General features: G+C 73.3%; 47 protein-coding genes and 1 pseudogene (2 of these 48 only partly in view). 25 read left to right on the top strand and 23 right to left on the bottom strand.

Translation table 11 applies throughout. The features are described 5' to 3' along the window. Both hemG and hemQ read left to right on the top strand, forming a co-directional pair. Nucleotides 1–166, top strand: the final stretch of a protein-coding gene (gene hemG / locus ACWC5C_RS19155; RefSeq protein WP_450876696.1) for a protoporphyrinogen oxidase. The gene continues 1,292 nt to the left of window position 1, outside the view; 166 of the gene's 1,458 nt are visible here — the last part of the coding sequence; its start codon lies off the left edge, out of view; the stop codon is at nt 164–166. 5 nt (nt 167–171) lie between these two features. Beyond that, the gene (gene hemQ, locus ACWC5C_RS19150) at nt 172–939 is read left to right on the top strand and encodes a hydrogen peroxide-dependent heme synthase (RefSeq protein ID WP_450876694.1); all 768 of its coding nucleotides are present in this window, start codon (nt 172–174) and stop codon (nt 937–939) included. A 16-nt stretch (nt 940–955) separates the two neighbouring features. Here the strand turns inward: hemQ and ACWC5C_RS19145 are convergent, their stop codons facing one another. The 3 genes from ACWC5C_RS19145 to ACWC5C_RS19135 form a co-directional block, all read right to left on the bottom strand. Beyond that, on the bottom strand, nt 956–2,755 hold the full coding sequence (locus tag ACWC5C_RS19145) for an alpha/beta hydrolase (RefSeq protein ID WP_450876692.1): 1,800 nt from the start codon (nt 2,753–2,755) through the stop codon (nt 956–958). A 95-nt stretch (nt 2,756–2,850) separates the two neighbouring features. After that, the gene (locus ACWC5C_RS19140; RefSeq protein ID WP_450876690.1) at nt 2,851–3,663 is read right to left on the bottom strand and encodes a TIGR04222 domain-containing membrane protein; all 813 of its coding nucleotides are present in this window, start codon (nt 3,661–3,663) and stop codon (nt 2,851–2,853) included. Between the two features lie 95 nt (nt 3,664–3,758). Beyond that, complete coding sequence (locus tag ACWC5C_RS19135) at nt 3,759–5,060, bottom strand: DUF692 domain-containing protein (protein WP_450876688.1); 1,302 nt, start codon at nt 5,058–5,060, stop codon at nt 3,759–3,761. A 345-nt stretch (nt 5,061–5,405) separates the two neighbouring features. Between ACWC5C_RS19135 and ACWC5C_RS19130 the strand changes: the two genes are divergently transcribed. Then, a complete protein-coding gene (locus tag ACWC5C_RS19130; protein WP_450876686.1) occupies nt 5,406–7,439 on the top strand; it encodes a transglycosylase domain-containing protein in 2,034 nt (677 codons plus the stop codon). A gap of 77 nt (nt 7,440–7,516) precedes the next feature. Here ACWC5C_RS19130 and ACWC5C_RS19125 read toward each other — a convergent pair whose 3' ends face one another. Beyond that, nucleotides 7,517–8,767, bottom strand: a complete 1,251-nt coding sequence (locus tag ACWC5C_RS19125) for a hypothetical protein (RefSeq protein WP_450876684.1) — start codon at nt 8,765–8,767, stop codon at nt 7,517–7,519. Between the two features lie 175 nt (nt 8,768–8,942). Further along, on the bottom strand, nt 8,943–10,367 hold the full coding sequence (locus ACWC5C_RS19120) for a hypothetical protein (protein WP_450876682.1): 1,425 nt from the start codon (nt 10,365–10,367) through the stop codon (nt 8,943–8,945). Between the two features lie 163 nt (nt 10,368–10,530). Here ACWC5C_RS19120 and ACWC5C_RS19115 point away from each other — a divergent pair, with 163 nt between their 5' ends. Both ACWC5C_RS19115 and ACWC5C_RS19110 read left to right on the top strand, forming a co-directional pair. Then, the gene (locus ACWC5C_RS19115) at nt 10,531–11,790 is read left to right on the top strand and encodes a molybdopterin-dependent oxidoreductase (protein ID WP_450876680.1); all 1,260 of its coding nucleotides are present in this window, start codon (nt 10,531–10,533) and stop codon (nt 11,788–11,790) included. Beyond that, on the top strand, nt 11,787–12,257 hold the full coding sequence (locus tag ACWC5C_RS19110) for a hypothetical protein (protein WP_450876678.1): 471 nt from the start codon (nt 11,787–11,789) through the stop codon (nt 12,255–12,257). The genes ACWC5C_RS19115 and ACWC5C_RS19110 overlap by 4 nt, the downstream gene beginning before the upstream one ends. On the opposite strand, the gene ACWC5C_RS19105 is transcribed toward ACWC5C_RS19110, so the two are convergent. Genes ACWC5C_RS19105 through ACWC5C_RS19095 form a run of 3 tightly spaced genes read right to left on the bottom strand, consistent with a single transcriptional unit; the run spans nt 12,205 to nt 14,287 of the window. Then, nucleotides 12,205–12,909, bottom strand: coding sequence for a methyltransferase domain-containing protein (locus ACWC5C_RS19105; RefSeq protein WP_450876676.1), 705 nt, complete (start codon nt 12,907–12,909; stop codon nt 12,205–12,207). The two genes, ACWC5C_RS19110 and ACWC5C_RS19105, sit on opposite strands and share 53 nt — an antisense overlap. Further along, nucleotides 12,906–13,568: a TIGR04282 family arsenosugar biosynthesis glycosyltransferase gene (locus tag ACWC5C_RS19100; RefSeq protein ID WP_450876674.1), complete on the bottom strand. Its 663-nt coding sequence runs from the start codon at nt 13,566–13,568 to the stop codon at nt 12,906–12,908. The genes ACWC5C_RS19105 and ACWC5C_RS19100 overlap by 4 nt, the downstream gene beginning before the upstream one ends. Beyond that, nucleotides 13,565–14,287: a glycosyltransferase family 2 protein gene (locus tag ACWC5C_RS19095; RefSeq protein ID WP_450876672.1), complete on the bottom strand. Its 723-nt coding sequence runs from the start codon at nt 14,285–14,287 to the stop codon at nt 13,565–13,567. Before ACWC5C_RS19095 ends, ACWC5C_RS19100 begins: the two co-directional genes overlap by 4 nt. Nucleotides 14,288–14,403: 116 nt before the next feature. Here ACWC5C_RS19095 and ACWC5C_RS19090 point away from each other — a divergent pair, with 116 nt between their 5' ends. Next, the gene (locus ACWC5C_RS19090; protein ID WP_450876670.1) at nt 14,404–15,207 is read left to right on the top strand and encodes a response regulator transcription factor; all 804 of its coding nucleotides are present in this window, start codon (nt 14,404–14,406) and stop codon (nt 15,205–15,207) included. Further along, nucleotides 15,200–16,312 carry a sensor histidine kinase gene (locus ACWC5C_RS19085; protein ID WP_450876668.1) on the top strand — a complete coding sequence of 371 codons (1,113 nt, stop codon included), beginning with the start codon at nt 15,200–15,202 and terminating at the stop codon, nt 16,310–16,312. The genes ACWC5C_RS19090 and ACWC5C_RS19085 overlap by 8 nt, the downstream gene beginning before the upstream one ends. 86 nt (nt 16,313–16,398) lie before the next feature. On the opposite strand, the gene ACWC5C_RS19080 is transcribed toward ACWC5C_RS19085, so the two are convergent. Beyond that, on the bottom strand, nt 16,399–17,502 hold the full coding sequence (locus tag ACWC5C_RS19080) for an NAD-dependent epimerase/dehydratase family protein (RefSeq protein ID WP_450876666.1): 1,104 nt from the start codon (nt 17,500–17,502) through the stop codon (nt 16,399–16,401). 235 nt (nt 17,503–17,737) lie between these two features. Here ACWC5C_RS19080 and ACWC5C_RS19075 point away from each other — a divergent pair, with 235 nt between their 5' ends. After that, nucleotides 17,738–18,661 (top strand): class I SAM-dependent methyltransferase, encoded by a 924-nt coding sequence (locus tag ACWC5C_RS19075; protein WP_450876664.1) that lies wholly within the window; start codon nt 17,738–17,740, stop codon nt 18,659–18,661. A gap of 570 nt (nt 18,662–19,231) precedes the next feature. Here the strand turns inward: ACWC5C_RS19075 and ACWC5C_RS19070 are convergent. Then, complete coding sequence (locus ACWC5C_RS19070) at nt 19,232–20,377, bottom strand: serine hydrolase domain-containing protein (RefSeq protein WP_450876662.1); 1,146 nt, start codon at nt 20,375–20,377, stop codon at nt 19,232–19,234. Nucleotides 20,378–20,427: 50 nt separating this feature from the next. After that, entirely contained in the window at nt 20,428–21,423 is a 996-nt protein-coding gene (locus ACWC5C_RS19065; RefSeq protein WP_450876973.1) for a LysR family transcriptional regulator, read from the bottom strand. A 121-nt stretch (nt 21,424–21,544) separates the two neighbouring features. On the opposite strand from ACWC5C_RS19065, the gene ACWC5C_RS19060 reads away from it, so the two are divergent. Continuing rightward, nucleotides 21,545–21,925, top strand: a complete 381-nt coding sequence (locus ACWC5C_RS19060) for a darcynin family protein (protein ID WP_450876660.1) — start codon at nt 21,545–21,547, stop codon at nt 21,923–21,925. 7 nt (nt 21,926–21,932) lie between these two features. Here the strand turns inward: ACWC5C_RS19060 and ACWC5C_RS19055 are convergent, their stop codons facing one another. Beyond that, the gene (locus tag ACWC5C_RS19055; RefSeq protein WP_450876658.1) at nt 21,933–22,700 is read right to left on the bottom strand and encodes a peptidyl-tRNA hydrolase; all 768 of its coding nucleotides are present in this window, start codon (nt 22,698–22,700) and stop codon (nt 21,933–21,935) included. 70 nt (nt 22,701–22,770) lie between these two features. Here ACWC5C_RS19055 and ACWC5C_RS19050 point away from each other — a divergent pair. Both ACWC5C_RS19050 and ACWC5C_RS19045 read left to right on the top strand, forming a co-directional pair. Further along, a pseudogene (locus tag ACWC5C_RS19050) lies at nt 22,771–23,508 on the top strand (ABC transporter ATP-binding protein); the annotation flags it as partial. 620 nt (nt 23,509–24,128) lie between these two features. Then, nucleotides 24,129–24,794 (top strand): ABC transporter, encoded by a 666-nt coding sequence (locus ACWC5C_RS19045; RefSeq protein ID WP_450876656.1) that lies wholly within the window; start codon nt 24,129–24,131, stop codon nt 24,792–24,794. Nucleotides 24,795–24,846: 52 nt separating this feature from the next. On the opposite strand, the gene ACWC5C_RS19040 is transcribed toward ACWC5C_RS19045, so the two are convergent. Further along, the gene (locus ACWC5C_RS19040) at nt 24,847–26,253 is read right to left on the bottom strand and encodes an alkaline phosphatase PhoX (protein WP_450876654.1); all 1,407 of its coding nucleotides are present in this window, start codon (nt 26,251–26,253) and stop codon (nt 24,847–24,849) included. A 104-nt stretch (nt 26,254–26,357) separates the two neighbouring features. Continuing rightward, entirely contained in the window at nt 26,358–27,467 is a 1,110-nt protein-coding gene (gene zapE / locus ACWC5C_RS19035; RefSeq protein ID WP_450876652.1) for a cell division protein ZapE, read from the bottom strand. 66 nt (nt 27,468–27,533) lie between these two features. Here zapE and ACWC5C_RS19030 point away from each other — a divergent pair, with 66 nt between their 5' ends. From ACWC5C_RS19030 to msrB, 4 genes are all read left to right on the top strand, one after another. Beyond that, nucleotides 27,534–28,331: a pyrimidine reductase family protein gene (locus tag ACWC5C_RS19030; RefSeq protein WP_450876650.1), complete on the top strand. Its 798-nt coding sequence runs from the start codon at nt 27,534–27,536 to the stop codon at nt 28,329–28,331. A 100-nt stretch (nt 28,332–28,431) separates the two neighbouring features. Continuing rightward, complete coding sequence (locus ACWC5C_RS19025; RefSeq protein ID WP_450876971.1) at nt 28,432–28,917, top strand: indole-3-glycerol phosphate synthase; 486 nt, start codon at nt 28,432–28,434, stop codon at nt 28,915–28,917. Nucleotides 28,918–29,021: 104 nt separating this feature from the next. Then, nucleotides 29,022–30,479, top strand: coding sequence for a UDP-N-acetylmuramate--L-alanine ligase (gene murC / locus ACWC5C_RS19020; protein ID WP_450876648.1), 1,458 nt, complete (start codon nt 29,022–29,024; stop codon nt 30,477–30,479). Nucleotides 30,480–30,492: 13 nt separating this feature from the next. Then, complete coding sequence (gene msrB / locus ACWC5C_RS19015) at nt 30,493–30,900, top strand: peptide-methionine (R)-S-oxide reductase MsrB (protein WP_385444971.1); 408 nt, start codon at nt 30,493–30,495, stop codon at nt 30,898–30,900. Here msrB and treZ read toward each other — a convergent pair. The 3 genes from treZ to ACWC5C_RS19000 form a co-directional block, all read right to left on the bottom strand. After that, nucleotides 30,888–32,654 carry a malto-oligosyltrehalose trehalohydrolase gene (gene treZ / locus ACWC5C_RS19010; protein ID WP_450876645.1) on the bottom strand — a complete coding sequence of 589 codons (1,767 nt, stop codon included), beginning with the start codon at nt 32,652–32,654 and terminating at the stop codon, nt 30,888–30,890. The two genes, msrB and treZ, sit on opposite strands and share 13 nt — an antisense overlap. Before the next feature lie 90 nt (nt 32,655–32,744). Beyond that, complete coding sequence (locus ACWC5C_RS19005; RefSeq protein WP_450876643.1) at nt 32,745–33,659, bottom strand: GNAT family N-acetyltransferase; 915 nt, start codon at nt 33,657–33,659, stop codon at nt 32,745–32,747. A 219-nt stretch (nt 33,660–33,878) separates the two neighbouring features. Beyond that, nucleotides 33,879–34,832 (bottom strand): TetR/AcrR family transcriptional regulator C-terminal domain-containing protein, encoded by a 954-nt coding sequence (locus ACWC5C_RS19000; protein WP_450876641.1) that lies wholly within the window; start codon nt 34,830–34,832, stop codon nt 33,879–33,881. A 159-nt stretch (nt 34,833–34,991) separates the two neighbouring features. Here ACWC5C_RS19000 and ACWC5C_RS18995 point away from each other — a divergent pair, with 159 nt between their 5' ends. Next, nucleotides 34,992–36,101, top strand: a complete 1,110-nt coding sequence (locus ACWC5C_RS18995; RefSeq protein ID WP_450876639.1) for an FAD-dependent monooxygenase — start codon at nt 34,992–34,994, stop codon at nt 36,099–36,101. 90 nt (nt 36,102–36,191) lie between these two features. Here ACWC5C_RS18995 and ACWC5C_RS18990 read toward each other — a convergent pair whose 3' ends face one another. Further along, nucleotides 36,192–37,307, bottom strand: a complete 1,116-nt coding sequence (locus ACWC5C_RS18990; protein WP_450876637.1) for a lytic polysaccharide monooxygenase — start codon at nt 37,305–37,307, stop codon at nt 36,192–36,194. Nucleotides 37,308–37,440: 133 nt separating this feature from the next. Beyond that, nucleotides 37,441–40,263 (bottom strand): malto-oligosyltrehalose synthase, encoded by a 2,823-nt coding sequence (gene treY / locus ACWC5C_RS18985; protein ID WP_450876635.1) that lies wholly within the window; start codon nt 40,261–40,263, stop codon nt 37,441–37,443. A gap of 283 nt (nt 40,264–40,546) precedes the next feature. Here treY and ACWC5C_RS18980 point away from each other — a divergent pair, with 283 nt between their 5' ends. Together ACWC5C_RS18980 and ACWC5C_RS18975 are read left to right on the top strand one after the other, a co-directional pair. Then, on the top strand, nt 40,547–42,202 hold the full coding sequence (locus ACWC5C_RS18980; RefSeq protein WP_450876633.1) for an IS200/IS605 family accessory protein TnpB-related protein: 1,656 nt from the start codon (nt 40,547–40,549) through the stop codon (nt 42,200–42,202). A gap of 80 nt (nt 42,203–42,282) precedes the next feature. Continuing rightward, nucleotides 42,283–43,647 carry a rhodanese-like domain-containing protein gene (locus ACWC5C_RS18975; protein WP_450876631.1) on the top strand — a complete coding sequence of 455 codons (1,365 nt, stop codon included), beginning with the start codon at nt 42,283–42,285 and terminating at the stop codon, nt 43,645–43,647. A 4-nt stretch (nt 43,648–43,651) separates the two neighbouring features. Here the strand turns inward: ACWC5C_RS18975 and glgX are convergent, their stop codons facing one another. Further along, nucleotides 43,652–45,790: a glycogen debranching protein GlgX gene (gene glgX / locus ACWC5C_RS18970; RefSeq protein ID WP_450876629.1), complete on the bottom strand. Its 2,139-nt coding sequence runs from the start codon at nt 45,788–45,790 to the stop codon at nt 43,652–43,654. Between the two features lie 313 nt (nt 45,791–46,103). Here glgX and ACWC5C_RS18965 point away from each other — a divergent pair, with 313 nt between their 5' ends. Then, nucleotides 46,104–47,354 (top strand): SAV2148 family HEPN domain-containing protein, encoded by a 1,251-nt coding sequence (locus ACWC5C_RS18965; protein ID WP_450876627.1) that lies wholly within the window; start codon nt 46,104–46,106, stop codon nt 47,352–47,354. A gap of 99 nt (nt 47,355–47,453) precedes the next feature. Beyond that, entirely contained in the window at nt 47,454–48,449 is a 996-nt protein-coding gene (locus tag ACWC5C_RS18960) for an aldo/keto reductase (RefSeq protein ID WP_450876625.1), read from the top strand. On the opposite strand, the gene ACWC5C_RS18955 is transcribed toward ACWC5C_RS18960, so the two are convergent. Then, complete coding sequence (locus ACWC5C_RS18955) at nt 48,403–49,275, bottom strand: ABC transporter ATP-binding protein (protein ID WP_450876623.1); 873 nt, start codon at nt 49,273–49,275, stop codon at nt 48,403–48,405. The two genes, ACWC5C_RS18960 and ACWC5C_RS18955, sit on opposite strands and share 47 nt — an antisense overlap. Next, nucleotides 49,239–49,970, bottom strand: a complete 732-nt coding sequence (locus tag ACWC5C_RS18950; RefSeq protein WP_450876621.1) for a FadR/GntR family transcriptional regulator — start codon at nt 49,968–49,970, stop codon at nt 49,239–49,241. Before ACWC5C_RS18950 ends, ACWC5C_RS18955 begins: the two co-directional genes overlap by 37 nt. Before the next feature lie 174 nt (nt 49,971–50,144). Between ACWC5C_RS18950 and ACWC5C_RS18945 the strand changes: the two genes are divergently transcribed. After that, nucleotides 50,145–50,867, top strand: coding sequence for an exonuclease domain-containing protein (locus ACWC5C_RS18945; RefSeq protein ID WP_450876619.1), 723 nt, complete (start codon nt 50,145–50,147; stop codon nt 50,865–50,867). 63 nt (nt 50,868–50,930) lie between these two features. After that, nucleotides 50,931–51,512, top strand: a complete 582-nt coding sequence (locus tag ACWC5C_RS18940; protein ID WP_450876617.1) for a TIGR03086 family metal-binding protein — start codon at nt 50,931–50,933, stop codon at nt 51,510–51,512. Nucleotides 51,513–52,229: 717 nt separating this feature from the next. Here ACWC5C_RS18940 and ACWC5C_RS18935 read toward each other — a convergent pair. Beyond that, nucleotides 52,230–53,135 carry a phosphotransferase enzyme family protein gene (locus ACWC5C_RS18935; protein WP_450876615.1) on the bottom strand — a complete coding sequence of 302 codons (906 nt, stop codon included), beginning with the start codon at nt 53,133–53,135 and terminating at the stop codon, nt 52,230–52,232. Between the two features lie 387 nt (nt 53,136–53,522). Between ACWC5C_RS18935 and ACWC5C_RS18930 the strand changes: the two genes are divergently transcribed. The 3 genes in view from ACWC5C_RS18930 to ACWC5C_RS18920 are tightly spaced (each overlapping or abutting the next) and all read left to right on the top strand, a layout consistent with a single transcriptional unit that may run on beyond the window. Further along, nucleotides 53,523–54,473: a carbohydrate ABC transporter permease gene (locus ACWC5C_RS18930; protein ID WP_450876613.1), complete on the top strand. Its 951-nt coding sequence runs from the start codon at nt 53,523–53,525 to the stop codon at nt 54,471–54,473. Continuing rightward, nucleotides 54,470–55,300 (top strand): carbohydrate ABC transporter permease, encoded by an 831-nt coding sequence (locus ACWC5C_RS18925; protein ID WP_450876611.1) that lies wholly within the window; start codon nt 54,470–54,472, stop codon nt 55,298–55,300. Before ACWC5C_RS18930 ends, ACWC5C_RS18925 begins: the two co-directional genes overlap by 4 nt. Further along, nucleotides 55,300–56,263: the 5' portion of an ABC transporter substrate-binding protein gene (locus ACWC5C_RS18920; protein ID WP_450876609.1), read on the top strand. It continues 317 nt past the right edge of the window; the window shows 964 of its 1,281 coding nt (coding positions 1–964); it begins with the start codon at nt 55,300–55,302; its stop codon lies off the right edge, out of view. Before ACWC5C_RS18925 ends, ACWC5C_RS18920 begins: the two co-directional genes overlap by 1 nt.

The raw sequence follows: 56,263 nt of genomic DNA, 5'->3' as shown, positions 1-56,263 counted from the left end.
CCGCGCGGAGGTCGCCAAGCTGCCCGGCCTGCGGGTGTGCGGCGCGGTCTACGACGGCGTCGGCATCCCCGCGTGCATCGCGAGCGCCCGCGCGGCCGCCGATGACTTGATCGGGCCGCTGACGGCGACCCTGGCGCAGGGCGTCGTGGACGGAGAGCGAGAATAGGGACCATGACTGCTGCTGCTCCCGAGACGCCAGAAACCCCCGAGACCGGTGCCGCCGAGACCACCTCGTCTCCCAAGGCCCCCCACGCCGGGAAGAAGGCGAAGGACCTCAACGAGGTCATCCGCTACACCCTGTGGTCGGTCTTCCGGCTGCGCGACGTGCTGCCGGAGGACCGCACCGGCTACGCCGACGAGGTAGAGCAGCTCTTCGCGCAGCTCGCCGCCAAGGACGTCACCGTGCGCGGCACGTACGACGTCTCCGGGCTGCGTGCGGACGCGGACGTCATGATCTGGTGGCACTCGGAGACCTCCGAGGCCCTGCAGGAGGCGTACAACCTCTTCCGCCGCACCCGGCTCGGCCGCGCCCTGGAGCCGGTCTGGTCGAACATGGCGCTGCACCGCCCGGCGGAGTTCAACAAGTCGCACATCCCCGCGTTCCTCGCGGACGAGCGCGCGCGCGACTACGTCAGCGTCTACCCGTTCGTACGGTCCTACGAGTGGTATCTGCTGCCCGACGAGGAGCGCCGCACGATGCTCGCGGACCACGGCAAGATGGCCCGCGGCTTCCCCGATGTGCGCGCCAACACCGTCCCGTCGTTCTCCCTCGGCGACTACGAGTGGATCCTGGCCTTCGAGGCGGACGAGCTGCACCGGATCGTCGACCTGATGCGCCATCTGCGTGGTTCCGAGGCGCGCCGCCATGTGCGCGAGGAAGTGCCGTTCTACACCGGGCGGCGCAAGCCGGTCTCCGAGCTGGTCGCCGGTCTGGCCTGAGGCGCTGGCCTGACCGTCACGGCATCCCCGGCGCCCCGGGTTCTCCCGGGGCACCGGGCAGCGCGGGCTGCTTGCCGGACTCCGGCACCGGGCCCGGCTGCGGTTCCGGTGCCGGGCGCGGCGCGCAGAAGGCTGTCCGCCCTGGCGTCTTCCCGGTCAGCAGATACGTGTCGACCTTGCGGTTGACGCAGGCGTTCGGGCCGCCCCACAGGCCGTGCGTACCGGACTTCCGCTCGGTCACCAGGGAGGCGCTGGGGAGTCTGCGCCACAGCTCCCTGGCGCCCGCGTACGGCGTGGCCGCGTCCCGTTCGGCCGCCAGCAGCAGCACCGGCGGCAGCCCCGGCCGGGCGGTCACGTCCATGGGGGTGTCGTGCCCCAGCGGCCAGTAGGCGCAGGGCAGGTTCATCGCCACGTTGTCCCAGGTCTCGAAGGGCGCGCGGCGCGCGAGCGCGGTGTTCTCCCGGTGCCAGCTCGCCCAGCGGCGCGGCCAGGGCGCGTCGTTGCACTCCACGGCGGTGTAGACGGCGTTGCCGTTCTCGTCGGCCTTCGCGTCCCCGGATTCCGACGCGGCCAGCGCGATCAGCGGCCGGGGATTGCCGCGCAGATAGGCGGCGAGGGCGCGGGCGCTGGGGTCCCAGTAGGCGTCGTTGTAACCGGCCCGTACGAACGCGTCCTGCAGCTCACCGGTGCCCACCCGGCCGCCCGCCGGTTTCCGGGCCAGGCGGTGCGCCGCCTTCCGGTACGCGGCGAGCACCCGCGCCGGGGTCCTGCCGAGGTGGTAGACGGCGTGGTGCCGGGCGGTCCAGCGGCGCCAGTCCGCCCAGCGCCGCTCGAAGGCCAGGGACTGGTCGAGGTTGTTGCGGTACCAGATCTGCGCGGGGCCGGGGTTGACGACGCTGTCGAAGACCATGCGGCGCACATGGCGGGGGAAGAGCGTCGCGTAGACGGCCCCGTAGTACGTGCCGTACGAGGCACCCACGAAGGTCAGCCGCTTCTCGCCGAGCGCGGCGCGCAGCACGTCGAGGTCGCGGGCGTTGTTGAGCGTGGTGATGTACCGCAGCGCCTTCCCCGTACGGCGCACACAGCCCCGGGCGTACGCGCGCGCCCGCGCCACCATCGCCCGCAGATACGCGGCGGAGGGGTGTGGCGGGGAGCTGGTCGGCGTCTTGGCGAAGGTTGACGGCGGCTGGCAGGACACCGGCTTGGAGCGGCCGACTCCGCGTGGCGCGTAGCCGACGAAGTCATAGACCCTGGCCGTCTTGCGGAAGGCGTCCTCGGCGGCGTACTCGGGGAACGTCATACCGGAGGCGCCCGGTCCGCCCGGGTTGTAGACCAGCGCGCCCTGCCGCCGCGCCGTGGGCCCGGAGGCGCGCACCCGGCTGACGGTGAGCCGGATGTGCTTGCCGCGCGGCCGCGCGTAGTCCAGCGGTACGGAGACGGTGCCGCAGCGGACGGCCGCCGACAGCTCCTCGGAGCGCGGGCAGCGGCCGAACGTGATGCCCCGGTCGGCCGCCTTCCGGGCCGCGACCACCACTCCCCGGGCCTCGGCGGCGCCGCCCCGGGGCACGGCCAGCACGGGGGAGGTCAGCAGGGGGGAGGCGGGGGAGCGGAACGAGGCGGACCAGGCGGGCGGCGCCGCCGCGATCGCGGGCGGCGCCGGGGGCCCGGCGGCCACCGGGGCGGAGTGCGCGGGGTACGCGGGGCGCGCGGGCGGCGCGGCGAGCGGTCTGCCGGTGGCGGGGGTGGCGAGCAGCGCGGTCATGGCCAGGGACAGGGACAGCGGTCCGAGGATGCCGTACAGCGCTGCTGCTCTCACAAGCCGTCCCTCCGTACATCACGGCCCATCACGCGACAAAAGGGATACTTGGTGCGGTGATTGGCCATGTAAAGCACCGGGCCGAGGTGTCGGGGTCAATGACCCCAATGCGCCCTCAGCGCCGCGCGCAGCGCCGGATCGGGCAGCGCGACCGTGCCGTGGACCGCGAGCGCGGTGAGCAACTCGCCGTCGTCGTGCTCCTCGTCGGCGCCGCCCCCGGCGCGCTGGGCGACGGGCCGCCGGGGCGGTACGTCGATCCGGCCCAGCAGCTGCTGCCCGGCGGGGGAGGCCCAGCGCGAGTACGGATGCACCTCGACCCGGGCGATCACCAGGCAGCTCGCGGTGAGCAGCAGCGGAAGCGCGAACCACGCCACCGCCGCCCCCGGGCCCGACGCGGGCGGCACCATCAGCAGCGCGACCACCCCCGCCAGCAGCACCACGACGCACGCCAGCCGCACCTGCCGCACCGCCGCCGCCACGTTCGCCCGCGCCCCCGCGGGCACCGCGAGCCCCGCCGCCACCAGCCGGTCGGACAGTGCCCGCACCGGGTCGGCGGTGGCCAGGAGGTTGCGGACCGGCGGCACGGGGGACTGGCCGCGCGGGCCTATCGCGGCGATGACCGAGCGTTCGAGATCGTCCCGGCCGTCCGGGTCCACGACGGTGACCCAGCCGGTGTGGGCGAGCAGCAGGCGGCGCTCCCGGGACATCGACACCAGGGCGAGATCGGCGACCCGCTTCGGCCCGCCCGCCAGGAACGCCGCCTCGTACAGGCTCAGGGTCCGCCCGCCCGGCTCCGGACCGGCGGCGGTGTCCATCGGCTGGGCGGCCGCGACGGCGGCGAGGCACAGGCGGGTGCAGCTGACCACCGCCGAGCCCCATGCGACGAGCAGGAACAGGACCCACAACATGGCCGAGTTGTACTGGACCCGACCGGTTCCGCGCCAGAGATTTCGCGAAATGCGCGATTCGGGTGGTGAGTGAGGGCCGCTACGTCAGCCCGCGCTCACCCTCCGCTCAGGACGAGCCGGGCCCGGCGGGCGAAGCGCGCCAGCGGGTGGGAGGACAGCGGGGCGGGCCCGGACCGCTCCTGCCACCACAGGGTCAGCCCTCGCCGCGTCGCCGCGTCCGGGATGTCACCGGCCGCCAGGAGATGCTCGACGAACGCCATCGCGTCGCGGCGGTAGCCGCCGGTCATCGGGCGGCCGTCGGCGTACTCCACGAACGCCGGGCGGTAGCCGTCGCCCAGGATCCCCGGCAGCTCCGGGGCGACCTTGGCGACCACCCCGGCCCGCTTGGCCGTCAGCGCCCGGCTCTGCACCCCCAGCCGCCGCCGGTCGAAGCCCTCCGGCGCCGGGGCGCCCGCGACCAGCGCCGACAGCAGCGCGCTCTGGGCGCGCGCCAGCCGCTCCCGCGCGGCGGCGGTGTCCGGTATGTCCTTCACCTTCGGAGCGGGCGCCGGTACGGGGACATCGGCGGCCGTCACCCCGGCCGCCGTCACCGCGCGGATCGCGTCCAGCTCGCCCGCCAGCTCCCCGGCCGCCGGGAAGTCCTCGTCCCGCTCCAGCAGCACTCCGGGCGGCGTCGTACGGGCGCACAGCTCGGCGAGCACGTCGAGCACCGGCTGCGTCACCGGGTGGGCGTGGCTGTCGTGCCACACCCCGTCCCGTTCGACGCCGCCCGCCACATGGACGTACGCGATGGCCGAGGTCGGCAGCTCGTCCAGCGCCGTGGCCGGGTCCTCGCCCCGGTTGACGTGGTTGGTGTGCAGGTTGGCGACGTCGATGAGCAGCCGTACGCCGGTCCGCTCGACCAGTTCGGCCAGGAACTGCCCCTCGGTCATCTCCTCGCCGGGCCAGTTGATCAGCGCCGCGATGTTCTCCAGCGCGAGCGGCACCGGCAGCGCCTCCTGGGCGATCGCCACGTTCTCGCACAGCACGTCCAGCGCGTCCCGGGTGCGGGGCACCGGCAGCAGATGCCCGGCCTCGATGACGGGCGCCCCGGCCAGGGGTCCTCCGGCCCGTACGAACGCGATGTGCTCGGTGACCAGGGGCGCGCCCAGCGCCTCCGCCGTCCCGGCGAGGGCCGCGAGCCGCTCGGGGTCCGGCCGCTCGGCGCCGCCGAGGCCGAGGGAGACGCCGTGCGGCACCACCGTCGTACCGCGCTCGCGCAGCCGCCGCAGGGCGTCGGGCACATGGCCGGGGCAGACGTTCTCGGCCACCACCTCGACCCAGTCGATGCCGGGCAGGCGCGCGATGTCCTCGGCGATTTCCGGTCGCCAGCCGATTCCGGTACCGAGGCGCGTCATGGCTCCCCCTTCTCGTGCGGTCCTGCTTGCTCCCCTGCCGGGGTAATGGCCCCCGGAGGAGAGGACGAATCCACGGCGCTGGTGGTTCAGAGGTTCATTTGAGCTTCGGGGTGTCACGCTACGCCCCTCCGCTCCCTGTCCATGTCCCCCGACGTCCCTGGCAGGGACGCGGGTTGCCGGAATATCGGCACTGTTACAAAATTTTGGGGCCCGGTGGCGACAGATGTTCGGAAGGGAGAATAAGGTCGTGTGGTCCGGGGGGATGGAAGATCACACCTTTGTGTCCGCGCCCTCGCGCGGAGCGAGCGTGGGGGAACACACGTGCCTGGCAGCAGCAACAATGCCATGGGGAAGCACCGTCGTAACGCACACCGCAAGCCGCCGCCGTCCTCGACGGGGCGCGGGATGCAGCTGCGCCGTTGGGCGGCCCGCCAGATCCGCCTCGACTATCCCCGGGCGGGGAGACGGGGTGTGCGGCGCTGGCTGCCGTCGTGGCGTCAGATGGGTCTCCTCTTCGTGTTCTGTCTCGGGAGCCTCACCGGTGTCCTGAGCTATCTCTACATGCAGACCGAGATACCCAAGAACCTCAACGACTTCGCCACCCAGCAGGACAACGTCTACTACTGGGCCGACGGCTCCGAGATGGCCCGTACGGGTCCGGTGAACCGTCAGGAGGTGGCGTTGTCCAAGGTGCCGGAAAAGGTGCAGTGGGCGATCTTGGCCGCCGAGAACTCCAGTTTCTACTCGGACAGCGGCATCTCCCCGAGCGGTCTGATGCGTGCCGTGACCCGGATGGTGACGGGCGGTGAGACCCAGGGCGGCTCGACCATCACCCAGCAGTATGTGAAGAACGCCTATCTGAATCAGCGCCAGACGTTCTCCCGCAAGCTCACCGAGATGTTCATGGCCATCAAGCTCGATGACCGGATGTCCAAGCAGGAGATTCTCGAACGCTATCTGAACACCAGCTGGTTCGGCCGCGGCACCTACGGCATTCAGCGCGCCTCGTACGCGTACTACGGCAAGGATGTCTCCAAGCTCAACGCGAGCGAGGGCGCGATGCTCGCCTCGCTGCTGAAGGGCGCCGGAACCTTCGACCCGACGCTCAGCGCCAAGAATCACAAACGGGCGGTCGACCGCTGGAAATGGGTCCTTGACCGGATGGTCGACATCGGCAAGCTCTCCAAAGAAGAGCGGGCCAAGTACACCGAGTTCCCCGACCCCAAGCTCGCGCCCAAGCCCGCCGGGCTCACCGGCCAGGTCGGCTATCTGGTGGAGACTGCCAAGGCGTATGTGAGTTCCCATACCGTCATCTCCGACGCCGACTTCGACCTGGGCGGCTACCAGATTCACACCACCTTCAAGAAGTCGAAGGTGGACGCGCTCGCCGCCTCGGTGAAGAAGACCCGCGACGGCCTCGACCCCAAGAGCCGCCGGGAGGACCGCTACGTACGCATCGGCGCCGCCTCCGTGACGCCGGGCGGGCGCATCGAGGCGCTGTACGGCGGCCCCGGCTATCTGGAGCAGGGCTTCAACGACGCGAACGCCTCAGTCGTCCCGGCCGGTACCGCCTTCACGCCCTTCGTCTACGCGGCGGCGCTGCGCGAGGGCGTGCTCAAGGAGCGGAACAGCCCGCGGACGCCCGTCGCGCCGACGACGCTCTACGACGGCAACAACAAGGTCGCCGTGAAGACCCCCGAGGGTCCCTACTGGGACCGCGGCGGCCAGATCGTGCGGGGCGAGAACGACGGCGAGCAGTCGTACGGGCAGGTCAGCCTGCGTCAGGCGATCGTCCGGTCCATCAACACCCCGATGATTCAGCTCGGCATGGACGTCGGTCTCGACCGGGTCCGCCAGGCGTCCATCGACGCGGGGTTCCTGCCCAGCAGCTTCGGCGCGCGGGTGCCCATGTTCTCGCTCGGCACCGCGACGCCCAGCTCCATCCGGATGGCCAGCGCGTACGCGACGTTCACCGCCAAGGGCGCCCATGTGCCGCCGTTCTCGGTGAGCGGGCTGACCCGTAACGGCGAGAAGTTCGCCCTGCGCGAGGACCGCGCCAAGCGGGCGTTCAGCGCCGAGGTGGCGGCGCAGGTGGACGACGCGCTGCACGGCGCGGTCCAGGGCGGCACCGGGCAGGCGGCGGCCGTGGTGGGACCCGATACGGCGGGCAAGACGGGCACCGCGCAGGACGGCACCTCGTCCTGGTTCGTGGGCTACACCGACAAGGTGTCCACGGCCGTCTCGCTGTCGCGGGTGGACCCCAAGACCCAGGAATTGCTGCCGCTCAAGGGAATGGGCGGAGACGCCACCGGAAAGGCGAGCGACACCTATCCCCTGGACATCTGGACGCGCTATATGACGGGCGCCGGGAAGAAGTAGCGGAAGATATACGAAAGCCCGGCCGGGTACGTCGGATCCGACGCACCCAGCCGGGCTTCGGCGTATCTACTTGGTCGTTACTTGGTGTACGTCGACCAGTCCGGCGATTCCGCCGGGTCGAGCATCCGCAGCTTGTCCAGGACCTTCGGATCCTGGGCGTCCAGCCAGTCGGCGAGCTGCTTGAACGATACGCACTGCACGCCGTCGCGCTTGCACACGCTGCGCATCACGTCTTCGATGGCCTGCATATAGATGCCGCCGTTCCAGGTCTCGAAGTGGTTGCCGATGAACAGCGGTGCCCGGCTGCCGTTGTACGCGCGCTCGAAGCCGTTCAGATAGCCCTCGCGGGTCAGCCGCTCCCATTCGGCGTACTTCGCCGGATCGCCCTCTGTGCTGTCACCGGACTGGTTGTAGAGGAAGTTGAAGTCCATCGAGAGAACCTGCTTCTCGCTCTCCGGGTACGGCACCAGCTGCAGCGGGAAGTTCCAGATTCCCTTGATTTTGGACGGCCAGATCTGGAAGTCGCCCGGAGAACTCGCGTCGTAGCGCCAGCCGAGCGATTTGATGGCCGGGATCAGGTTCTTCTGGCCTTCGAGGCAGGGGGCGCGGCCGCCGACCAGTTCCTCGTCGTAGTCGAAGGGCAGCGGCTCGATGTCGGTGAATCCCGTATTGGTCTTCCACTGCTCCACGAACGAGTACGCCTGCTCGGCCTCGCTCTTCCACTGCGCGGTGGACCATTCGCCGCCGCCCTTGGCGCCGCAGAAATGCCCGTTGAAGTGCGAGCCGATCTCATTGCCTTCCTGCCACGCCCCGCGCAACTGCTCCAGCGTCTCGCGTATGTGCCCGTCGGTGGGGAACGATATGGCGGCCGATCCCGGCTTGTGCATCGGCGGCCGATAGAGATCGCTCTTGTACTTGGGCAGCAGATACATGCCGCTCAGGAAGAACGTCATATTGGCGTTGGTTTCCTTGGCGACCTGGCGGAAGCGGGAGAAGAGATGATCGCCGTTCTCCAGCGCGCCGTCCCAGGAGAAGACCACGAACTGCGGGGGCTTCTCGCCCGGCTTCAGTTTCTTGATCTTCGGCTGGTCGGGCTGGGGGCCGGTGTAGGACGTGGAGCCGTCCCCGATCACCTTGACCTCGCCGTCCCAGTCGGCGTACTTGTTCTTCTTCTTGGCGCCCTTGGGGACCTTGTCCGCCCGGGGGACGGGCGCGGCGGCCTGGACGCTGCCGTCCACCGCGCCGCCCGTGTCACCTGGCGAGGTCAGGGCGATGAGCAGCGCCACGACCATGGCCACGGCCACGAGCGCGCCCAGGGGCGCGGCCATGCCATAGGCGTTCCGCGCCGATAATGCCTTCAACGCCTTCAAGGACTTGGATGCCTTCAAGGTCTTCAACGCCTTCAACGGGTCCCGCCCCCTGGCAACGGTTCAGTTGTGTGCCCCCGCTCAGTATCACAGAAGTATCACCTGCTCTTCACATCGGCCACTCATCGACGGGCACTCACCAACCGGTGAGCAGCAGATGGTTCACCAGCAGCGCGAGCCCCGCCTGCACCGCCAGCCAGCGGCGCAGGTCACGGGCGGGCAGCAGCGCGGCGGCAGGCAGCAGCCAGAGCACGAACGGCAGCCAGATGCGCTCCGTCTCCGCCTTGCTCATCCCGGACAGATCGGCGGTGACCAGCGCGAGCAGTGCGGCGAGCACGAGCACCACGAGCCCGTCCGACCCGCCCTGACCGCCCGGGCCTTCGTCGCGCCGCAGCCGCCGTACGGACCCGGGCGCGGCCCCCACCGCCCGGCGCACCCCGGCGACGGAGGCGAGACCGGCCGTGACCACCGTGCAGGCGAGATTGGCCCACACCCAGTAGCCGTACGGGCGGTCTGCCGCGACCCCTTGGTAGTAGCGCTCGACCAGCAGGTCGTACCCCTCCCACCAGGCGAAACCGGCCAGAGTGAAGGCGCCCGCCACCACCGATGCCCCGGCCAGCGCGTACGGCAGCGGCCGCACCGTACGGGCGAGGAGGAGCACCGCCGCGGCGGGCAGCGCCATGAGCGTGAGTCCGTACGACAGATACGCGGTGAGGCCGAGCAGCAGCCCGGCGGCCACCGCGACGGCGCCCGGCGCCCGGACCGTACGGGTCGCCGCCAGCGCGAGCAGCGCCAGCCCCCAGGCCACGACCGCCGCGAAGTAGCCGTCCGCCGACGCCCCCACCCACACGGCGGCCGGGGCCAGCACGAGGAAGGGCGCGGCGGTGCGCGCCGCCCGCTCCTGCCCCAGCGCGCGCAGCGTGACCAGGACGGCGGCCACCGCCGAACTGCCGACGGTGACGCAGAAGGCCCCCGCCCACGCGCCGCCGCCGAGCCCGAGGCGGTCGAGCCCGACGAAGGTGAGCACGGCGCCCGGCGGGTGCCCGGCGATGTGCGCGGGCCAGTGATCGGGTGCGTTGATCAGGATGTGACCGGTGAAGCCGCGCAGCGCGGCGCCGATGTCCTGGAAGCGTCCGACGCCGTGCAGGTACTCGTTGCGCTGCGTCAGCCGCCCGGCCACGCCCCGTCCCCAGCCGTCGACGAGGGCCAGCGCCCAGGTCCAGGCCATCGCGGCGGCCCAGCCCGCCCACAGCAGACGGCGCCACGGCAGCGCCGCCGCGATCCGCGGGCCGTACGCCACGACGGCCACCGCGAGGGCCACGGCGGCGGGCGTGCCGGGGCCCGCGTGGGGCAGCCAGTCGGCGTACAGGGGCGCCCAGTCGACGTACAGGATGTGCTGGGTCCGCTCGATCAGGGTGCCGGCGACGGCTGCGACGGCGAAGAGGAGCGCGGCGGCAGCGGCGGCGAGCACATCCCGGCGGCGGCCGGTCCGCTCGTCGCCGTCCGGGGCGCGGGGGGTCGGGTCATCGGTGCGGAGAGGGATGCGGAGGGGGAGCTTCACGGCCTCACGCTATGCCGGTGACCTGCCGGATCGGCCGCTGTGGCGCGCGCCGTCACCGAACCGTCAGATCCTGGCGCCGCCATACCCCCGGGCGGGCCGATGTCAGCGTTTCGTCATGCGTCGGAGCCCCTGAGGACCGGTCCGGCGGCCCTACCGTCGTGCCATGAGCCACCGTTCCCCAGCTTGGCGAAGCCCCTTGCGCGGCCCCTGGCTGACGTCCGTCTTCGGCCTGGTCCTGCTGTTCGGGATCCCCGTGCTGTTCGTCACCGGGCTGCTGTCGTACGCCGCGTACAACCCGGAGCTGTCCCCGGTCAACGACAAGACGCCGGACAAGGGGCTGCTCGGCTTCTACCTCTTCTCCTGGCCGACCCACCCCGTCTGGCTCTACCGCGTCACCCAGGGGGTGCACGTCACGCTCGGCGTCGTGCTGGTCCCGGTGCTGCTGGCCAAGCTGTGGTCGGTCGTCCCCAAGCTGTTCGAGCGGCCGCCGGTGCGCTCCCCCGGGCACGGTCTTGAGCGGCTGTCGCTGCTCGCGCTGGTCGGCGGCGGGTTGTTCGAGTTCGTGACCGGGGTGCTCAACGTCCAGCTGGAGTACGTCTTCCCCGGCTCCTTCTACCCGCTGCACTTCTACGGGGCGTGGGTCTTCATGGCCGCGTTCGCCGTCCACGTGGCGCTCCGCTTCCCCCGTATGGTGCGCGCGCTGCGCGGCCGCGACCTGCGGGCGGAGCTGCGCACCCCGGTCTCCCGTACCCGTCCGGAACCGCCCGACGAGACCGGTCTGGTCAGCCCGGATCCGGCCCCGCCCACCATGTCGCGGCGGGGCGCGCTCGCGATGGTGGGCACCGGCTCGGCCGCGCTGCTGGTGGTGACGGCCGGGCAGAGCCTCGACGGGCCGCTGCGGAGGACCGCGCTGCTCGCCCCGCACGGCCGGGAGCCGGGCCGGGGCCCGAACGGCTTCCAGATCAACAAGACCGCCGCGGCCGTCGGCATCAGCGCCCGCGACATCGGCCCCGGCTGGCGCCTGGTGGTGCGCGGCCCGGGCCGCGAGGTCGTCCTGACCCGGGAGCGGCTGCTGCGGCTGCCGCGGCACGGGGCGGCGCTGCCGATCGCCTGCGTCGAGGGGTGGTCCACTCCCGACCAGGAGTGGGAGGGGGTGCGGCTGTCCGACCTCGCCGGGCTGGTCGGCCTGGGCGAGCGGCCGCCGGGCGTCCTCGTCGAATCGCTCCAGCGGCACGGCTCGTTCCGCTCGGTCGTGCTGCGCGACAACCAGGTCCGCGATCCGCGCTCCCTGCTCGCGTTGCGGGTCAACGGCGCGGATCTGTCGCCGGACCATGGCTACCCGGCGCGCGTCATCGTCCCGAACGCCCCGGGTGTGCACAACACCAAGTGGGTGGCCCGGCTGAGCTTCGGGGAGACGGTGTGAAGGGTTTCGGCTTCCGGCGGCGTTACGGCGACTCGCCCTCGCATCTCCTCCTGCTGCTGTGCTCCTTCGCGCTGACCGCCTACGCGGGGGTGCGGCTGCTGCGCGGCGACTGGCTCGGGATCGCGCTCTGGGTGGCCGGTGCGGCCGTCCTGCACGACCTGGTGCTGCTGCCGCTGTACGGGCTCGCCGACCGGGCGCTCCAGCGGGCGGTCCCGGCGCCCGCCTCGTACGTCAACTTCGTACGGGTGCCCGCCTTCGTCTCGGCGCTGTTGCTGCTGGTGTGGTTCCCGCTGATCGCGGGGACGCAGCGGCGCCGCTACGAGCGGTCGGCTGGGCTGTCCGCCGACGTCTTCCTTCCGCGCTGGCTGCTGATCACCGCCGTGCTGTTCGCCGTCTCCGCGCTGTGGCTGTGCGTCAGGACGGCGGTGTGGCGGGCCCGGGCACGGCGGCGCGACGCAGGGTCATGAAGTCGCGGCCCCGGGCCGTCCAGCGTTCGGTGGCGGTCCAGCCCGCCACCCGGGCGTGGCGCAGCAGCGCGGGGGCGCCCACCCGGGCCCAGGGGAAGGCCTCGCCGACCGGGCCGCGCCCGTCGTCCACCCGTACCCGGACCCGTTCGTCGACGTCGGCCGTGGCCGTCTCGACGATCAGCAGCCCCTCGGGCGCGAGGAGTTGGGTCACGCGCCCCAGCAGGGCCCGGGGGGCGCCGCCGATGCCGATGTTGCCGTCGAGCAGCAGCGCCGTGCCCCAGCGCCCTTCGTCCGGCAGCGGCTCGAAGACCGAGCGGCACAGGGCCGGGCCGCCGGTGCGCACCGTACGGGCGACCGCCGCCCGGCTCACGTCGATGCCGAGGCAGGGGCGCCCGTACGGGGCGAGCGCGGCCACCAGCCGCCCGGGGCCGCAGCCGATGTCGAGTACGGACCCCTGGCAGCGGCGCAGCACGGTGCGGTCCGCCGCGTCGGCGTCCGCGCACCAGCGCTCGACCTCCAGGGGCAGCAGCCAGCCGTCCGCGCGGTGCAGGAACAGCGGTCCCCGGCCCGCGCTCAGCGCCCGCGTATAGGGGTCGGCGCGCCAGGACCCTGCCGTGGCGCCGCCCGCGTCGTCGCGTGTCGCCGTGCTCATCGGGCGGCGGCCCGGGACAGCCCGGCGAGGGTGCGGGCGAACCGGCCGCCCGGGGCGTGCGCCGCCACCCACGCGGCGTCGTCCGCCGTGTCGACGTCGCGCAGTACGGGCAGCTCGCGCACCCGCAGCCCCGCGTCCACCAGACGGCGCCGCTGTGCGGCACCGGTGGTGGGGGTGGACATCGGCACGCCGCGCAGCAGCTCCGGATCCGGTTCGGCCAGGCCCAGGGCCCAGAAGCCGCCGTCGGCGGCGGGGCCGAACCAGGCGTCGCAGTCCCGCCAGCCGTCCCCGCCCAGGGCGGGCGCCAGCAGGGCGGGGGTGATCTGCGGGGTGTCCATGCCGACCAGCAGCGTGGGCCCCTGGCATCCGGCGAAGGCCGTGGCCAGCCGCTCGTCCAGGCCGCCGCCGCCCTGCGGCACGACCTCGATGCCCGGCGGCAGCCAGGGCCCGGGGGCCCCGTCGAGCGCCAGCACCCGGCGCCGGGCGGGCATCCCGAGCACGGCGTGCAGGGTGTCGCCGAGCGCGGCCTCGGCCAGCGCCGCCGCCTCCGCCGGGGTGTACGGAGGCGTGAGCCGGGTCTTCACCCGCCCCGCCACGGGTTCCTTGGCGATGACGACCACCGTGCACCGCGCGCGCCGACCGGCGCCCGGCCCGGTCACCGGGCGGCCCCCGCACGACGGCCGGGGGCGGGGGTCCCGGGCGACTGGCGCAGGACGGCCCGCATGTCGCGTACCGCGTGCCAGGTGCCCCGCCAGGTGCCGGTGACCTTCGACTTCCCGGTGCGCGGCCGGTACGGCACGTCGCGCTCCTCGATCCGCCAGCCCGCGTCGGCGGCCCGCACGACCATCTGCAGCGGGTAGCCGCTGCGGCGGTCGGTGAGGCCCAGGTCCAGCAGCGGTTCGCGCCGGGCGGCCCGCAGGGGGCCGAGGTCGTGCAGCGCGGTTCCGGTGCGCCGCCGCACCATCCGGGACAGGGCGGTGTTGCCGAGCCGGGCGTGCACGGGCCAGGCGCCGCGCTCCTGGGGGCGGCGGCGCCCCAGCACGAGGTCGGCGTCGCCGTCGGCGACGCTCCGTACGAAGCCGGTCAGCAGCCCGGGGTCGAGCGAGGCGTCGCAGTCGCAGAAGCAGACGAAGTCGACGTCGGCGGCGAGCAGTCCGGCGTGGCAGGCGGCGCCGAAGCCCCGGCGGGGCTCATGGACGACGGTGGCGCCGAGGGCGCGGGCGATCGCGGCCGAGTCGTCCGTCGAACCGTTGTCGACGACGATGGCGCGCCAGCCGGCGGGGATGCGTTCCAGCACCCAGGGGAGGGCGGCGGCCTCGTCCAGACACGGGAGGACGACGTCCGCACGAGGAGCGGTCGAGTTTGTCACCCGGCCCACCCTACGAAGGAGAAAGCCACATTTCGGGCTTCGGGACCTTACGAAACACGGACGTCGCCGCCGTCCCGCACGCCTGGGCGGGACGGTTCGCCCGGCCGGGTGCCAGGCTGGAGCGTATGCAGGAGACATCGCCCCCCGGTCGCGTGCTCGTCGTGGACGACGATCCGACCGTCGCCGAGGTCGTCGCCGGATACCTCGCCCGTGCCGGTTTCACCGTCGACCGGGCCGCCGACGGCCACGGCGCGCTCGCCCGTGCCGACGCCCGATGGCCCGACCTCGTCGTCCTCGATCTCATGCTGCCCGGCATGGACGGTCTGGAAGTGTGCCGCACGCTCCGCCGCAAGGGGCCGGTGCCCGTGATCATGCTGACCGCGCGCGGCGACGAGGACGACCGGATCCTCGGTCTTGAGATCGGCGCGGACGACTACGTCACGAAGCCGTTCAGCCCGCGCGAGCTGGTGCTGCGGGTCGAGTCCGTGCTGCGTCGCGGCCGCACCGGACCGCGCACCTCCGCCGCCCCCGCCGGTGCGCGGGGGCCTGGCGGCGGCCTCGGCGGTGGTCCTGGCGGCGGCCCCGGCCGGGCGGGCGCCGTACTGCGCCGCGCCGGAATCACCCTCGACCCGATGGCCCGCCGCGCCACCAAGGACGGCCGGGAACTCGCCCTGACCCTGCGCGAGTTCGACCTGCTGGCCTTTCTGCTGCGCCACCCCGGGCTCGCCTGCACCCGCGAGGAGCTGATGCGGGAGGTCTGGGGCTGGGACTTCGGCGATCTGTCCACCGTCACCGTCCATGTGCGGAGGCTGCGCGGAAAGGTCGAGGACGACCCCGCCGCGCCGCGCCTCATCCAGACCGTCTGGGGCGTGGGCTACCGCTTCGACGTGCCGGACGCCGCCGCGGAGGGGCCGGACCGCCATGCGTGACGTCCTGCTGATGGCCCTGTTCGCGTTCCTCGGCGCCGCCGCGGCCGGGCTGCTCGGCGCGCTCGCCCTGCGGCTGCTGCGCGGCCGGTCCGTCGTCGTGTCCCTCGCCGTCGTGGCGGCCGTCGCGGTCACGGCCATGCTCACCGGGACGCTCGCGGTCGCCTGGGCGATGTTCCTGTCCCCGCACGACCTGACGGTCGTCACCACCGTCTGCGCCATGGCCGCGGTCGTGTCCCTGGCCACCGCGCTGCTGCTGGGCCGCTGGGTGGTGGCCCGCAGCCATGAGCTGACCCTCGCCGCCCGCTCCTTCGGGGACGGCGGCAGCTTCGCCGCCCCCGGTGGCGCGGCCACCGCCGAACTCGCCGAACTCGGCCGCGAACTGGCCGCGACCAGTGCCAAGCTGGCCCAGTCCCGGGAGCGGGAACGGGCCCTGGAGTCCTCCCGACGCCAGCTGGTCGCCTGGATCTCGCACGATCTGCGCACCCCGCTGGCCGGGCTGCGGGCGATGTCCGAGGCGCTGGAGGACGGCGTGGTGGAGGACCCGGACCGCTACCACCGCCAGATCCGCACCGAGGTGGAACGGCTCAACGCGATGGTCGGCGACCTCTTCGAACTGTCCCGCATCCACGCCGGGGCCCTGTCCCTCGCCCCCACCCGGATCTCCGTCTACGACCTGATCGGCGACGCCCTCGCGGGCGCCGACCCGCTCGCCCGCGAGCTGGGCGTCCAGCTGATCGGCGACCCCGTGGACCCCGTCCCCGTCGAGGTCGACGGGAAGGAGATGACCCGCGTCCTCGGCAACCTCCTCATCAACGCCATCCGCCGCACCCCGGCGGACGGCACGGTCGCCGTGACCGCACAGCGCGAGGCGGACACCGTCGTGCTGTCCGTCACCGATGGCTGCGGCGGCATCCCGGAGGAGGACCTGCCGCGCGTGTTCGACACCGGATGGCGCGGCACCCACGCCCGCACGCCCCCGGCGGGCGCCGGACTGGGCCTCGCCATCGTCCGCGGCATCGTCGAGGCCCACGACGGCCAGGCGGCCGTACGGAACGTGGACGGCGGCTGCCGCTTCGAGGTCCGCCTGCCCGCCGCCCGGGCGTAGCCCCGCCCGGGCGGTCCTCCGGTTCCGTGGGGCCGCGCGCTCGGGGCCGGGGAAGGGCGCGTCCCAGGTGGGGGCGCGGAACGCCGTTACCGGACCGGGTGGAGCGGGCGTGGCGCCGGGGTGGCCGCCGGGCGCTGGGCCGCGTGCGCGAACTCCGTCATGCCCTCGTCGAACGGGACCATGGGCCGCCAGCCCAGCTGTTCGCGGAGCCGCCGCGAGGAGGCCGTGACGTGCCGTACGTCGCCCAGCCGGTACGCGCCCGTGACCTGCGGCGCGGGCCCGCCGCAGGCCGTCGCCAGCGCCTCGGCCATCTCGCCGATCGTATGGGGGTCGTCGCTGCCGGTGTTGTACGCGGTCAGGCCGCCCGGGGGCGTCGTGGAGTCCGCCGCCGTGCCCGCGACCGACTCCAGGGCGGTGGCGTTGGCCGAGGCCACGTCCCGTACGTGGATGAAGTCGCGGCGCTGCCCGCCGTCCTCGTAGACCGTGGGCGCCTCGCCGCGTGCGAGGGCCGAGCGGAAGAAGGAGGCGACGCCCGCGTACGGGGTGTCGCGCGGCATGCCCGGCCCGTAGACGTTGTGGTAGCGCAGCGAGACCGCGCGGCCGTTCACGGACCGCGCCCAGGCCGCCGCCAGGTGCTCCTGGGCCAGCTTGGTGGTGGCGTAGACGTTGCGCGGGTCGGCCGGTGCGTCCTCGTCGACCAGTCCGGGGCGCAGCGGGGTGCCGCAGTCCGGGCAGCCGGGCTCGAACCGGCCCGCCGCCAGATCGGCCTCGGCGCGCGGCCCGGGGCGTACCCGGCCGTGCCGGGGGCAGTCGTAGCGCCCCTCCCCGTACACCACCATCGATCCGGCCAGCACCAGGGAACGCACCCCGCGCCCGGCCATGGCCGCCAGCAGGACCGCCGTGCCCAGGTCGTTGCAGCCGACGTAGTCCGGCGCGTCGGCGAAGTCCTTGCCGAGGCCGACCATCGCCGCCTGATGGCAGACGGCGTCCACCCCGTGCAGCGCCGACTCCACCGCTGCCCGGTCCCGCACGTCGGCGTGGATCCACTCCGCGCCGGACGGCCGTGGCGGCGACGGATGGGCGGCGGGCAGCAGGGCGTCGAGGACGACCGGCTCATGGCCGCGGTCGGTGAGAGCGGTGACGATGTGCGAGCCGATGAAGCCCGCGCCTCCGGTGACGAGTACGCGCATGGCCCCGACGCTAGGTGTTCATCGGCTGCGGGTCGCGTGTCCGCGCCGTCCCGTCATCGGTCCGTAAGACCCGTTCCGTACACCGCTCCGTTCGCGCCCCTCTGCGCCCGTACGGTCGCTCAACGCTCTGGTCACACAATATGCACAACCGTGACGTCCCGGCGTTGCTTGCCACTGCCACCGTGGCCCGCGATTCACGTCTCTCCCGACCGCCTCCGAGGAACAGAGAGCACCAATGACGGCCACCACCGCCGCAGCAGCGCAGCGCCCCCGCAGCCTCAATGACGTCAAGGGGTGGTTCCCCAGCCTTGACCAAGTGCTCTTCGACTTCTTCCTGAGGCGTCAGGAGCGCCTCGGGGAGCACGGGGACCTCATGGAGATGGGCGCCTACATGGGCAAGAGCGCCATCTTCACCGCCGCGTACCTGCGGGCTGATGAGCGCTTCACGGTCTGCGACCTCTTCGACGCGGAGGACGCGCCGGACGAGAACAACGCGGCGGAGGCCCGGAAGTCGTACTCCACCCTCACCCGCACCGCGTTCGAGCAGAACTATCTGGCGTTCCACGACGCCCTGCCGTCCATCATCCAGGGCACGACCTCTGTCGTGCCCAGCCTCGTGGACGACGACACCTGCCGCTTCGTCCACGTCGACGCCTCGCACCTGTACGAGCACGTCGAGGGCGACATCATCGCCGCGCGTGACGTCCTGCTGCCCGGCGGCATCGTCGTCCTCGACGACTTCCGCTCCGAGCACACCCCCGGCGTGGCCGCCGCCGCGTGGGAGGCGGTCTTCAACCGCGGGCTGCGGCCCATCTGCCTGACCACCCAGAAGCTCTACGGCATGTGGGGCGACCCCGGCCCCATCCAGGAAGAGATGCTCGCGGACGACGCGTGGCGCCGTGGGATGCACACCAGCCGCCAGGAGATCGCGGGCAGCCGGGTGCTGCGGTTCTCCGGGAAGCCGAAGAACCCGGCGGCGCCGAGGTCCCGCTACGCCGACGAGGCGCCCGCCGCCGCCCCCGCCTCGAACGCGGGCCGCGCGCCCGCCGCCCCCGCCTCGGCCTCCGCCCCGCGCCGCCCCAGCCAGGTCCGGCGGCTGGCCGCCGATGTGCTGCCGCCGGTGGTGACCCGAGCGATCCGCAAACGCCGCCGCGCCTGACCGGCCGCCGGGCCGGGTCCCGAGCCCGGCGGGCGTGGCGCGCCGCCTCGGCCGGGTCGGGCGGTTGGCCGCCGATGTGCTGCCGCCGGTGGTGACCCGAGCGATGTGCAGGCGTTGGCTCGCCTGGCCAGGCCTGGCGTCGGGCGCCCGACTCCGTGAGGCGCCCGGCCTGGCCTCGAACCCGGCGGGCCGCCGCTTCGGCGTCGGCGTGCGCGTCGACTCAGTCCGATCGGCGGTTGGATGCCGCCGTGCTGCCGCCGGGTGGTGAGGCGCGCGATCCGCAAGTGCCGCCGCGCTTGAGCGAGCGCGGGGCATGCGGGTGGCGGGCCCGGCCGCGCTCGGTGCTTGGCCGGGCTGCGCCTGGTCCGGCCCGGTCCCGTGCTCGCCCCGGCGTTCGGCCCGGCCCGGGGTCCGGCGGGTGCGGCGTGCTGCTTCGGCCGGGTCCGGCGGTTGGCCGCTGCCCCGGCAGCGGCCACGCCGGGCCGGGCGTGCGGTCGGGAGGCTCCGTACGGCCGCGCTGACGCAGGCGCTGGCCGACGCGGGCGAGGTCCGGTCGCGGAGCGGCGGCCGTCAGCCGTTGACGCAGGCGCGTACCGCCTCCGTCAGGCGGGTGGCGCGGGCGTCGCCGTGGCCGATCATGCGGTTGGCGACGTACGCGAAGCCCAGCCCGTACTCGTCGTCGCCGAAGGCGAACTGGCCGCCCGCCCCGTCGTTGCCGAAGCTGCGCGCGCCCAGCATCGGGCGGAAGGCCGCCGAGTCGAGCAGGAAGCCCGCGCCCCAGCGCGCCCCGGCGTCGAAGCCCAGCCAGCCCTGGCCGGACGACACCTCGCGGACCGCGTCCGTCACCGTCTCCGGGGCGAGCAGCCGCTCATGGCCGTCGACGCCGGTCACGGCCGCCGCGTACATCCCGGCGAGGCCGCTCGCCGACGCGGTGGCGCCCGCGCCGGGCAGCTCCGCGCCGAGCAGCGCCGGGTCGTTCCAGCCGTGCGGCGCGTCGGTGCCGGGGAAGACCAGCGCGCCGTTCATCGTCACGATGCGGGTCAGCAGATGCTCGGGGCCCGGCATCCCGGGCCGCCCCTCGGCCTCGACGAGGCGGGCGCGGCCGTCCATCTCCGGCGCGGGCAGGCCGATCCAGGCCCGCAGCCCCAGCGGGTCGGCCACGGCGGTGCGGAAGTACGCGCCCGGGGTGAGCCCGGTGATCCGCCGGATGACCTCGCCGATGAGGAAGCCGAAGACATGGCCGTGGTACTCGTACGCCGTGCCCGGCTCCCACAGCGGACGCTGCTCCTCGATGGCGCGGATCACCGGCGCCCAGGCGGCGATCTCCTCGAAGCCGAGCACCGCGTCGAGGGCGGGGACGCCCGCCCGGTGGCCGAGGACCATGCGGCAGGTGATGGCGTCCTTGCCGTGCCGCGCGAAGGCGGGCCAGTAGCGGCTCACCGGGGCGTCGAGGTCGAGGCGGGCCTCCTGCGCGAGGAGGTGGGCGCACAGGCTCACGAGGCCCTTGGCGCAGGAGAAGACCGGTACGACCGTGTCCCGCTCCCACGCCCGGCCGGTACGTTCGTCCGCGATCCCGCCCCACAGCTCCACGACCTTGCGCCCGCCGGCGAACACCGTGACGGCCGAGCCGAGTTCGGGAAAGTCGGCGAAGTTCCGCGCGAACGTGTCGGCGACGGCGCCGAACCCCTCGTCGGCCCACCCGTTGTACGGCTCCACCGTTCCCCGCCCTCCGCCGTGGGACCGTGCGTCCCGTGATCGTCAGCCGGTCACGGTACGGCGGTGTGGGCGCCCCGCACGAGCGATTTTGTGCCGAGGGTCCGGCGGACGGCGTCGCGGAGCCAGTGGTGGGCTCCGTCGGCGGCGTGCCGGGGGTGCCAGGCCATGCCGATGATCACCGGCGGCAGCGGCAGCGGGATGTCGAGGAAGCGCAGGCCGAGGGCGGTCGCGGCGTCGGCGAGGGAAGAGACGGCGGCGCCGGGGAGTGCGGTGGGGACGAGGCAGACGACGTCGCTGCGGGCGGCGAGGGTCATCGCGGCCAGGTGGCTGGGGAGGACGACCGCGACCCGCCGGTGCAGGCCGTGCTCGGCCAGGGCGGTGTCCAGGGGGCCGGTGAACCGGCCGCGGCGGCTGACCGCGACGTGTTCGGCGGCGGCGAGCCGGTCCGGGGTCAGGGGCCCTTCGGTGAGCGGGTGGCCGGGCCGGACGGCCGCCGCCATCCGCAGGGTGACCAGCTCCTCGACCTGGGTTTCGGGGTCGACGTGGTCGATGGCCCCGACCTCCAGGTCGATCCGGCCGTCGCGCAGGGCCGGTCCGCCCTCCAGCTCTTCGGCCAGGAACCGCAGCGACACCCCCGGCGCCTCCCGCCGGGCCAGCTCCAGCAGCCCCGGGGCCAGCGCCGCACCGGCCAGATCGGCGGCCTGGAAGGTGAAGGTGCGGCGCAGCGTGGCGGGGTCGACGCCGGGCCCGGGCGTCAGCAGCGCCCCGAGCCGGCGCACCACCGTGGCCGCCTCATCGCGCAGGGCCTCGGCGCGGGGAGTGGGGACCATGGTCTGCCCGGCCCGGACCAGCAGCGGGTCCTTGAGGATGCGGCGGAGGCGGGCCAGGTTGCGGCTCATGGCGGCGGGCGAGGTGCGCAGGCGCGCGGCGGCACGGGTGACGCTCTGCTCGGTCAGCAGCGCGTCCAGCGCGACGGCGAGCTGGGCGTCGATGGTCGGCCCCGGAGTGACCGGCTCTGGACTGTTCTGACTGCTCACCAGCGTAATTCCATTTCAGGCAATGATCCCTTGCTGAAGTTCCCATTGTGGCAACGCCGTTGTCCTCCGCAGGATGAGTGCGTGCCGATCCGGTACGCACTCATCACCTGCCGAACCTGGAGGATCCACCATGTCCGCCGCGCCCAACACCGCCCCGCACAACGCCCCGCCGGTCACCGCCTTCATGCTCATCAAGACCCAGCCCGAGTGGCTCGCCATGACCCCGGAGGAGCGGTTCGAAGCGTTCGCCACCCAGGTCATGCCCGCCATCAAGGCCAGGACCAAGGGCGTCCGGTCACGCTTCTACGACACGGAGTACTACTCCACCCGCGTCACCGACGTCTGGGTCTGGGAAGCCGACGACCACGGGGCCTACCAGTTCCTCATCGACGTGCTGCGCGAAACCCCGTTCTGGGACCGCTACTTCGAGGTCGTCGACCTCATCGTCGGCACCGAGAACGGCTACGCCCGCACCTACGGCCTCGACACCGTGACCACGGTCGCCACCTGACGCACCCCTAGGACCGCCGCAGGGCCGGGTGGTCCGCCACCACCGTGCAGGACCCCGGGGCGATCTCGGTGAAGCCCGCGTCCCGTACGACCGGCAGACCGCCCCGGGTGAGCGCGCCCCACCGCTCGGCCGGGGCCGTCCGCACCGCCAGCGGAAAACCGGCCTCGCGCCACGCCGCCCGCCCCGCGTCGTCCAGCTCCCACCAGGCCAGCTGCGCGCCGTGTCCGGCCTGCGCCATGGCCTTGCCCGCCGACATCGTGACGTCCGGGTTCAGCCACAGCACCGGCCCGGCCGGGTCCGGCGCGGGCGGGGGCTCGGGGTCGTCCAGCTCGGTGCCGGAGACCTGGAGCTTGGCCAGCTCCTTGGGCCAGCCGTCCAGCGGCACCGGCGGGAACACCCGCACCTCGGCCGCCGGGCCGTCCCCGTGGGCCGCCGCCCCGCCGGTGAGCGTGATGCCCGGCAGCGTCTGGGCGCGCCGCCACTCCGCGCCCCGCGCCCGCCGGACGACCTTGCGGATCCGGGCGTCCTGCCAGTCCCGTACGGCCTCGGCCCACTCGCCGTCCTCCGCCGTCGCCCGCTCGTCCGACAGCAGCGCCAGCACCGCCCGCGCCGCCGTCTCCAGGGCGTCCGTACGGGCCGGGGGCGCGGCCTTCTCGATCCGCACCACCAGGGGCAGCACGAACTGCGGCGCCGCGTCCCGGTCCGTCTCCGCGTGCCGGAACGGGCTGCTGCGGGGACTGGGGGGACTGGCGGGGATGGCGTCTGAGCTGGTCACGCGGTCCAGTCTGCCAGCACCCGCCGACAGCGGCGGCGGGCCGCCGCCCGAGTGCCTATGCTCAACCAGCATGAGACTGCGAGGAGTCGGCCGCCGCTACGGGCTGGCCGGGCCCTGGGTGCTGCGCGGCGTCGATCTCGACGTACGGCCGGGGTCGCTGACCCGCGTGGAGGGGACGAACGGCAGCGGCAAATCCACCCTGCTGCGGCTGCTCGCCGGGATCGACGCCCCTACCTCGGGCCGCATCACCGACCGCCCGCGCACCGCGTACGTCCCCGAGCGGTTCCCCGCCGAGCTGCCCTTCTCCGTCCTCGGCTACCTCACGCATCTGGGCCGGATCCACGGCCTGGGCCGGGCCGAGGCGGCGCGCGGGGCGGGGGAGTGGCTGGAGCGCTTCGGCGCGGACGCGTACGCGGCCACCCCGCTCGCCGAGCTGTCCAAGGGCACCAGCCAGAAGGTCGCCGTGGCCCAGGCGCTCCTGGCCGCGCCCGCCCTGCTCGTCCTGGACGAGGCCTGGACCGGCCTCGACCGCGCCGCGCGCGCCGTCCTGGACGAGGCGGTGGCGGAGCGGGTCGCCGAGGGCGCCGCGGTCGTCTTCGTGGACCACGACCCCCGCCGCCTGTCCGGCGCCCCGGACGCGGTGTTCCGCGTAGCGGACACCCGCCTGGAGCCGCTGCCGATCCCGGCGGCCGGAGGTGAGACACCGGTGGCCGCCCCCGGCCCCCGGGTCCGCATCGAGGCCGAGGCCCCGCCGGGAACCGCCCTCCCGCCGAACCTCCCCGGCGCCCCGCGCTACGAGCCCGTCCCCGAGCCGACGACGCCCACGTCAAACCTCGGCGGCAAGGCTGCGCGGGCCGGGCAGGCAACGCAGGGTGCGCTGGGCCCCGGCTGGGAGGGGCTTGACGCAGGGCATGGGCAGGCCGAGCAGGTTGCGAAGGGCGGACCCAGCCCCGGCGACGAGGCGGGGCCGGGTGCCCGCCCCGGGCAGGGCGCGCTGGGCGGGCCGGGCGTACAGCCCGGGCAGGCCGGGCAAGCGGTGCCGGGCCCTGGCGGTGGTGCCGGGCCGGGCGCAAGCGCCGGACAGGCCGCGCAGACCGCGCCGGGCCCTGGCGACGAGGCGAGGGCGGGGGCGCGCCCCGGGCAGGCAAGGCAGGGCGGGCCGGGACGCGCGCCCGGGCAGCCCGAGCGGGCCGGACAGATCGCGCCGGGCTCCGGTGGCGGGGCCATGCCGGGCATGCGTCCCGGGCAAGCCGGGTGGAACGCCGGGGAGGGGGTGCCGGGTGGGCCCCCGCAGTCCGTGCCGGAGGGTGCGCGGCGGGTTGTGCGGATGGTCGTCTCGGCCGGGGAGTCCGATGAGGTGTTGCGGGTTCTGCTCGGGGCCGATCCGGCCTGGCGCATCCGCTCGGTGAGCGAAGTCGCGGAGGACGTATGACCGCCCTGTTGCGCTATCAGGTGGCGTTGCTCGCCCGTTCGCATCGGTGGTTGCCGCCGCTCATCCTCTATGCCGCCTTCATGGGCATCGGGGTGCAGGCCGGGCAGCCGGTGCTCGACTCCTTCGGGTACGCCGCCGCCGGGGTGCTGCCGGTGGCCGCCTGGTTGGTGCGGGTGTGCGTCACCAACGAGCCCGCCGCGGCGCGGGCCTGCGCGGCTGCCGCGCGGGGGCCCGGGCGGGTGCATCTGGCCGGGGTGCTGACCGGGCTGGGGGCGGCGGTCGTCCTCGGGGTCGCCGGGACGTCGTACGTCGCGCTGGTCGGCGATCCGCGCAGCGCGGACGGGCGGGTCGACGTCCCCCTGGCGGCGGCGACCGTCGCCGGACTGCTGGCCGCGCTCGCCTGCGCGCTGCTCGGCACGGCCGTGGGCGCGCTGTGCAACCGGCCGCTGCTGCGCCGCCCCGGCTGGGCCATCCTGTCGACCGCGCTCGCCGCGCTGCTGGTGTCCGTGATCGGCGCCTCGCCCGCGAACGCGGCCGTATCGGGCCTGGTCAACGGCTCGCGCAGCGGCACCGTCAGCATGCCGCTGCTGCCGCTCGCCGTGACCGCCGTGCTCGCCGCCGGGGCGACGGCGATCGCCTGTGTGGTCAGTTCGCGGCGGTAGTACGGGTGTGGCTCCTGCCCCGCGCGAACGGGCCAGGAGCCACAGCGCAGCGTCAGTGGTGCCAGGGGCCGGTGATCGCGAACGTGGTGCCCGGGGTGTAGCAGTTCACGTACATCGTGCGGCGGTCCGGGGCGAAGGTGACGCCCGCGAACTCACCCCACTCGGGCTCGTCCTCGCTGCCGATGTTCTGGCGCCCGCGCGCCATCGGGTAGACCTCGCCGCGCCGGGTCAGCCCGTACACGTGCTGCGCGCCCTCGCCGTCCTCGCAGACCATCAGCCCGCCGCTGGGCGCGAGCGTGATGTTGTCCGGTGACTCGCCGGGCAGCTGCACGTCCGTGTCCGGCCCGAAGACGATCACCAGGGTGAGCCGGTGCCGCTGCGGGTCGTAGCGCCAGATCTGCCCGAAGTGATCGGCGGCCGAGCCGTCCGCGCTCTTGGCGAAGCTGGAGACGAAGTAGACCGAGCTGCCGCCCCAGTAGCAGCCCTCCAGCTTCTGGGCGTGGGTGATGCCGCCCGGGCCGAAGTCCTGGAAGCGGATGGGGGTTTCCGCCGCGAGCGGATCGGGGACGGTGACCCACTCGATGTCGCCGAAGGACGTCCCCGGCTCCTGGATGGTGGACAGGTCGGCCACCCCCGGCACCCGCAGCGCCTGGAGCTTTCCGCCCGCGCGGAGCGAACCGGTCCCGCCGAGGGGTTTACGCGGCAGGAAGCGGTAGAAGAGGCCGAAGGGCCGCTCGAAGGCGTCCTCCGTCTCGTAGACGACTCCGCTGCGCGGGTCGACGGCGATCGCCTCGTGCTGGAAGCGGCCCATGGCGGTGAGCGGTACGGCGCCGGTGCGGCGCGGATCGTACGGGTCGACCTCGAAGATGAACCCGTGGTCCTTGGTGTAGCCGTTCGTACCGGCCTTGTCCTCGGTCTCCTCGCAGGTCAGCCAGGTGTGCCAGGGGGTCGGGCCCCCCGCGCAGTTGACGGCCGTACCGGCGATGGCGACCTGTTCCGACAGCACCCGGTTGGCGGAGTCGAGCGCGAGGGCGGTGCAGCCGCCCATGCCCATCGGGTCGTAGGTGAGGCCCTTGACGGCGGGGACGCGGATCGCGGCGTCCTTGCGGTTCTCATGGTTGCGGACCAGATGCGTACGGCTTCCTCTGCCGCCGCCCGACCGGCCCGGGAAGGCGGCCATGCCGTCGCAGTTGCTGGGGACCTCGCCCTCACCGGAGGGCAGCGGGTCGCCCGAGCGGGACAGCACGCGGTAGCGGAAGCCCTTGGGGAGGTCGAGCAGCCCGTCCGGATCGGGTACGAGCGGGCCGTAGCCGCCGCGCCCGGCGGCGTCCGGAGCCCCCGGGCCGGGTGCGTCGGCCATGGCCGTACCGGCGAAGATCTCCTGGATGCTGCCGGTGAACGCGATGGAGGCACCCACCGCGCCGGTACGGCCCAGGATCTGACGTCGTGTCGCTGACATGCGGTAACTCCCTGCTGGCGGACAGGAAAGATGACCGCACGTGTGTATCACGCGGCCCGCCCGCACGGGAACCATCTGATCAACACGGCGTCGCGGACGGTGCCCTACGCCGCGGCCAGCTCCCTCGCGTCGCGGGCGAGCGCGGTGAGCCGGGATATCGCCCGGAAGTACTTCTTCCGGTAGCCGCCGTTCAGCATCTCCTCGCTGAACAGCTGGTCGAACGGCACCCCGGAGGCCAGCACCGGCACCTCGCGGTCGTAGAGCCGGTCCGCCAGCACCACCAGCCGCAGCGCGGTCGACTGGTCGGGCACCGGCCCGACTCCCGTCAGGCACACGGCCTGGAGGCCGTCGGACATCGCGCCGTACCGGCTCGGGTGCACCTGGGACAGATGCTCCAGCAGGGCGGGGAAGGCGTCCAGGGAGGCGCCCGGCGTGCGCTTGGCCGCGCGGGTGACCACCTCGTCGGAGTGCGGCGCGGGGGCCTCGGGCAGCCCGCGGTGGCGGTAGTCCTCGCCGTCGATGCGCACCGGCTGGAAGTGGGCGGACAGCCCCTGGATCTCGCGCAGGAAGTCGGCGGCCGCGAACCGGCCCTCGCCGAGCTTGCCGGGGAGGGTGTTGGACGTCGCGGCGAGCGCCACACCCGCCTCGACCAGCTTGCCCAGCAGGGACGAGACGAGGACGGTGTCGCCCGGGTCGTCCAGCTCGAATTCGTCGATGCACAGCAGCCGGTGCTCGCTCAGGGTCTTCACGGTCTGCTGGAAGCCGAGCGCGCCGACCAGGTTCGTCAGCTCGACGAAGGTGCCGAACGCCTTCTTCTCGGACGGGGCCGGGGTCGCGTGCCACAGGGAGGCCAGCAGATGGGTCTTGCCGACGCCGTAGCCGCCGTCGAGGTACACCCCGCGCGGGCCGCTGGGGGCGGCGGGCTTGGCCGCCCGGCGGAACCAGCTTCTGCGGCCGCCCTTGTCCTTGCCCGCCCCCGCTCCGCCGCCCAGCCGCTCGGCGAAGCCGCGCAGCACGGTGACGGCCTCGGCCTGGCTGGGCTGGTTACGGTCCGGGATGTAGTTGTCGAAGCTCACCGTGGCGAACCGGGGCGGCGGCACCATCTCGGCCACCAGGCGCTCGGCGGGCACCTGCGGCGCGCGGGCCGTGAGGGCGACGGGGGCTTCGGCGGCTATTGAGCCTGCCGAGCCGGACGTGGTGATTGGTGCAGACACGGGTGTCCAGGGTAGTCGCTTTTCCCGAGCGGACCGTCCCGGAGGGAGCCATGTCACACTGCGGCCATGCGACGCCTGTTCCCCCTGCCCACCGAACCGTCCGTTCCGCCCGCCGCCTCCGACCGCGAGTGGGACCTCGACGAGCTGGCCGACGCGTACGCCTACCCGGACCGGCCGCAGAGCGCCTCGGGGGCGTATCTGCGGGCCAACATGGTGTCCTCGCTGGACGGCGCGGCCCACCACGACGGCCGGTCGCAGCCGCTGTCGTCCGCGACCGACATGCGGATCTTCGGGGTGCTGCGCGGGCTCGCCGACGCGGTGGTGGTCGGCGCCGAGACCGTACGTCAGGAGGGCTACCGGCCCGCCCGCGCCCGGGAGGCGTTCGCGGAGCGCCGGGCGGCGCTCGGCCAGCCCCCGGCGCCCGCGATAGCCGTGGTCAGCGCCAGCCTGGAGCTGGACTTCTCAGCTCCGCTGTTCACCGAGCCGCTGGTGCCGACCGTGGTGATCACCGGCGCGCGGGCCGCGGAGGAGCGGGTCGAGGCGGCGAAGGCCGCCGGGGCCCGGGTGGTGCGCGTGGGGTCCGGGCCCTCGGGGCGGGTCGACGTGGCGGCCGTCCCGGCGGCCCTCGCCGAGCTGGGCCACACCCGCCTGCTGACCGAGGGCGGCCCCCGGCTGCTGGCGCAGTTCGCGACCGCCGGGGTGCTGGACGAGCTGTGCCTGGCGGTGGCCCCGCTGATGGTCGCGGGCGACGCGGCACGGATCGCGAACGGTCCGCTGGCGGTGGAACCGGAACGGTTCGCTCTCGCTTCTGTGCTGGAGGACGCCGGTTTCCTTTTCACCCGCTACCGTCGGATTTACCCATAGTTTTGCGCTAAACGGACCTGATTCCTACCGCTTCATTCCTACTGCTTCGTTGAAGGCTTGAAGAACGAGAAGGGCGCACGTCGTGTTCACGAGCATTTTGATGATCGAAAAGCCGCTGACCGCTGCCGACGTCGAGTTCGTCACCACCCTGCACGGCGATGACCCGGTCTCCTTCGTCGTGCTGATGCAGCCCCGGGGCAGCAAGGACCGGCTGCTCCGCGCCATCGACGACATCGCGCTCGGCGAGCTGGAACAGGCCGCCCAGGAAGGCGAGGAGCCGGAGGGCCGCGAGGCGCTGGAGCCCGCCGAGCGCGCCCTGAGCCACTCGGTGGCCGCCCTGCGCGCGGCGGGCGGCGAGGCCCGCGGCCATGTCGTCCAGCGGCGCCCGCTGGACGTCCTGCGCGGGGTGGTGGAGGAGACCGGCGCCGACGAGGTGATCGTCCTCACCGCGCCGCACTTCGTGGAGGAGTTCTTCCACCGCGACTGGGCCTCCCGGGCCCGCCACAAGGTCGGCGTCCCGGTGCTGAAGCTGTTCTCGCACACGGACGACGAGGTCGGCGAGGGGCGGACGCCCACGGGCGGCTGAGCACCGTGAGGGCGCCGTACGGGAGGCGTACGGCGGCGGGCGGCGGGGTGCGAGAATCGGGCCGTCAGAACCGAGAAGACCGCTCAACCACGGGAGACCCGTACATGGCACCGGCCGGCATTGCCCCCGACGCGCTGGACCGTCCGCATTTCATCGGCATCGGCGGCGCCGGGATGTCCGGCGTCGCGAAGGTTCTCGTCCAGCGCGGCGCGCGGGTCGCGGGCAGTGACTCCAAGGACTCCCCGATCGTGGCCGCGCTGCGCGAGCTGGGCGCGACCGTGCACATCGGGCACGCCGCCGGGAACCTCGCGCCCGGCGCCACCAGCGTCGTCATCTCCAGCGCCATCCGCGCCGACAACGCCGAACTGGTCGCGGCGCGCGAGCGCGGCATCCCCGTCGTGCACCGCTCGGACGCGCTGGCCGCGCTGATGGACGGCCACCGCCCGATCGCGGTCGCCGGTACGCACGGCAAGACGACCACGACCTCGATGCTCGCCGTCTCGCTGGGCACCCTCGGCCTCGACCCGTCGTACGTGATCGGCGGCGACCTGGACGTGCCCGGCTCCAGCGCCGAGCACGGCAGCGGCGAGATCTTCGTCGCGGAGGCGGACGAGAGCGACCGCAGCTTCCACAAGTACGCGCCCGAGGTCGCGATCATCCTCAACGTGGAGCTGGACCACCACGCCAACTACGCCTCCATGGACGAGATCTACGACTCGTTCCGGACCTTCGTGGAACGGGTGCGGCCCGGCGGCACGCTCGTGATCTCCGCCGACCACGAGGGCGCCCGCGAGCTGACCGCCAAGGTCGCGGGCCAGGACGGCCTGCGGGTGCTCACCTACGGCGCGGCCGCCGACGCGGACGTACGCGTCCTGGAGGTCGTCCCGCACGGGCTGACCAGCGAGGTCACCGTCCGGCTCGCGGAGGCCCTGGGTGGTGAGGAGCTGACGTTCACCGTCTCCGTACCCGGCCGCCACTACGCGCACAACGCCGTCGCCGCGCTCGCCGCGGGCGCCGCCCTCGACGTGCCCGCCCGCGACCTCGCCCCGGCGATCGCCTCGTACACCGGCGTCAAGCGGCGCCTCCAGCTCAAGGGCACCGCGGCCGGGGTGCAGGTCATCGACTCGTACGCGCACCACCCCACCGAGATCGCCGCCGACCTGGAGGCGATCCGCGGCGGCGCCGGGGAGGGCCGGGTCCTGGTGGTCTTCCAGCCGCATCTGTTCAGCCGTACGCAGGAGCTGGGCGCCGAGATGGGCGAGGCCCTGGCGCTGGCCGACGCCTCCGTCGTCCTCGACATCTACCCGGCCCGCGAGGACCCGGTCCCCGGCATCACCAGCGCCCTGGTGATCGACGCCGCGAGCCGCCACGGCGCGGACGTGACCGCCGAGCACGACCGGTCCGCGATCCCCGGCCTGATCGCCGGAATGGCCAAGCCCGGTGACCTTGTTCTCACCATGGGCGCGGGCGATGTCACCGACCTCGGTCCGGAGATCCTCGCCCGTCTGCAGACGCGGCGAGCCCGGAGCGCCCTGAGGAGCCCGGCGAACCGGGAGAGCTGAGGAGGGTCCGTCCATGGCGTACGAGATCGACAAGCCGGAGGAACAGTGGCGCGCGGAGCTGACTCCGCAGGAGTACCAGGTCCTGCGCGAGGCGGGCACCGAGCGCCCCTTCACCGGTGAATACACCGACACCAAGACGACCGGCGTCTACTCCTGCCGGGCGTGCGGCGCGGAGCTGTTCCGCTCCGAGACGAAGTTCGAGAGCCACTGCGGCTGGCCGTCCTTCTACGACCCGTCGGACTCGTCCGCGGTCGAGCTGATCGAGGACCGCACGCTCGGCATGGTCCGCACCGAGGTGCGGTGCTCCCGCTGCGGCTCGCACCTCGGCCATGTCTTCGCGGGCGAGGGCTATCCGACCCCGACCGACCAGCGGTACTGCATCAACTCCATCTCGCTGCGGCTCGCCCCTCAGGAGGGCTGACCGCCTCCGTACGACCTGAGCACCGCGGCCGATTCCGGCGGCAGCCGCAGCGTGCCGTCCGGGCCCGGCGGCTCGACCGGCCGCCACGCGGCGACCACCTCGGCGGGGACCTGGTCCAGCCGGGCGCCCGCCGGGCGGTCGTGCGGGTTGACGACGATACGGAGCGGCCCGCGCCGGAAGCCGAAGCAGCCGTCCGGCTCATGGAACGGCTCCGTGCGGGACCAGTCGGGAGCCGTCAGCGCGGGCTCCGCGCGGCGCAGTGCGATCAGCCGCCGGTGCCAGTCCAGCAGCGCGCGGTGCGGCTCCCGGCCCGGCTCGGTCCAGTCCAGGCAGGACCGCAGCCGGGTCGCCGGGTCCTGCGGATCCGGGACGTCCGCCTCCGCCCAGCCGTGGGCGGCGAACTCGCGGCGGCGGCCGCGCCGTACCGCCTCGGCCAGTTCCGGGTCCTGGTGGTCGGTGAAGTACTGCCAGGGCGTCCCGGCGCCCCACTCCTCGCCCATGAAGAGCATCGGGGTGAACGGCGCGCACAGCACGAGCGCCGCCGCGCAGGCCAGCAGTCCGGGGGAGAGCCGGGACGAGAGCCGGTCGCCGGTCGCCCGGTTGCCGATCTGGTCGTGGGTCTGGGCGTAGCCGAGGAGCCGGTGGGCCGGGGTGGTGAGCGGGTTCAGCGGGCCGCCGTGGCGGCGGCCCCGGAAGGCCGAGTACGTATCGTCGTGGAAGAAGCCCTGTCGGAGCGTCTTGGCCAGGGCCGCGGGGCCCTCGGCGGCGAAGTCGGCGTAGTAGCCCTGCCGTTCGCCGGTGAGGTACGTGTGCAGGGCGTGGTGGAAGTCGTCGTTCCACTGGGCGTGCAGACCGTGGCCGCCCGCCTCGCGCGGGGTGGTGGTGCGCGGGTCGTTCAGATCCGACTCACCGATCAGGAACAGCGGTCGGCCGACCTGGGCCGCCAGCGCGTCCACCTCGGCGGACAGCTCGGCCAGGAAGTGCCGGGCCCGGGTGTCGTGCAGCGCGTGCACGGCGTCCAGCCGCAGCCCGTCCAGCCGGTAGTCGCGCAGCCAGGCGAGCGCGCTGCCGATGAAGTACGCGCGGACCTCGTCGGAGCCGGGCGCGTCCAGGTTGACCGCCGCGCCCCACGGGGTGTGGTGGGTGTCGGTGAAGTACGGCCCGAAGTCCGGGAGGCGGTTGCCGGACGGCCCCAGGTGGTTGTGCACGACGTCCAGGACGACGCCGAGGCCGTGCCGGTGGGCGGCGGCCACGAACCGGGCCAGCCCCTCGGGCCCGCCGTACGGCTCGTGCACGGCCCACGGCGCGACCCCGTCGTACCCCCAGCCGTGCGTCCCGGGGAACGGGCACACCGGCATCAGCTCCACGTGGGTGACGCCCAGCGCGGCCAGCTGCGGGAGCCGTTCGGCGGCCGCGTCGAACGTGCCCTCCGGGGTGAACGTCCCGATGTGCAGCTCGTACAGCACCGCGCCCGGCAGCGGCCGCCCGAACCACTCCCGCTCCCCTGGCTGGTGGAAGTGGGAGTGGTCCACGACCGCGCTCAGCCCCTCCGGCCCGTCCGGCTGGCTCCGGGAGCGCGGATCGGGCAGCGGGGGGCCGCCGTCGAGCGCGAAGCCGTAGCGCGTCCCGTGTTCCGCGTCGGCCTCGGCCCGCCACCAGCCGTCGCGGCCGGGATCGCGCTCCATGGGACGCGTACGGCCGTCTACCTGGAGCCCGACCCGTTCGGCATGCGGCGCCCACACCTCGAACAGCACTGGCGTCTCCTCACATCGTCCTGCGGACGGGTTCGGAACCATGCTGTGGGACGGAGCACCGGGCGCGCAGCAGGGCGCGGCCGGCCAGTCTCAGACGAGATCGATGCGCTCCTGAGTGATGGGGTAACCCGCCTTCGCGAAGTGCGCGGCCATCGGCCGGTTGCCCTGGTCGGTCGCGGCGGCGATCTTCGTCGCGCCCCGTTCCACCAGGTCGTGGGTGCACTCCACGAGCAGGTCGTACGCGTAGCCGTGGCCGCGCTGCCCGGCGACGACCCCGATGAAGCCGACGCACGGCCCGGCCGGATTGTGCGCGGGCACCTGGATGCCGACGACCTCCCCGCCCGGCGTCCACGCCAGCCGCCACCACTCGCGGGGCGACGGGAACCAGTGGAACAGCTCCAGGTTCTCGCGGACCGCCGCCTCGATGCCGCCCTCGGCGATGGCCTTGCGGTCGTGTGCGTCCAGCGTGTCCTGGTGGACGTGGCGCATGACGTCGGCGATCACCGCGTCGTCGGGTTCCGGCCGGAACTCCAGCCGTCCCGGCCGCTCGGGCAGCCCGGCGGCGGGCGTCCACTCGTAGCGGTAGCGCTCGACCAGGGGGCTGAGCCCGCTTGCCACGGCCGCGTCGACCCGGGCCCGTACCGCCGCGCTCTCCTCCGGCCGGTCGCGCCAGCCGGGCGGCGCCAGCAGGGCGTACTCGGTGCGCAGGGGAGCGGTGCGCAGCAGCTCCGCGGCGGCCTCGGCCTCGCCCTCGGCGAAGTCGAACCAGTCCAGGGCGACGGGCGCGGTGTCGTCCGGCCCGCCCCACCACGCGGCGCGCGCCACGACCCGCGCCCCGCGCAGCGCGACCCACGTCCACTCGGGGCGGTACTCGCCGCCCTGGCCGACGGTGGCGTAGGTGTGGCCGAAGCGGCCCCGGCCGACGAGCGCGGGGCCGGTGCCGGGCAGTGCGTGAAACAGATGCGCGTCGCTCTCGGTGAGCGCGCGGATGACCAGTCCGGTCATGGGATTCCTTCCGGGAGGCTCGCGCTCCCGGTCGGATCGCGTGATCAGACGGGGGTACGCCCGGGGGAGAGGGGGCGGGAGCGCGGAATGGCGAACGTCTTCATGGCTCGGCGCCTCCTTCCTCGTCTGTACGGGCGTTGACGCGCACCCTATGCGCGCCAACGCGCCCCCGTCCACGCCTTTTTGGTCACCGCTGATGCAGCCCCCGCCCGGCGAGCGTCAGATCGTCTGGCCTTCGACAATGGGGGTCAGGCCGTCGAGGAGTGCCTTGAAGCCGGATTCGAAGAGCGCGTCGAGGCGCAGGTCGTAGCCATCGTCGAAGGCTCCGACCACCTTGGTGAAGGTGGGGAAGCGACCGGACTCCACCAGTGCTCGGAGGGCGGGAGTCCGGCTGTCCATCCACTGGTCTTCCGATTGGCCTGTGGAGGCTTCGGCGTGTGCTTCCCATTCCAGGTGCACTGCCAGGCCCTGGACGTGGCTGTAGATCAGTACGTGGATGTCGAACAGGGTGGTGGGGTCGAGGCCGTGGCCGTCGAGGGCGCTCAGCATCCATTCGCCGTGGGCCATCAGATTGGGCACGAGCAACGGGCGGGTGAGGGATCCGAGCTGAGCCAGCCACGGGTGCCTGCGGTACAGGGTCCAGAGGGTCCGAGCGCCCAGCTCGATGCGGGAGCGCCAGCCTTCGGGCGCGTCGACGGGGTAGGTCTCCTCGCCGAATGCGGCGTCGGCCATGAGCAGGACGAGATCGTCCTTGCTGGGGACGTACCGGTAGGGGGACATGGCGGCGACACCGAGCCGGGCCGCGACGCCGCGCATGGAGAGCGCTGACAGCCCTTCGGTGTCGGCGATGTCGATGGCTGTGCGGACGATCCGGTCGAGGGTCAGCTCCGGCTCGGAGGGCGGGGCGGGGGGCGAGGGCCTGCGGGGTGGTGTGACGGGAGCGGTTCCGGCGACGACGGTGCCCGCCCGGGGGCGGGTCTCGACAAGGCCCTCAAGGCGCAGGGTGGTCAGGGCCTTGGTGGCGGTGGCGAGCGCGACACCCCATTCCCTGGCGATCTGACGGGTCGAGGGAACCGGGTCCCCGGGGCCCAGTTCACCGTCGGCGATGCGCCGCCGGATCCCGGCGACGATGCGCAGATAGGGCGGCACGGATGCGCCTGTGGGCTTCGTCACGTCCTGTCACCTTCCCGGCCTGTACTAGTGCAGAGGGTAGCAGCGACGACGCCGAACGGAGTCCGTCTGACCTAGTACAGAAGGTTTGTTTGGCCAGTTGAAGGGGGTGTGCGTACCTCGTACGTTCAGTGCGCGTACAGCGTACTGGAGGAGATTCCCATGCAGACTGTTCTCATCTCCGGCGGCGGAATCGCCGGGCCCACGCTCGCCTACTGGCTTCACCGCCACGGCTTCAAGGTCACCGTCGTCGAACGCGCCCCGGAGCCGCGCCCCGGCGGCCAGGCCGTGGACGTCCGCGGTGTCGCGCTCGATGTCGTCGAGCGGATGGGCCTGCTGGAACAGGCGCGACGCGTGCGCACCCGGATGCGTGGCATGTCGATCCTCGACCCCGAAGGCCGCGAGATCGATCGCTCCACCGAGGTGGCCTTCAGCAGCGGCCGCCTCGACAGCGACGACATCGAGCTGCTGCGTGAGGACCTGGTGCGGATGGTGTACGAACACACGCGCGCGGAAGTCGAGTACCTCTTCGGCGACAGCGTCACCGCGCTCGACGAGAACGAGACCGGAGTGCGCGTCGACTTCGCCCACGGGACCTCCCGCGGCTTCGACCTCGTGATCGGGGCGGACGGCCTGCATTCGACCGTACGGAGCCTGGCCTTCGGCCCCGAGGACCGATTCGCCCATCACCTGGGCAGTTACCTCTCCGTGTTCAGCGCGGACAACTTTCTCGCCCTGGACGACTGGCAGGTGTGGCTTCGGGACGGCGACGCGGGCTTCGGCATCATGTCCGTGCGCGACAACACCCAGCTCAGGGTCGCCTTCGGCTTCCAGTCCGCGCCCCTTGCCCGCGATCTCCGGGGCGGCGGTGCCCTGCGGCAACTCGTCGTCGACAAGCTCGCTTCCCTGAGGTGGGAGGGGGCCCGCCTGGCAAAGGCCGCCCGGGAGGCGCCCGATTTCTACTGCGATGCCATGGCCCAGATCCGGATGGACGGCTGGTCACGCGGCAGGGTGGCCCTGCTCGGAGACGCCGGTTATTGCCCTTCCCCGCTCTCGGGGCAAGGCACCAGCCTGGCCCTGGTGGGCGCTCACGCGCTGGCCGACTGTCTCGCCCGGGCGCACGGCGATCACCGCGCCGCGTACGCTCGCTATGAGCGGCGGATGCGTCCCTTCGTCGCCCTCAACCAGGCTCTGGCCACCGAGAATCCCGGCGGACCCGCCTCCGGGGCATCCGTCACGCACGCCAAGAACGCGTTCTCGCTGGACGCTTGAACCGACGGGCCCCCGGGGCCGGTCTGCCGTCCGGAGGGGACGGGGGCGGCAGACCGGCGGGGGAGGTGCGCTGACAGTTCGGTGAGCGGATCAGTGCACCATGCAGATCGGGGCGGCCGCCGTGTCCGGGGAGCCGCCGCTGGCGACGTAGCCGAAGGTGGTCGACGCTCCGGCGGCCAGGGAGCCGTTCCAGTCGGCGTTGGTGACCGAGGCCGCCGTACTGCCGCTGGCCAGTTTGCCGTTCCAGACGCTGTCGACCCGCTGGCCGGACGGCAGGGTCCAGTCGACCATCCACGAGGAGATGGGCGTGGCGCCGGTGTTGGTCACCTCCACCTCGGCTTGGTAGCCGCCGTTCCACGTGCCGGTGGTCTTCTGGGTCGCGGTGCACTTGGCGGTCGGCGGGTCGGTCGGGTCGGTCGGGTCCGTGGGGTCACCGCCGCCGGAGTCGGCGCCCGGGACCGTCACCTCGCCGTTGCCGCCGTCGAAGACCACGTCGGAGCAGCTGTAGAAGGTCTCCTGGCTGTCCGAGCGGGTCCACACGGTGTAGATGACGTGGCGCCCGCTCTTGCCCGAGGGCAGGGTGGCGTTCCACGTGTACTTGCCGTCGACCGTCCCGACCGGGCCGGTCTGCGGCGGGTTGGTCACCGTGTCGAACGGCTGGTCCTCCAGGTCGTTCCAGGTGAGCGGCTTCGTCGGGTCGATGGGGCTCTTGGTGACGTAGCTGCGGAACGAACCCGGGTGCGCGGCCCAGGCGTTGTACGAGAACTGCATCGACTTGCCGGAGGTCAGATGCGTCACCGGCCAGTCCTTGCTGCCCAGGTCGAAGCCGGAGAAGTCGTAGACGGTGGCGGCGCCGCTGCACAGCTTGCCGTCGGGGATGAAGCCCTTGGTCCGGCCCGCGCCGTCCGAGCGGAGCACCGCGAACCAGTTGTAGAACGGGGTCGCGCCACTCTTGTTGAACGCGGCCTTGCAGGCCGGGTTGGTCGGCTTGACCTCACCGGTGCTGGACAGGCTGTACTTCCAGCACAGATAGGTGCGGCTGCCCGGCGCCATGGGCGCGCCGTGTGCGGAAGCGCTGCCTCCGGAGAAGAAGACGAGGCCCAGGGCGGGCAGTACGGAGAGCAGTACCAGCAGGACGTATCCACGGGCGCGGGAGTTGCCCGGCGGGTGTGGGGGGCGTGCGGGGGCCAGTAATCGTCGAGCCATTGCGCTGGTCTTCCCTTCGACGTGATCGGGTCAGGAACCGTCGGTATGGGAGCGCTCCCAAGTTGCTTTGTGAACGTAGCGCGCGGGGGTGTGACTGTAAATGCATCAGGACGCGAACACGCGTGCTCTGTCCTCAGGCCCGGACCAGGAGGGCCACCGGGAGTTGGGTCAGTAGGTCGGCGAGGGGGGTTGGGGCCTCGGTGGTGCGGTCGGTCAGGAGGTTTCGCCAGGGGCCGGGGGGTAGGGGGAGGCGGGTGCGGTCCCAGCCGCCGGACTCCGCCAGGCGGCGGGAAAGGCGGGTGACGATGGTGATGGCGCCGTGGTTTGAGTTGGTCGTGCCGTCGGTGCGTTGGAACGCTACGCAGTGGGCCGCTGCCGGGCCTGCGGCGATCAGGGGGGTGTAGCTGCTGCCGGGGCCGAACCAGGTCGGGTGGTCGCGGCGCAGCCGTAGTGCCGCTCGGGTGAGCCGCAGCTTCTCGGTGGACAACGGGTCGTCGGCCGCCGGGGCGTCCAGCGTGGGTGGGCGGCGGTTGTCCGGGTCGACGAGGGCGCGGTAGGCGCGCTCGGTGTCCACGTACAGGTCGGGCACGCCCGGCATGGTCAGGTGCAGCAGGGCCGCGCCGAGCGTGTTGGCCCGGGCGGGGGCGGCGATTTCGGTCTCGAACGCGTCCAGCGCCGCCCAGGGGGCGGACTCCAGGTAGGCGGTCACGGCGTCTTCGTACGTGGCGTTCTGCTCGGTCCAGGTGGTGTGGAGACCTGCTTCGCGGACCGCCTTGAGTACGGCCGGGACGAGCCGTTCCGGGTCTGCGGTGCCTAGGCCCAGCGCGGTCTGCCAGGCCGTCCAGGCGAGGTGCGGATCGGGGGCCTCCGGTTGGGGGGACAGTTCCGCCAGCAGTCGTCCCCACCAGGCCGGGGACTCGGTGAGCGCCGCGATCCGGGCGCGTACGTCCGCGCTGCGCTTGGTGTCGTGGGTGGACAGCACCGTGCCGGTCGTCGGCCAGTCGTGCAGCAGCCGGGCGGCGAAGGTGTGGAAGTCATGGGGGGAGACGGCCGGGTGGCCGGGGTCGCCGCCCACCTCGGCGGCCGAGAGCAGCGGGGTGTAGCGGTAGAAGGCGGTGTCCTCGACGGACTTGGCGCGCAGCGCGGCGGCGGTCTGGGCGAAGCGGGCGCAGAAGTCGCGGTGGTCCGGGCCGTCGCCAAGCCTGCCGAGCGCCGCGTCCCGCACGGTGTCCACCGCCCGGGCCTCGTCCGTGACGGTGAAGGCGGTACGGGCGTCCTGCGCGGCCCGGTGCAGCATCTCCGCGTCGGTCGCGGTTGTTGCGTCCAACTCGGGCGCCGCGTGTGCCCCGGTCGGGGCAGGCGCCGCGTCCGCCGGGGGCACCCCGGCCGCTGTGCGCGGCGCGTTCGCCCTGGCCGTCGTGTCGGTCCCGGCTGTCGTGTGCGGGCCGTGCGCCGCGTTCGCCGGGTGCGCTGCGTCCGTCCCGGCCAAGGTGTCCGCCCCGGCCACCCTGGCCGTCGTGTTCGTTGCGTCGGCTGAGCGCGCCTTAGCCGCCGTATTGGTCGCGTGCGCTCCGGCCGCAGCGTGCGCCCCGGCCGCAGCGTGCGCCCCGGCCGAGGCGTCCGTTCCGGCCGCCGCGTCCGGCCTAACCGTCGTGTGCGCCCCGTGCGCTGTGTCCGCCCCGACTGGGGCATCCGTTCCGGCCGCCCCAACCGCCGCATCCGCCTCGGGCGCCGTATCCGCCCCCGCCGCCCCGGCAAGGCGCACCGTGGGGTACGGGCGGTAGACCGGTAGGCGTACGAGCAGGGCGCGGATCGCCGTGTGGAGGGTCCAGGGGGCTTGGTCGCGCAGGGGCAGGGAGGCGGCGCAGATGCGGGTGGCGGTGCGGGTCAGGCGGTTCACCTCGGCGGCCAGTTCGTGGGTCACCACGTGGTCGGCGGCGCGGCGGACCGTGGCGCTCCAGTCGCCGCCCTCGTCCGGCGGGGCGGCGGTGTAGCTCTGGTAGACGGCGGTCAGCTTCGCCAGGCCGTCCGGGTCGACGAAGAGGCCGTCGATGTGGTGCAGCGCGTCGTAGCCGGTGGTCCCGGCGACGGGCCAGTGGGCGGGGAGGGGTTCGTCCCGGGCGAGGATCTTCTCCGCGACGGTCCAGCGGCGGCCGCCCGTCGCCGCCCGTACCGCCTCGTCCAGCCGCCGCAGATAGCCCTCGGGGTCGGCGAGGCCGTCCGGGTGGTCCACCCGGAGGCCGTCGATCACCCCGTCGCGCAGCAGCTCCAGCAGCTTGGCGTGGGTCGCGTCGAAGACCTCCGGGTCCTCGACGCGCACCGCGATCAGCTCGGAGATGGTGAAGAAGCGGCGGTAGTTCAGCTCGGTGCGGGCCAGCCGCCACCAGCCGAGCCGGTACCACTGGGCGTCCAGCAGCTCGGCGAGCGGCAGCCGCTCGGTGCCGGGGCGCAGCGGGAACTCGTGGTCGTAGTAGCGCAGCACCCCGTCGTCCCCCGCCCGCAGCCGCTCCCACTCGTCGCCGAGCGGCCCGCCGAGCACGGGCAGCAGCACCTTGCGGCCGTGCTCGGCCCAGTCGATGTCGAACCACCGGGCGTAACGCGACTCGGGACCGTCCCGCAGCACCTCCCACAGCGGCCGGTTGAGCCGTTCCGGAACCGGCACCGCCATATGGTTCGGCACGATGTCGGCGATCAGCCCGAGGCCGTGCGTCCGGGCCGTGCGGGCGAGGGCGCGCAGCCCTTCCTCGCCGCCCAGCTCCGCCCGTACGGCGGTGGGGTCGACGACGTCGTAGCCGTGCGCCGACCCGGGGCAGGCCTCGAGGACGGGCGACAGATGCAGATGGGAGACGCCGAGCGAGGCCAGGTACGGGACGGCCCGCTCGGCGGCCGCGAAGGGGAAGGCGGGCTGGAGCTGAAGCCGGTAGGTGGCGGAGGGTACGAGGGGTTCAGCTGTCATATGAACGTACGTACCCACATGTCGCGCTCGATGAGAGGCCGCGCCTCCATCCGGGCGCATGCGCGTGCCGATGTGAGTGTTCTATCGCCGGGGTGGCAAGCAGTTGTTGATTGAGTGTGTATGAGTGTGTTCTAGCGTGTGTGAGTATCCGGGCTGTGGACTGTGCGATTCCGGAGGAGGGAACGGGGGTTCCTGGATCGAATGGGTGACCTTTTCGCGGGTGTGGTCGTTGGGTGGGTGACAGGCGTGTTGCCGCCGGGCTCGCGGAACGGGAGGGGGCAGGGTGGGTGTGCTGCGTGAGCTGTCGGCGCCGTTCGTCGTCCCCGGTCCGTCCGGTGTCGCGATCCGTACGCGGATCAAGGGCCTGACCGTGGAGGACGAGGAGGTTTTGCGGCTGGTCGGCGCGCATCTTGGGACCTTGGCTGCGCGTGACCTGAAGCGGCGCTGTGCCGAGGGGCTGGGGCACTCCGCGGACTCGTGGGCGGCGCGTAAGCGCGCTGTGACCGGGGAGTCCTCGTCGCGGTGGGCGGGCAGTATCACCAAGGCCACGCACGACCAGTGGGCGTTATCGCGGCGTGTGCAGTACGCCCACATCCAGGTCCTGGAAGCCGGTGTTCGCACCATCGCGCACCGGTTGTCGCTGCCGGTGGGCGCGAAGGGAACGAAGCGGAGCCCGGGCGGCTACCGCACCCAACAGGAGTGGTTCACCAAGGCACGCCGCCTGCACCTTCTCGAAGACCGGCTCGCTGCCCAGCGTGCCGACCGCGAAGCGGGGCGTGTACGCGTGGTGCGAGGAGGAAAGCGGCTGGCCCGCAACCGCCACCACCTCGAACAAGCACAGCTCACCGAGGCCGGGTGGCGGCAGCAGTGGGAAGCTGGACGCTGGTTCCTCCAGGCCGATGGTGAGAGCGGGAAGCGGCTGGGGAACGAGACGATCCGCGTCACCCCGGACGGGCAGGTCAGCATCAAGCTCCCGGCGCCGCTGGCGCATCTGGCGAACGCCGCGCACGGCCGGTATGTCCTCACCGGCACCGTCGCCTTCCGCCACCGGGGCCAGGAGTGGGCCGACCGCGTGGCGGCGAATCGCGCCGTGGCCTACCGCATCCACCTGGACGTGGCCCGCTACCGCTGGTACATCACCGCCTCCTGGACCATCCCGCCGGTCAAGATCGTTCCGCTGGCCCAGGCCCGCGCCGGTGGCCTGGTCGGTGTCGATACCAACGCCGACCACCTGGCGGCGTGGCGCCTGGATGAGTACGGCAACCCGGTCGGCGACCCGCGCCGGTTCGCCTTCGACCGAGACGGACCGGCCACCTACCGCGACGCCCAAGTACGGCACGCGCTGGTACGCCTGCTGCACTGGGCCAAGCGCCACGGCCTGAGCATCGCGATCGAGGACCTGGACTTCCAGGCGGACAAGACCCGCGAGAAGCACGGCAGGCGGAAGCGGTTCCGCGAGCTGATCTCCGGCATGCCCACCGCCAAGCTGCGGGCACGGCTGGCCTCGATGGCGACCGAGCTCGGCATCACGATCGTGGCCGTCGACCCCGCGTACACGTCCAAGTGGGGCGCCCAGCACTGGCAAAAGCCCCTCACCAGCCAGAACAGGAAGACCACTCGCCACCATGCGGCAGCGGTGGCGATCGGAAGGCGCGCCCTGAGGCACCCGATCCGGCGACGGACGGCACCGCCCCCGCACGACCAGAGCGATGGTGCGGGGCATCGGACCGTCCAGGCCGCAACGGGCACCCCGGGGCGTGAGGAAACCCGCCCCCGCATCCCCGGACCACGCACACGATGCGTGCGCGCCGGACGCGGAGCGAACGCGGGTGACCAGAGGGGGCACCTCCCAGCGGTAGCTGGGGGAGCCCAACACCGTCCGGGGCACCCGGCTGAGCACGAGTCCTGGAACCAGGACTCACTACCACTCAGTCTTTAGGAACGGTACTCGGTGCGTCATGACCATGTGAGGTCAGGCCCCGCCCGGATCGCCGGGCCGTCCGTGAAGGAGTCGCGGCTGTGTTCTTCATCGACACCCTGGACATCGAAGGCCTGGGAAACCGCAGCTATCTCGCGGGCGGGCCGCACACCGCGGTCGCCGTCGACCCGCCCCGGGATGTCGACGCGGTGATCGCCAAGGCCGCCCGGCGGGGCGTGCGCATCGCGTACGTCGCCGAAACCCATGTGCACAACGACTATGTGACCGGCGGCCCGGAGCTGGCCCGGCTCACCGGGGCGAGCTACCTCGTCCCCGCCGAGGCCCGGGTCGCCTTGGCCCGTACGCCGGTGGCCGACGGCGATACGTACCCCGTGGACGACGACCTGGTGCTGCGCGCGGTCGCCACCCCGGGGCACACCCCGCATCACACCGCCTATGTGCTGGAGGAGGCGGGGCGCGCGGCGGCCGTCTTCACGGGCGGGTCGCTGCTGATCGGCGCGGTGGGGCGGCCCGATCTGGTCGAGCCGTGGCTCACCGTGCCGCTGGCCAGGGCCCAGCACACCTCCGTACGGCACCTCGCCGACCAGCTCGGCGACGAGGTGCCGGTGCTGCCCACGCACGGCTTCGGCAGCTTCTGCTCCTCCGCCCAGGCGCGGGGCGACGCGACCACGATCGGCCGGGAACGCGACGTCAACGACGCATTGACGCTGGACGTGGAGCCGTTCGTCGCCCGGCTCCTCGCGGGGCTGGACGACGTGCCCGCGTACTACACCCACGTGGGCCCGATCAACGCGGCCGGACCGCCGCCCGTGGACCTGACGCCGCCCCGGCGCGCCGACCCCCGGCAGCTGGCCGCACGGCTCGCGGCGGGGGAGTGGGTGGTGGATCTGCGGAGCCGGGTGGCGTTCGCCGAGGGGCATGTCGCCGGGACCCTCAACTTCGCGAGCGACGGCAAGCTCGCCACGTATCTGGCCTGGCTGATCCCCTGGGGCAAGCCCCTGACGCTGCTCGCCGAGACGCCGGGTCAGCTGGCCGGGGCCCAGCGGGAGCTGGCCCGGGTCGGCATCGACCGCCCGGCCGCCGCCGCGCTCGGCGCACCCCGGAACTGGGTCGCCGAGGGCGACCGGCTGGCCTCGTTCCCGTGCGCCGACTTCGCCGCGCTGGCGGCCGCCCGTCGCCGTGGGGACCGGGTGGTGGTGCTCGATGTGCGCCGCGACTCCGAGCGCGCGCACCGCCGCGTCGGCGAGTCGGTGCACATCCCCCTCCACCAGCTGCGGGGGCGGCTCGGCGAGATCCCGGAGGGGACCGTGTGGGCGCACTGCGCCACCGGGATGCGCGCGGCCATCGCCGCCTCGCTGCTGGACGCCGCGGGGCGCGATGTCGTCACCGTCGACGATGACTTCGACGCGGCGGCGCGAGCGGGTCTGACCGAAGGGCAGGTGTGAGCGTTCAGGCGGGGCGCTGCAGGACCATCAGGCTGCGGTCCACCAGGGTCAGCCGGTCGCCCGCGGCGACCTTCTGGCCGCTGCCCGGCTCCACGCCCTCCGGGACCGCCGTGTCCACGATGACCTGCCACTGCTTGCCGTGGTCGACGGGCACGACGAAGTCCAGGGGCTCGTGGTGGGCGTTGAACAGCAGCAGGAACGAGTCGTCGGTGATGCGCTCACCCCGCACCCCCGGCTCCGAGATCGCGCTGCCGTTGAGGAAGACCGCGAGGGACTTGGCGTGGACGGCCTGCCAGTCGCGCTGGCGCATCTCCTCGCCCTCGTGGGTGAACCACGCGATGTCGGACAGCTCGTCGTGGGTGCCCTCCACCGGGCGGCCGTGGAAGAAGCGGCGGCGGCGGAAGACCGGGTGGTCGCGGCGGAGCCAGATCAGCGAGCGGGTGAAGCGGAGCAGCTCCAGGGCCTCCCGGTCCTCCTCCACGGCGTCCTTGCCGGGGAGGGGCCAGCGCACCCAGGAGGTCTCGTTGTCCTGGCAGTACGCGTTGTTGTTGCCGCCCTGGGTGCGGGCGAACTCGTCGCCGTGGCTGAGCATGGGCACGCCCTGGGAGAGCATCAGGGTCGCGATGAAGTTGCGCATCTGGCGGCGGCGCAGCACCCGCACCTGAGGATCGTCGGTCTCGCCCTCGGTGCCGCAGTTCCAGGAGCGGTTGTAGCTCTCGCCGTCCTGGTTGGACTCCCCGTTGGCCTCGTTGTGCTTCTCGTCGTAGCTCACCAGGTCGCGCAGGGTGAAGCCGTCGTGGCAGGTGACGAAGTTGACGGAGGCGAGCGGGCGGCGGCCGTCGTTCTGGTAGAGGTCGGAGGAGCCGGTGAGCCGGGAGGCGAATTCGGCCAGGGTGCGCGGCTCACCGCGCCACAGATCGCGCACGGTGTCCCGGAACTTTCCGTTCCACTCGGTCCACAGCGGCGGGAAGTTCCCCACCTGGTAGCCGCCCTCGCCGACGTCCCACGGCTCGGCGATCAGCTTCACCTGGCTGACCACCGGATCCTGCTGCACCAGGTCGAAGAACGACGACAGCCGGTCCACCTCGTGGAACTGGCGGGCCAGCGTCGCCGCCAGATCGAAGCGGAAGCCGTCCACCCGCATCTCGGTCACCCAGTACCGCAGCGAGTCCATGATCAGCTGGAGGACGTGGGGGCTCCGCATCAGCAGGGAGTTCCCGGTTCCGGTGGTGTCCATGTAGTACCGCCGGTCGTCGGTCAGCCGGTAGTACGAGGCGTTGTCCAGCCCCCGGAAGGAGAGCGTCGGGCCCAGGTGGTTGCCCTCGGCGGTGTGGTTGTAGACGACGTCGAGGATGACCTCGATGCCCGCCTGGTGCAGCGCCCGGACCGCCGATTTGAACTCCAGCACCTGCTGCCCCCGGTCGCCCCAGGACGCGTAGGCGTTGTGCGGGGCGAAGAAGCCGATGGTGTTGTAGCCCCAGTAGTTGGCCAGCTCGGCGTCGACCAGCCGGTGGTCGTGGACGAACTGGTGTACGGGCATCAGCTCCAGCGTGGTGACGCCCAGCTCCGTCAGATGCTCGATGATCGCCGGATGGGCCAGCGCCGCGTACGTCCCGCGCAGCTCGTCCGGCAGCCGCGGATGGCGCATGGTCAGGCCCTTCACATGGGCCTCGTAGATGACCGTGCGGTGGTAGTCGGTGCGCGGCGGACGGTCGTCGCCCCAGTCGAAGTACGGATTGACCACGACCGAGGCCATCGTATGGGGGGCCGAGTCCAGGTCATTGCGCTTGTCGGGGCGGTAGAAGTGGTAGCCGTAGACCTCCTCACCCCAGTCGATCTTCCCGCTGATGGCCTTGGCGTACGGGTCCAGCAGCAGCTTGGCGGAGTTGCAGCGGTCGCCGTGCTCCGGTTCGTACGGGCCGTGGGCCCGGAAGCCGTAGCGCTGGCCCGGCATGATGCCCGGCAGATAGGCGTGGCGGACGAACCCGTCGGTCTCGCGCAGCTCGACCGCGGTCTCCGAGCCGTCGTCGTGCAGCAGACAGAGTTCGATCCGCGTGGCGGCCTCGGAGAACACCGCGAAGTTGGTTCCGGCGCCGTCGTACGTGGCGCCCAGGGGATAAGCGTGTCCCGGCCAGACCTGCATACGCCGACTCTTCCACTTCTTCTCCCGGGGCCGCGAGCACCGCGGGCCCCGGCCCGGAACCGACCGACGACGCATCCTTTCCCAACTTCGGCGGGAGAACGGCGGTTTCGGTGGAACTTCCGCGCGGGGGAGGCAACCTACGGCCATATCGGTTCGCCCTACCGGGTGACGTCACGTCTTCTGCACTCCGCCATCACAACCGCGCCGCCGAAGAGGAAGGTTGAATCTCAGGTCGAACCGGAGTGTCGCACCGCCCCCTCCTGAGCAGTAGTCTGCGGTGATCGTTGGAGCGGGGGCGGAAGGCGGTGCACAGGTGAGCTCGGGCGGGCTGGAGCTGCCCCCTGGTGACGGAGGTCCCGGGGGTGACGGCTCCACCGAGGCACCCCCCGGTGCGGTGTCCCTGGTGCGTCCGATGGAGATCGGAGCGGAACTGGACTGGGGCGCGGACGCCTGGGACGAGGTGCGGACGCGCGCACGCCGGGCCGGGCGGGCCTACATCTGGCTGAATCTGGTCGAACAGCGGCTGCGCGCGGTGGTCGGCGCGGTGCTCCGGCCGATCTACGAACCCGTCCACGGCGACGACTGGGTCATCGCCGCCGCCGGGCCCGCCGGTCAGGAGTGGGTGCAGCGGGCCGTGGCGGTACGGGAGGTGAGCCGCCGTAAGGGCTATCTGCTCGACCCGGCCGACGACAACGTGCTCAGCTTCCTCACCCTGCCCCAGCTGCGCGAACTCCTCGTCCAGCACTGGCCGTGCTTCGAGCCCTATCTGGATGACCGGCGCGAGGTGGAGCTGGCTCTGGACGAGCTGGAGGTCGCCCGTAACGTCGTCTCCCGCAACCGCGCCCTGTCCGGGACCGTGCTGGCCCAGGCCGAGCGCGCCTCGGCCCGGCTGCTGGAGATCCTGGGCAGCGGTACCGGCTCCCCGTCCACCGACCGGCTGCCCATCGACGCGGTCGAGGATCTGGTCGGCGACCGGTACGCGGATGTGGTGGGCGTCCATTCCGACCGGGTGCGGCTCCAGCGGCAACTGCCCGTCGAGGACCTGTTCGCGGGCGCCCGGCGGCTGGACGCGGTCGGCATCGGGCTCAACCTGCTGGTCCAGAACTACTCCGGCCGCCGCCTGGTCCGGCTGGCCGAGGCCGGGTGCCGGGCCCGGCTGCTCTTCCTCAACCCCGCGAGCAGCGCGGTGCGGCGGCGGGAGCGCGAGCTGGGGCTCAAGAAGGGCGAGCTGAGCCGTTCGGTGGAGATGAACATCCTCCATATGCGCCGGGTGCGCGCCGCCCTGCGCGACCCGGGCGCCTTCGAGATCCACGTCTTCGACGAGACCCCCCGCTTCACCGCCTACCTGGTCAACGGCGACGGCTCGGACGGCCTCGCGGTCGTCCAGTCGTACCTGCGCAAGGCCCGGGGCATGGAGGCCCCGGTCCTGGTCCTGCGCGGCGGCGGCCGGGGGCGCGAGGTGGTGCGCGAGGGGCGCGACCCGGACGTGGGCGACGGCGGCCTCTTCGGCACCTACCGGGAGGAGTTCGAGAGCGTCTGGGCGGACTCCCGTCCGGTGTCCTGACCCCTGGCGCCGAGTCCGCGCAGGTCCGGTGGCCTAGCGAGCGGCCGGGCTCCGCACCCCTTGCCTTCGTGTGCGCTCCAACTCCTACCGTTCACCGCCATGGAGACCATGGCGCACAACAGGACGCTGGGCCGCAGTGGCATCGAGGTGAGCGCCCTCGGCTTCGGCTGCTGGGCCATCGGCGGTGAGTGGTGGTCCGTCGACGGGCAGCCGCTGGGCTGGGGCAGTGTGGACGACGAGGAGTCCGTACGGGCCATCCGGCGCGCGCTCGACCTCGGCGTCACCTTCTTCGACACCGCCGACGTGTACGGCACCGGTCACAGCGAGCGCGTGCTCGGCCGCGCTCTCGGGAAGCGCCGCGGCGATGTCGTGCTCGCCACGAAGTGGGGCAATGTCTTTGACGAGCGCGCCCGGACCCGCGTCGGCCAGGACGACTCGCCGGAGCATGTGCGCCGCGCCCTGACCGCCTCCCTGCGGCGTCTGGACACGGACCACATCGACCTCTACCAGCTCCACATCTCCGACGCCGACCCCGAACGCGCGGCCCGGCTCCGCGACGTCTGTGAGGAGCTGGTGGGCGAGGGGCTCGTCCGCGCGTACGCGTGGAGCACCGACGACCCCGCCCGGGCCGCCGTCTTCGCCGAGGGCCCGCACTGCGCGGCCGTTCAGCACCGTCTGAACATCCTCCAGGACGCGCCCGAGCTGCTGGAGCTCTGCGCGGGGTCGGACCTCGCGAGCATCAGCCGCAGCCCCCTCGCGATGGGGCTGCTCACCGGCAAGCACGCCGCCGGGCGCGCCCTGGAGAGCGGGGACATCCGCAACGCGCCGCCCGCCTGGCTGCCGGGGTTCACCGCGAACGAAGGCGCCGATCCGGTCTGGCTCCAGCGGGTCGACGCCCTGCGGTCCGTCCTCACCAGCGACGGCCGCACCCTCGCGCAGGGCGCCCTCGCCTGGATCTGGGCCCGCGACCCGCGGACGGTCCCCATCCCCGGCTTCCGTACGGTCGCCCAGGCCGAGGAGAACGCGGGCGCGATCGCCAAGGGGCCGCTCAGCCCCGGGCAGCTGGCCGAGGTGGACCGGATCCTGGGTCGGTGAGCGCGTCGGGGGCCGGGTGAGGGGACCGTACGGTACGGGCCGTCCAGCGGCCGTCGGTGCGGGCGATGTGGACCGGGTGGTCGAAGCACTTGGTGATGTGGTCGGTGGTCACCACCTCGTCCACGGCGCCCGAGGCCAGGCACTGGCCGTCGCGCAGGAGCATCGCGTGGGTGGTGGACGCGGGCAGCTCCTCCAGGTGGTGGGTCACCAGGACCGTGGCCAGGTCCGGGTGGGCGAGGCGGAGGGCGTCGAGGCTGTCCAGCAGCTGTTCGCGGGCGGCCAGGTCGAGGCCGGTGGCCGGTTCGTCGAGCAGGAGCAGCCGGGGGCGGGGCATCAGGGCGCGGGCGATCAGGACCCGGCCGCGCTGGCCCTGGGAGAGCGTCGGCCAGCGGGCGTCGAGCTTGTCGCCGATGCCCAGGGTGGTGAGCAGGTGCTCGGCCCGTTCGCGCTGGGCGGAGTCGGGGTGGCGACGGGGGACCGGCTCGACCGTGTTGGTCAGCCCGGTCAGGACGACGTCCCGCGCCCGCAGCGGGGAGCGCAGCGGGTGCCGGGGGTCGACATGGCCCACGTACGCCCGCAGCTCCCGCAGATCGACCCGGCCCAGGGTGCGCCCGAGCACCTCCACCGCGCCCCGGGTGGGGTGGGCGTGCGCGCCGAGCAGGCTGAGGAGGGTGGATTTGCCCGCGCCGTTGGGGCCGAGCAGGGCCCAGTGCTCGCCCTGGCGGACGGTCAGCGAGACGGAGCGCAGCAGCGGGGTGCCGTCGCGGACCACATCGACGTCGTCGGCCTTCAGGACGGGGGCGTTCGGGGCGGGGGTGCCGGGCATCGTTCCTCCTCGGCGATCAGTGTCATCACGGATTCCAGGTTCTTCACGGTGGCGGCGATCGCGGCGTCCGGGTCGCCGTCCGCCAGGGCGTCCAGCAGTGCCGCGTGGGCGCAGGTCAGATCGGGCAGCCCGGTCTCGTGGACGACCATCTCGACCAGCTCCTCGCGCAGCACCGGCAGGACGGAGGTGAACAGGCCGAGCAGCACGGCGTTGCCGGACAGCTCCACGACCGTGCGGTGGAAGGCCAGGTCGGCGTCGACGAAGGCGGCGGGCCCGGCTCCGGCCGCCTTCTGGCGGCGCTTCAGGTCGTCCGTGAGCCGGGCGATGTCCTCGGGGCGTACGCGGCGGGCCGCGAGCCGGGCGGCCTCGACCTCGAGCGCCCGGCGCACCTCGTACACCTCCAGCAGCCGGGCGCGGCGCAGCAGCTGCCGTACGTCGCGCGCCTCGCGGGCCTCGCGCGGCTCCTCGGCGGCGTAGGTGCCCGAGCCGTGGCGTACGTCCAGCAGGCCGTCGTGGGCCAGCAGCCGGACGGCCTCGCGCACCGAGGAGCGGCCGACGCCCAGTTCGGCGGCGAGGGTCACCTCGCTGGGGAGCCGTTCGCCGGGGCGCCAGCGGCCCTCGCCGAGCATCGCGCGCAGCGCGGTCTCGACCTGCGGCACGACGCGGCCGTGCCGCAGTGGTGAGGCTTGTGCCATCTCGTCTCTCCCGGCGCGGTTGTTGACCATGTCCCATGGCTTCGCGGACTCTAGCAGAAGTCCTCAGACGTCTGAGGAGTTGGCCCGTGGGGTCCCGCCCCCCGGCCCGTTGTCAGTGGTGCGTGCGAAGGTGACGGCACCTGGGGGAAGCACAACAAAGGGAGGGCAATCGCCATGGGCTGGCACAGGGAGCTGCTGATCGGGTTCGATCTGGAGACCACGGGCACGGACCCGAGTACGGCACGGATCGTGACCGCCGCGGTGGTCGAGGTGCGCGGTGGGGAGCCGATCGGGCGGCATGAGTGGCTGGCCGTACCGGAAGTGCCCATTCCGGACGATGCGGTGGCCGTGCACGGGATCACCAACGAGCGGGCGGCCGCGGGCCGCCCGGTGCGCGAGGTCGCCGACGAGATCGCGGACGTACTGGTGGCGCACTGGCGCACGGGCGCGCCGGTGGTGGCGTACAACGCGGCGTTCGATCTGAGCCTGCTCGCCGCCGAGTTGGACCGCCACGGGCTGCGTTCGCTGAGCGAGCGGCTGGGCGGCGCGCAGACCGGCCCGGTCGTGGATCCGTACACGATAGACCGCGCCGTCGACCGCTACCGCAAGGGCAAGCGCACGCTGGAGGCGGTCTGCGGGGAGTACGGGGTGGCCCACGAGCGCGCCCACGAGGCCGGGGCGGACGCCCTCGCCGCGGTGCGCGTCGCCTGCGCGCTCGCCGAGCGCCACGGGCAGGTCGCCGGGCTCGACCTGTGGGAGCTGCACCGCAAGCAGGTCGGGTGGTACGCCCACTGGGCCGCCGACTTCCAGTCCTGGCTGCGCCGCAAGGGCACCCCGGACGCGGTCGTGGACGGCGGCTGGCCGCTGCGGGATGCGCGGGCGGCGGTGGGCCGATGAGTTCCGGCCGCCCGGCCGGTCCGTACAGATGAGGGGGAACGGACCGGAGAAGGAGAGCGAACGATGACCGACCAGACCTCGCGTATGGACCTCGGCCCCGCTGCGGCTAGGGTCACGGCGCTGCTCAGCGGCGTCTCGGACGACCAGCTCGGGGCGCCCACGCCCTGCCCGGCGTACTCCGTGGGTGACCTGCTCGACCACTTCATGGGGCTGGCCATCGGCATGCGCCAGGCCGCGGAGAAGGCCCCCGGCGAGGACCCCGGCCAGGGGCGGGCCGAGCGGCTGGCCCCCGACTGGCGCGATGAGCTGCCCCGGCGGCTGGACGCGATGGCCGCAGCCTGGCGCGACCCGGCCGCCTGGCAGGGCACCACCCAGGCCGGTGGCGTCACCCTGCCCGCCGAGGTCATGGGCATCGTCGCGCTGGACGAGCTGGTGATCCACGGCTGGGACCTGGCCCGCGCCACGGGGCAGCCCTACGACTGCGCTCCGGGCTGCGCGGAGGCGATCGCCGGGTGGCTGTCGGCGTTCCCGGAGGAGGAGCAACGGGGCGAGGCATTCGGAGCCGTAGTCCCCGTACCGAAGGACGCACCCGCCCTGGACCGCGCCATCGGCCTCAGCGGCCGCGACCCCGCCTGGACGCCCTGACGCGCGCGCACCGCGCGCCCCACGCCGGGCCCGCGCCCGGCACGGCATCGCGCGGTGCAACCAGGCACCTCCCGACGCCCGCGTGGCACCGAGCGGTACCGGACAGGGCGTCTCGGGGCGCCCGCACGGCGCCCGGCACGGCGTCTCGCGGCGTCCGCGTGGCGCACCGTGGGGCCTGGCGCGGCCTCTCCCGGCGCCCGGCACGGTGCCTCGCGGGGCGCGGGGCGGCATCTCCCACGCCTGGCACGGCGCCTTGCGGCGCGCGGCACGGTGCCTCCCAACACCCGCACTGCCGCCCAGGTCACCCACTGGAACGCGGTCTGGGGGGCTGGTCGAATCCTCGGGCTGCTCTCCACCGCCGCCCTGCGGATGCGCGGTGACGACCGCCACCGGCACGCTGCCGCTGGCGGCGGTGTGTGCGGTGCTCGCTTGCGCTGGGTGTGAACTCCCAGCGCCTGCAGGGCACCTAGCGGCGCCCGGTACGGTGCCTCGCGGCCGTCCTGGTATGCCGCGCTCGCGGGGGCCTGGCGCGGCGTCTCCCAGCGGCCCGCACGGCACGTCGCGGCGTCGTGCTCCGCGCCTCCCCCCGGCTGTGCCCGAGGTGGCGCGGCTGCGGCTGGAGTTCTCGCGCCCTTTCGCTGGTCCGCGGCGGCGGTTGGTGGCGGAGGCGGGGCGGGCTTTCGGTCTGGCGCCGCGCGCCTGGGTGCCCCCGGGCGCTCAGAAGGCGTGCCAGCGCACCGCTTCGTCGCCTTCCCGCAGTGAGGCGACCCGGCGGTGGAACTCGGTCAGGGCCGCTGGGTTGCCCGGGGCGTGCTGGGCCACCCACGCGCAGCTCGCCGTCTCCCGCGCGCCCCGCAGCACCGCGCACCCCGGCCACTCCCGCACATCCCAGCCGTACGCCGCCGTGAACTCGTCGTACGCCGCCGCGCCCAGCCCGTAGCGGTCCCGGGACAGGGCCATCACGACGAGGTCGTGCTCGCGCAGGTCGGTGGCGAACGTCTCCAGGTCGACCAGGACCGGGCCGTCCGGTCCGATGTGCACATTGCGCGGCAGCGCGTCGCCGTGGATCGGGCCGGGGGTCTGGTGCGGGGTCAGCTCGGCCGTGGCGGCGGCGATGTCGTCCCGGCGGGCGCGCAGGTACGCGGCGTCCGCCGGGGCGATCGCCTCCCCGGCCAGCCGCAGCCAGCGCTCGACCCCGCCCAGCAGGTCGCGGCGCGGCAGCGCGAGGTCCGGCGGGGCGTCCGGCAGGGCGTGCACCTGCCGCAGCAGCGCGGCGAGGTCGCGCGGTTCGGCGGGGCGCTCGGGCGGGCGGAGCTGCTGCCAGTAGGTGACCAGGTGGCCGTCGTACGCGAGCGGCTGCTCCGGGCCGAAACGGCGGTCCGGGCGCACCGTGGGCACCCCCTCCCGGGCCAGCCAGTCGGCGACCCGCAACTCCCGCGCCGCGCGCTCCCGTACGGCCAGGTCGCGGCTGACGCGGACCACCAGGGCGAGGTGGTCGAGGGCGAAGACGGCGTTCTCGCCGAGCGCCAGCAGCCGGGCCCCGGCGGCGCCGCCCGTGCCGTGCGGCAGCGCGGCGTCGAGCACCGCCCGCGCCCGCTCCTCCGTAAACCCCGCGTCCGCCACGCCGTACCTTCCCGAACCTTGCCCAACGGGCCGAACCGCCCGTCCCGGACCGCCCAGTCTCGCACCCGGCCGCGCACCGGTCCCACCGGCCGCTGGGCGATCCGCGCCCCGGCGAGCTGGTGCGCCGACACCGCCGAAGCGCATCGCATGCCGCCCCGGCAGCCACCGGCACCGACGCGCCGCCCGCCCTCGACGCGTACACCTTCGATCGCGTCGGCGGCGCGGGCTGCGGTTCGGGGTATTCGGCCGCGAGGTCGACCGCCTCCAGGATGACGGCGCCTCGTTGCGCTGGATCACCCCGGCGGCCACCCCCGCAGTGCCCTTGGCCGGAGGCCGAACGGCCCCGCGTCGCCGGGGTCCTTGACGGCGCCGTGTGCCGTCCGCACGATGACGGGCGTGACATCCACGACCGCGACGGCGCGGTCAGACAAGCCTCCGGCTCGCGGGCCGGACGGCGGCGGCGTCCCCGCCGCGCGGCGGGGGCCCGGCAGCGGCCACGGCGCGTGGTTCCTGGTGCTGCCCGCGCTGCTGCCGATCCTGCTGCTCAGCGTCGGCCCGCTGCTGTACGGGATCGCGCTGGCCTTCACCGACGCCCAATCGGGCCGCACCGAGCCGACCCAGTGGACCGGGCTGCTCAACTTCCAGGACCTGGCCCGCGACACGCTCTTCTGGGAGTCGTTCCGGATCGGCCTGGTGTGGGCGGTCGCGGTGACCGTTCCGCAGTTCGTGCTGGCCCTCGGGCTGGCGCTGCTGCTCACCCAGAACCTCCGCTTCCGCTGGCTGGCGCGGGCCCTGGCGATCGTGCCGTGGGCGATGCCCGAGGTCGTCGTCGGCATCATGTGGCGGCTCGTCTACCACCCCGACGCGGGGCTGCTCAGCGACGCCCTGGGCACCGACCGGGACTGGCTCGGCAGCCTCTCCACCGCCCTGCCCGCCGTGATCGTCGTCGGCATCTGGGCCCGGCTGCCGCAGGTGACGGTTACGCTGCTGGCCGCGCTCGCCAACGTACCGCGTGAGCTGCACGAGGCCGCGGCGATGGACGGCGCGGGCGCCTGGCGCCGCTTCCGTACCGTCACCTGGCCCGCCATCAGGCCGGTGGCGCTCGCGATCAGCGCGCTCAGCCTCATCTGGAACATCAACTCCTTCGCGTTGGTCTACGTCCTGACCGGCGGCGGACCCGGCGGGCGCACCCGGCTGCCGATGCTCTTCGCGTACGAGGAGGCCTTCCGCTACGGGCAGTTCGGGTACGCGGCGGCGATGGGTTGCGTGCTGGTCGCGGTCGTCTCCGTGCTGCTCGCGGTCTTCCTTGTCGGCAGGCTGAGAGGGGACGACGCATGAAGCGGGCCGCCCGTGCCGGGCAGTATCTCGCCCTGCTGGGCTACCTCGTCTTCCTCGCGTTCCCGCTGCTGTGGCTGCTGTCCACCGCGTTCAAGCCGCCGCGCGAGCTGGCGAGCCCGGACCCGAGCTGGTTCCCGGGCGATCCGACGCTCGACAACTTCCGGCAGGCGTTCGACGAGCAGCCGCTGCTGCGGGCGGCCGCGAACAGCCTGACCGCATCCGTCGCCGCCGCGGCCATCACCGTCGTCATCGCGACCCCGATGGCGTACGTGATGGCCCGCCACCACCGCTCCGCGCTGTCCCGGGCGGCCACCGGCTGGGTCGTGGTCAGCCAGGCGTTCCCCTTCGTCCTGGTGATCATCCCGCTGTTCCTCGTGCTCAAGAACCTGTACCTGATCAACTCCCTGACCGGCCTGATCATGGTGTACGTGGTGTGGTCGCTGCCGTTCGCGCTGTGGATGCTCGCGGGGTATGTCCGGGCCGTGCCGGGGGAGTTGGAGGAGGCCGCAGCGGTGGACGGGGCGGGACGGCCGCGCATCCTCGTCTCGGTCGTCATGCCGCTGCTGGCGCCCGGCCTCGTGGCCACCGCCCTCTTCGCCTTCATCACCGCATGGAACGAGTTCTTCTTCGCGCTGGTGCTGCTCAAGACCCCGCAGAAGCAGACCATGCCGGTCATCCTCACCCACTTCATCGGCGCGGAGGGCGTCGCCGACCTCGGCCCGCTCGCCGCCGCCTCGCTGCTCGCCACGCTGCCCTCGCTCGTCCTGTTCGCCGTCATCCAGCGCCGGATCACCAGCGGGACCCTGGCCGGGGCGGTGAAGACCTGATGCGCCGCCGTACGCTGCTGTCCGGCGCGCTCGCCGCCCCCGCCACCGCTCTGGCGTCCGGCTGCGCGCCCTCGCGCCGCCGGGCCCGCGGCGGAAAGGTGACCCTCCGCTTCCAGTCACTCGCCTGGCAGAAGGAGTCCATCGAGGTCAACAAGCGGCTGGTGGCGGAGTGGAACGCGGCCCACCCCCGGATCCGGGTGGACTACGTCCAGGGCAGCTGGGACAGCGTCCACGACCAGCTCCTCACCTCCTTCGAAGGCGGCGAGGCGCCCGACATCATCCACGACGCCGCCGACGACCTCGCCGACTTCGCGTACGGCGGCTACCTCGCCGATCTGCGCGGGCTGCTGCCGGACCGGCTGCGGGACGACATCCCGGCCCGCTCCTGGGCGACCACCACCTTCGGCGACGGCGTCTACGGGGTGCCGTTCCTCCAGGAGCCGCGCGTGATCATCGCCAACCGCGCGCCGCTGGAGCGGGCCCGGGTACGGATCCCGACCGTGCGCGAGCCCTGGAGCTGGGCGGAGTTTGAGGACGCGGTACGCGCGCTCACCCGGGGCGGGACGTACGGGGTCGCCTGGCCGCTCAAGGAACCCGTCGCCGCGACCCTCGGCCTCGCCCTCTCCACCGGCGGCCGGGTCTTCCACCGGGGCGCCGACGGCAAGGTCACCGTCCGCTTCGGCGCCGCCGACCAGCGCGTCCCGCGCGCCATCGCCCGTACGGCGGCCAAGTCCACGCTCGGCATGGGCGGTTCGGACACCCTCCCCGGCTTCTTCGGCGGCAAGTACGCCATGGTGCCGCTCGGGTTCTCCTACCGTCAGCAGATCGTCCAGCAGGCGCCCAAGGGCTTCGCCTGGACGGTGCTGCCCGCGCCCGCCGGGCCCGGCGGGCGCGGGCAGCGTCAGGGCGTCAGCCCGCAGACCCTGTCCATCGCCGAGGACAGCCCGTACAAGGAGGAGGCCG

Source organism: Streptomyces sp. NPDC001700 (assembly GCF_053596435.1).
The sequence above is the reverse complement of the archived record's forward strand: the minus strand, read 5'-3'. Positions and strand labels throughout refer to the sequence as shown.

What these genes read in the sequence shown, in the direction of transcription:
- hemQ (WP_450876694.1), top strand. Translation starts at nt 172, where the DNA reads ATGACTGCTGCTGCTCCCGAGACGCCAGAAACCCCCGAGACCGGTGCC.
- ACWC5C_RS19140 (WP_450876690.1), bottom strand. Translation starts at nt 3,663, where the DNA reads ATGTTGTGGGTCCTGTTCCTGCTCGTCGCATGGGGCTCGGCGGTGGTC.
- ACWC5C_RS19135 (WP_450876688.1), bottom strand. Translation starts at nt 5,060, where the DNA reads ATGACGCGCCTCGGTACCGGAATCGGCTGGCGACCGGAAATCGCCGAG.
- ACWC5C_RS19130 (WP_450876686.1), top strand. Translation starts at nt 5,406, where the DNA reads ATGGGGAAGCACCGTCGTAACGCACACCGCAAGCCGCCGCCGTCCTCG.
- ACWC5C_RS19125 (WP_450876684.1), bottom strand. Translation starts at nt 8,767, where the DNA reads ATGGCCGCGCCCCTGGGCGCGCTCGTGGCCGTGGCCATGGTCGTGGCG.
- ACWC5C_RS19115 (WP_450876680.1), top strand. Translation starts at nt 10,531, where the DNA reads ATGAGCCACCGTTCCCCAGCTTGGCGAAGCCCCTTGCGCGGCCCCTGG.
- ACWC5C_RS19105 (WP_450876676.1), bottom strand. Translation starts at nt 12,909, where the DNA reads ATGAGCACGGCGACACGCGACGACGCGGGCGGCGCCACGGCAGGGTCC.
- ACWC5C_RS19090 (WP_450876670.1), top strand. Translation starts at nt 14,404, where the DNA reads ATGCAGGAGACATCGCCCCCCGGTCGCGTGCTCGTCGTGGACGACGAT.
- ACWC5C_RS19085 (WP_450876668.1), top strand. Translation starts at nt 15,200, where the DNA reads ATGCGTGACGTCCTGCTGATGGCCCTGTTCGCGTTCCTCGGCGCCGCC.
- ACWC5C_RS19080 (WP_450876666.1), bottom strand. Translation starts at nt 17,502, where the DNA reads ATGCGCGTACTCGTCACCGGAGGCGCGGGCTTCATCGGCTCGCACATC.
- ACWC5C_RS19075 (WP_450876664.1), top strand. Translation starts at nt 17,738, where the DNA reads ATGACGGCCACCACCGCCGCAGCAGCGCAGCGCCCCCGCAGCCTCAAT.
- ACWC5C_RS19060 (WP_450876660.1), top strand. Translation starts at nt 21,545, where the DNA reads ATGTCCGCCGCGCCCAACACCGCCCCGCACAACGCCCCGCCGGTCACC.
- ACWC5C_RS19045 (WP_450876656.1), top strand. Translation starts at nt 24,129, where the DNA reads ATGACCGCCCTGTTGCGCTATCAGGTGGCGTTGCTCGCCCGTTCGCAT.
- ACWC5C_RS19040 (WP_450876654.1), bottom strand. Translation starts at nt 26,253, where the DNA reads ATGTCAGCGACACGACGTCAGATCCTGGGCCGTACCGGCGCGGTGGGT.
- ACWC5C_RS19030 (WP_450876650.1), top strand. Translation starts at nt 27,534, where the DNA reads ATGCGACGCCTGTTCCCCCTGCCCACCGAACCGTCCGTTCCGCCCGCC.
- ACWC5C_RS19025 (WP_450876971.1), top strand. Translation starts at nt 28,432, where the DNA reads ATGATCGAAAAGCCGCTGACCGCTGCCGACGTCGAGTTCGTCACCACC.
- murC (WP_450876648.1), top strand. Translation starts at nt 29,022, where the DNA reads ATGGCACCGGCCGGCATTGCCCCCGACGCGCTGGACCGTCCGCATTTC.
- msrB (WP_385444971.1), top strand. Translation starts at nt 30,493, where the DNA reads ATGGCGTACGAGATCGACAAGCCGGAGGAACAGTGGCGCGCGGAGCTG.
- ACWC5C_RS19005 (WP_450876643.1), bottom strand. Translation starts at nt 33,659, where the DNA reads ATGACCGGACTGGTCATCCGCGCGCTCACCGAGAGCGACGCGCATCTG.
- ACWC5C_RS18995 (WP_450876639.1), top strand. Translation starts at nt 34,992, where the DNA reads ATGCAGACTGTTCTCATCTCCGGCGGCGGAATCGCCGGGCCCACGCTC.
- ACWC5C_RS18990 (WP_450876637.1), bottom strand. Translation starts at nt 37,307, where the DNA reads ATGGCTCGACGATTACTGGCCCCCGCACGCCCCCCACACCCGCCGGGC.
- treY (WP_450876635.1), bottom strand. Translation starts at nt 40,263, where the DNA reads ATGACAGCTGAACCCCTCGTACCCTCCGCCACCTACCGGCTTCAGCTC.
- glgX (WP_450876629.1), bottom strand. Translation starts at nt 45,790, where the DNA reads ATGCAGGTCTGGCCGGGACACGCTTATCCCCTGGGCGCCACGTACGAC.
- ACWC5C_RS18960 (WP_450876625.1), top strand. Translation starts at nt 47,454, where the DNA reads ATGGAGACCATGGCGCACAACAGGACGCTGGGCCGCAGTGGCATCGAG.
- ACWC5C_RS18955 (WP_450876623.1), bottom strand. Translation starts at nt 49,275, where the DNA reads ATGCCCGGCACCCCCGCCCCGAACGCCCCCGTCCTGAAGGCCGACGAC.
- ACWC5C_RS18950 (WP_450876621.1), bottom strand. Translation starts at nt 49,970, where the DNA reads ATGGCACAAGCCTCACCACTGCGGCACGGCCGCGTCGTGCCGCAGGTC.
- ACWC5C_RS18945 (WP_450876619.1), top strand. Translation starts at nt 50,145, where the DNA reads ATGGGCTGGCACAGGGAGCTGCTGATCGGGTTCGATCTGGAGACCACG.
- ACWC5C_RS18940 (WP_450876617.1), top strand. Translation starts at nt 50,931, where the DNA reads ATGACCGACCAGACCTCGCGTATGGACCTCGGCCCCGCTGCGGCTAGG.
- ACWC5C_RS18930 (WP_450876613.1), top strand. Translation starts at nt 53,523, where the DNA reads ATGACGGGCGTGACATCCACGACCGCGACGGCGCGGTCAGACAAGCCT.
- ACWC5C_RS18925 (WP_450876611.1), top strand. Translation starts at nt 54,470, where the DNA reads ATGAAGCGGGCCGCCCGTGCCGGGCAGTATCTCGCCCTGCTGGGCTAC.